Source organism: Elioraea sp. (assembly GCF_022842375.1).
Taxonomy (GTDB): Bacteria; Pseudomonadota; Alphaproteobacteria; order Acetobacterales; family Acetobacteraceae; genus Elioraea_A.
In genome coordinates this window covers 57,672-113,588 of sequence record NZ_JALHPR010000008.1, presented here as the reverse complement: position 1 = coordinate 113,588, position 55,917 = coordinate 57,672, and the positions used below count along the sequence as shown (strand labels likewise).

Sequence of the window (55,917 nt, the reverse complement as noted above, 5' to 3'; positions counted from 1 at the left end):
TCCCCATCCGCATGCCGCGGACGTGTTCGGACATCATCTCGTCGGCGGTGCGCCGCTGCTCCTCCGACAACGCCGCGTAGAGGGGGGTCGCTGCGGCTGCGACCGCGCGCATCGACTCGAGATGGGCGGAGAGGAGGGCGATGCGACGTTCCATCTGCTGCGGTGCCGATCCGGGCTCAGTGGCCCCGGTCATCGCCTGCTGCGTGGCCTGGCGGAGCCGTTCGGCATGCGTGCGGACGGCATCGGCGAAGGCGTTCCACGGCTGCGCCTGGGCGTCGGTGATCCGCAGTTCGGCACGGAAATAGGCCAGCCGCCCCTCGATCCGGCGAAAGGGCTGCATCGCTGACGCGGCCATGCGGTCCTGCATCATCTGCTGCATCATGGGCTGCATCATCCGGCCCATGTCGCCGCCCATCATTCCACCACCCGCCCCCCCCATGCCAGGCATCGGCGTGCCTTGCTGCGCGGCCGGCGGCGCTGGCGGCGGCGACCCGGCCGGCCTGCCGGGATGGTGGGGGTCGGGCGTCGCGCCTGGCGCTGGCGCCTGCGCAATCGCGGTTCCGGCAAGGCCCAACGCAAGGATGGCGGTGGCCGTCAGCGTGCTGAGCGTCCTCATCGGTCTTTTCCTTTCGTTGTCAGGCAGGCTCGCTCCCGTTAAACCGCATGAAGGGCGCATGGGTTCCGTCGGCGCGCCAGCCGATCACGTCGTACGTCTCAGGCGGCTGCCCGGGCACCTCCATCCCTGGCGAGCCGATGGGCATGGCAGGGACGGCAAGGCCCACGATGCCGATGGGGCGTTCCCCCAGGAGGCGACGGATCGCGAGCGCGGGCACGTGACCCTCGAGCGCGAAGCCGCCGACCCGCGCGGCATGGCAGGAAAGCAGATCGGCAGGTGTGCCCAGCAGCCTGCGGATCGGCGCGACCGAGGCGACGACGCGATCCTCAACGGCGAAGCCGTCCCTGCGGAGATGCGCGACCCAGGCCGAACAGCAGCCGCAGTTCGGGTCGCGCCACACTTCGACGCGCTCGCGGTGCTGCGCCATTGCCGGCACCGCCACCACCAGCAGGGTGCTGGCGAGGAGGCCCCGGCGCATCATTGCGCGGGGATCCGTGCAAGGATCACGCGCATCTGCGCGATCTCGCGCTCCTGGTCGCGGATGATGCTCTCCGCCAAGGCACGCACGTCGGGATCGCGGCCATGCTCCAGTACGATCCGCGCCATGTCGATCGCGCCCTGGTGGTGCGGGATCATGCCGGAGACGAAGTCGCGGTCGGCATTCCCCGAATAGGTGATGGTCATGTCGCGATGCATCTTCTCGTCCGCTGCCATGAAGGCGCGCGTCGCCGGGCTCGCGTTCGCCGGCGCCTGCGCGGCGGCAGGACCGCCTCCCTGCATCATCGGCATGCCATGTCCAGGGCCATGCTGAGGCTGTGCCACCACGACGGCTCCAGCGGCGAACAGGGCAGCGGCAAGGGGTGCAGTCAGGAGCAGCCGGCGCATGGAATGACCTCCGGGTTGACGACCGCCAGACCTTGCACCCCGCGTCGCTGCGGAGCCTCTCCGCCACATGACAAAGTATGTCGGCCCAGTCAGGCGTTCAGCCGGCCTGCCTGGGCAGCAGAATTCGCGCCAGCAGCCCTCCCCCTGGGGCATCCCGCAGTTCAAGCCTGCCGTTGCTGCCCTGCGCAAATCGCTGTGCGATGGCGAGACCCAGGCCAACTCCTGAGCCGCCGCGTGCCGTGTCGAGCTGCACGAAAGGCGCGACAGCCCGGTCCCGATCGGCCTCGGCAATGCCGGCGCCTGAATCCGAGACTTCGACGACGAGCATGTCTCCGTCCTCCTGGATGCGCAGCCGCACCGGAGGCACGCCGTGGCGGAGCGCATTGTCCAACAGATTCGAGACCGCGCGTTTTGCCGCGACGCGCCGGAGCGGCAGGACCGCCCGCCCAGGGCCCACGTAGTCCACATCGTGACCCCGATCGGCGGCATCGGACGCCAGGGTCTGCAGGATCGCCGCGAGGTCGGCCGGCCGCACGGGCTCGGCATCGCGGCCCTCGCGGATATAGTCCAATGTGCGCGTGATCATGGTTTCCATTTCGGCGATGTCGGCCTCGAGCCGCACGCGGTCCTCACCTTCCGGCAGGAAGGCCACGCGCAGTTGAAGGCGGGAGAGCGGGGTGCGCAGGTCGTGACTCATCGCCGCCAGCGTTTCCGTCCGATCCTCCAGTAATCGCCCGATGCGCTGCTGCATGGCATTGAACGCCGCGGCCGCGTGGCGAACCTCCTCCGGTCCGTCCAGCGGCACCGGCCGCGGGCTCGGGTCGCGGCCGATGCGGTCCGCCGCTGCGGCGAGGCGCCGCAACGGTCGGGTGATCCAGCGCACGACCAGGATCGAAACGAGGGCGATGCCGAGCGCCATGGCGACCATGGACGCGATGGCGCCATGGTCGAGAGGCCCGCCGCCCGCGGCGAGCCAGGGTGCCGAGAAGACGATCCATCCGCCATCCTCGGCTGGCAGCGCGCCCAGCACGCGGTGGCCCGGTTCGGCCTTGGGGTCCCAGCCGATCCGCGCGCCGGGGCCAAGCCGTGCGGCAGCCGTCGCGAGGGGCTCGGGCGGTGCCGCCGCCGGCATCGGTGCCATACGATCCCAATGGATCTCGAGGCCGGGGCGCGAGATCGCATGCGCCGCCGCATCGCGCGCCGCCTCGGGCAGGGATGCGACCGCCGCGCGCGCCGCCGCGAGCTGGTCGGCCATGCGTTCCAGCCGCGCACCCTGCTCCGTGTCGCGCAGCGCGCGCTCATGCACCCACATGCTGCCGACGTGCAGCAGCATCAGCCCGCCGAGCAGCAGCAACGTGATGCGACCGGCCAGGCTGGCGGGCCACGGCGCCCTCATGTCCGCGACACGTCCGCCACCAGCACGTACCCGGCCCCGCGCACCGTCTTGATGAGGGAGGGGCTGTCGTCCTCCGGCTCGATCTTCCGGCGCAAGCGGCTGACCTGGACGTCGACCGTCCGGTCGAACGGATCGGTGCCGACACGCCGCTTGCCGACCTCGAGCAGCTGCTCGCGCGACAGGACCCGTTGCGGATGCTCCAGGAAGGCCATCAGCAGGTCATACTCCGCCCCGGAGAGATCGACCGCGACGCCCTCAGGCGAGGTGAGTTCCCGACGCGCGATGTCCAGCACCCAGCCGGCGAAGGCCAGTCGCCGCGACCGCGGATCGGGGTGCGCATCGGCCGGCGAGGCGCGGCGCAGCAACGCGCGGACGCGCGCGATAAGCTCGCGAGGCGCAAAAGGCTTGGCCACGTAGTCGTCGGCGCCAAGTTCGAGGCCGAGCACGCGGTCCATCTCCTCACCCCGCGCCGTGAGCATCAGCACCGGCACACGCGAACGCTCCCGGAGGCGGCGCAGCAGATCGAGGCCCGAGGCGCCCGGCAGCATCACGTCGAGCAGGACAAGATCGGGCTCGCCGGCCGGGCCTTCCAGAATGTCCCACATCTCGCGGCCGTCACGTGCGGCCGACACACGAAACGCGGCGTCGCGCAGCAGCCGTGCGACAAGGTTCCGCATCTCGCCGTCATCCTCGACGATGAGGATGTGCGCCTCGGGGTCGAGCAGACGGCGCTCTGCGGTATCGGTCATCTCGTCGCTTCTATCGGAGCGTAGCGCGCCAGGATGCGGGGCTGTCCTGCCGCGGGAACGAGCTGCACGACGACGCGTAGGCTGGGGTCTGCCCTGAAGTCCCCGGTGGCGACCAGCGCCGTGCCGTCGGGCCGTGGCGCAAATGCCAGCGTCTGTTGGCGGCCGCCCGCAAGCACGATGGCCGTGGCGGTGGCACCAGTCGCGGACAGCGGGCGGTCGTTCGCGTCGAACAGGAAGAACGTCAACCGGCCACCCTCCGCAAGCAGCTCCCCGTGATATGCGCCGATGTCCTGCATCTGGCCCCCATTCGGGCCACGGGACGGGCCGTGCGCAAAGGCCGGGGGCGCCGGCGCCAGCGATGGCAGGCCCAGCATGGCGGCGGCGATCATCAGACTGCGCTTTGTCGGCATCGGTGTCTCCAGGCCTCAGAATGTCTCGGGGGCGAGCGCCCCGCCAATCCGTCGTTCCTCGGCCTCCGCGCGCAGGCGGTCCAGCGCCGGGCGGCCGAAGCGGTGGAACAGGATCGGCGTCACCAGCGTATCGAGCAACGTGGCGCTGACCAGGCCACCCAGGATGGTGATGGCGACGGGATGCAGGATCTCCTTGCCCGGTGCGTCGGCACCGATTGCAAGCGGAATGAGCGCGAGGCCAGCGGAGAGCGCCGTCATCAGCACCGGCGTCAGCCGCTCTGCCGAGCCGCGCAGGACGAGCGCCAGGCCCCACCGCTCGCCCTCGTGCAGCGCCAGGTTCAGGTAGTGGCTGACCTTCAGGATGCCGTTGCGTGTCGTGATGCCGGTGAGCGTGACGAAGCCCACCAGCGTCGCGACCGACAGTGGCTGCCCGGCGATCCAGATCGCCGCGACCGCGCCGATCAGCGCCAGCGGCACGTTGCCCATGACGATCACTGCCAGCATGGCCGAGCGGTAGCGCGAATAGAGCACCACGAAGATCAGGCCGAGCGAGATCAGGGCGAGGACGGCGATGGTGCGCATCGCCTCTTCCTGTGCCTGGAAGGTCCCTTCCAGTGCGGTGGTGTAGCCGGTGGGCATGGGCGCGCGCGCGAGTTCGGCGCGGATGCCGGCGATCACCTCTGCCATGTCGGCATCGGGCGTCGTATTCGCGAGCACCACGATACGGCGGCGCGCGCCCTCGCGCAGGATCTGATTCGGGCCATCGCCCTCCTCCACGCGCGCGAGCAGGCCGAGCGGCACGCGGCCATGTGGCGTCGGCACCAGCGCCTCGGCCAGGCGGGTCGTGGTGCGATCCTCGTCGGCCAGGCGCAGCACCACGTCGAAGCGGCGCGCGCCGTCCAGGATCTGGCTGACCACCGTGCCGCCGGTGAGGGATTCTAGCGTTTCAGTCAGCGCCGCCGCCGAGACGCCGTAGAGACCTGCACGCTCATGGTCCACGGCGATGCGCAGTTGCGGGATGCGCACCTGCCGCTCGAGCTGCAGGTCGGTCAGCCCCGGCACGTTCTCCGCCAGCCGGCCGCGCAGCGTCTCGGCGAGCGTGCGCAGCGTGTCCAGGTCGTCGCCGAAGATCTTCAGCGCGATCTGTGCCCGCACGCCGGAGAGCATGTGGTCCAGCCGGTGGCTGATCGGCTGGCCGATGTTCACCGCCGCCGGCAGCGCCGCCAGCCGCGCTCGGATATCGGCCAGCACCTCGGCGCGAGAGCGGCCACCGTCGCTGAGATCGAGGTCGAGCTCGGAGGAATGCACGCCCTCCGCATGCTCGTCGAGCTCCGCCCGGCCGGTGCGGCGACCCACACCCTTCACCTCGGGCACCTGCATCAGCAGGCGCTCCGCGACGCGTCCGAGCGCGTCCGATTCCGCGAGCGAGATGCCCGGCTGGTATGTGACGTTGATGACGAGCGTGCCCTCGTTGAACGGCGGCAGGAAGGCGCGCGGCAGAAGTGGAACGCTGGAGGCGGCGACCAGGACGCTACCGAACGCAAGGCCGAGCACCATCGAGCGGTGCGCGAAGGCCCAGCGCAGCAGGCGTTCCTGCCCTGCCTTCAGCCCCCGCACCAGCGCACCGTCGCCCGCATGCATGCGCCGCATCCGTGGCAGCAGCCAATAAGACAGCACCGGTGTGACGGTGATCGCCACCAGAAGCGAACACAGGATCGAAACGATGTAGGCGATGCCGAGCGGCGCGAACAGCCGACCCTCGATCCCGGTCAGCGCGAAGAGCGGCAGGAAGACCAGCACGATGATCAGCGTGGCGTAGACGATGCCGGAGCGCACCTCCGCGCTGGCCGAAACGACGACCTGCATCACCGGTTCGGGCACGGCCCGCGCGACGTTCTCCTTCAGGCGTCGCAGGATGTTCTCGACGTCCACCACCGCGTCGTCCACCAGTTCGCCCACGGCGATGGCGAGACCGCCCAGTGTCATGGTGTTGATCGAGAGGCCGAAGGCCGCGAACACGATCGCCGTCAGCAGGATCGAGAGCGGGATCGCCGTCAGCGAGATGATGGTCGTGCGCGTGTTCAGCAGGAAGGCGAACAGCACGATCGCCACGACGACGAAGGCCTCGGCCAGCACCTGCTGCAGGTTGGCGATCGACTGCGCGATGAAGTCGGCCTGGCGGAACTTGACGCGGTCAGCCACCACGCCGCGCGGCATGCCGGCCTGCAAATCCGCGAGCGCCGCTTCCACCGCGCGCGTCAGGCGGATCGTGTCGGCGCCCGGCTGCTTGGCGATGGCAAGGATCACCGCGGGCTGGCCGTCCACCCCCGCCTCGCCGCGCTTGAAGCGCGGGCCGAACTCGACACGCGCCACTTGGCGCAGCGCGATGGGCTGCCCTTCCCGGAACCCGACCGTCGCGTTGCGCAGGTCCTCGAGCGAGGTGGTGCGGCCGATGTTGCGGATCAGGAACTCGCGGCCCGCCTGGTCCACGTAACCGCCGCCGGCATTGCCACCGAACTGGCGCAGCGCGGCGATGAGCTGGTCGTTCGTCAGGTCCAGCGCGTGCAGCCGGTCGAGGTCCGGCATGACGCGGAACTGCCGCACCGCACCGCCGATCGGAATGACCTGCGAGATGCCGGGGATGGTCAGCAGTCGCGGGCGCATCACCCAGTCTGCGAGGTCGCGCAGCTCCATTGGCCCAACCGAGCCGTCCGCGGGCGCGGTCATCGCCACCAGCATGATCTCCCCCATGATGGAGGAGACCGGCGACATGGTGGGCAGCACGCGCGGGGGAAGCTGCGCCTGGATCTGGCCGAGCCGCTCGCTCACCTGCTGGCGCGCGCGCCAGATGTCCGCACCCCAGTCGAACTCGACGAAGACGATCGAGAGCCCGACCGAGGAAACGGACCGCACCCGCGTCACGCCAGGCAGCCCGTTCACCGCGGTCTCGATCGGGAACGAGACAAGCTGCTCGACCTCCTCCGGGGCGAAGCCCTCGGCCTCGGTCATCAGCGTGACGGTCGGCTTGTTGAGATCGGGGAAGACATCGACCGGCATGCGCGACAACGTGAACATGCCGTAGACGCTGACCAGCAGCGCGGCAACGAGCACGAAAAGCCGGTTGCGCAGCGAGAACCCGACGATGGCGTTGAACAGCATGGCTCAGCGCACCCCGATCAGCGGACCTGGGCGATCAGCGCAGCACCCTGCACCACCACGCGCTGCCCGGCCTCGAGCCCGGCCGTCACCACGACGCGCGTGCCGTCAAGCGGCTGCACCCGCACCTGGCGGGGGATGAAGCGTTCCGCGGTCGCGTGCTCGAACACGACGGGCGGGCCTTCCGCGCTGCGGACCACCGCGTCGGCGGGCAGCACGACCCCCTGCACGGCGCGGGCCGTGCGCAGCGTCACGAGCACCGAGATGCCGATCGGCGCATCGGCCGGCGGATCATCCACGCGGAAGTTCACGGGGACCGCCTGCTGCCGCACCGTCAGCCCCCTTCCCACGAAGGCGAGGTCCAGCACGCGGCCGTCCGGCAGCGTCGCGTTCGCGCCCGTGATGCGCTCCAGCGCAGCACGATCGAAGGCGAGCGCCTCCACCCAGAGCCGGCTCGGGTCGACGATCTCGACGATGGTGGTCGCGCTGTCGACGATCTGCCCCACGGCGCCGCGGACGGTCGAGACGATGCCGGAGACGGGTGCGACCAGCGCTTCCCGCCCCGACAGCGCCGGCTGGATCGCGGTGCGCCGCTGCCGCGCACCGGCAAGCTCGGCCTGGGCGTCCTGGATCTCGCGCTCCGCCACCATCCCGCGCAGCGAGGTGAGGCGACGGACGCGGGCTTCGAGGATGGTGATCTGCGCATCCAGTTCGGCGGCGTTCTGGATGAGGCCACCGCGTTCTGCGGCGCTGTAGGTCGGCGTGACGTAGGCGAGGACCTGACCGCGCTCGACCCGCTGGCCGAGCGTGGGGAAGCCCGCGTCGCCAGGCTCGAGCCGTCCGTTCTGGCTGGCCTGTACCCGGCCAGAGGCGTTCGGGTCCGGCACCAGCGTGCCGATCATTCGCAGCGCGGCCGATGCCTCGCCATTCTCCGTCAGCAGTGTCCGCACGCCGAGCAGGCGCTGCGACGGCTTCGGGACAAAGATGGCGCCGTCCTGCAGGCGGCGCGGTGCCTCCCCGGTCACCAGCGCCTGCTGGGCGACGGCCGGTGCGGCGGCAGTGAGTGCTGCCAGCAGCAATGCGGCGGCGCGCCGCGCCCCGGACGGCAAGGCCTCGACCTGACGGTTGGGGCGTGCCTCTTCGACCATCGGCGGCAGGAGGCGTCGGACGGAGGCACGCCCGAGAAGCAGCCCCAGCACGAGCAGCCCGACCCCGATGCCGATCTGCACCGTGCTGTCCCGCAACAGCGCGAGCGCTGTGATGGCGTTACCGGATGCCGCAGGCAGCGCGGGAACATCGAGCGTCGCGGTCAGCAGGTCCATCTCATCCCCTGCCGTCACCGTGAAGACGATGTCGCGCCGACCAGTTCGTTCCAGCAGCGGATGCCGCACCACGAAAAGGCCGATTCCCTGGCGCTCTGCCGGTATGTCCTGGCCATCGAGCGAGAGCGTGATGGAGCCGTCCAGCGGTGCGTTATCGGCGTAGCGGTCGAGCGTGACCGTCAGCGCGCCGCCCAGCTGAAGGACCGCGACGACTTCGAACAGATCGCTGTGCGCCTCCGCGCGCGGCAGGGCCGTGGCGACCGGCTCCGGCGCGGCGCCGTGATCATGCCCCTCATGCGCGGCGGCGGGCCAGGCAAGCAGAAGCAGGCCCAGCAGACTTATGGCAGCGAGGCCGAAAGCGGCCGGCAGATGGCTTGAGGCAATACGACAGCGCATGGGGAGCTCCCTGGGGCACGCTCTCTTGCCCCGGGCAATGCGACGACACCGCGCCGGATCGTGACAAAGTGTGTCAGGGAGGATCGCAGTTGCTCCCTCGGGGCGACGAAGCCCGCTGACCGGAATGGATGGAACCGGGCCGCCTCACCCCGCGCGGCGGCGCTGCACGGCGTGGCGTTCTCATACCTGCAGAACTTCGGCTACACGCCAGCCATGGCGAGACGGGCGCCTGGGGCTCTGATCGCGTGCGTGGAACAGCAATGCCAGCCAGCATGCGCACGCTGAGCCGAACCGCCACGGCACTCGGTTCTCATGCTCGGGGGCGAACCTGGTCGGAACGAATCGCTCACCGGCATTCAATCTCCAGATAGCTTCCCTGATCACGGTCGTGGCAACGTGTCAGATCAGACACCCCCTCCCCCCCCCCCGCGTCCCTTGGACACCATGACCACGAGCACACCAGATCGCCTGCTGATCCGCGATGCCCATGTGTTTGCCGCCGATGACGCAGGCACGCAGTGGCCGTGCGCCGACATCCTGATCGAGGCCGGGAGGATCGCCGCGATCGGGCCGGGGCTTGCCGTCGAGGGGCCCATCGGGCGCGTGATCGAGGCGAAGGGCATGCTCGCCATACCCGGCCTGATAAACGCCCACTTCCACTCGCCGGGCAACCTGATGCGCGGCATGCTTGACGGGCTTCCGCTCGAGATCTTCATGCTCTACGAGGTGCCGCCGCTCGCCGCCGGCGTTCCGGTCGGGCACCTCAACTACGTGCGCACCCTTCTCGGTGCGGCCGAGATGCTGAGGCTCGGCATCACGTCCGTGATGGATGATGCGTTCCATGTTCCGGTTGCCTCCGCCGAGGGGATCGACGGCATCGCGCGCGCCTATCGCGACATCGGCATGCGTGCCCGCCTCGCGATCGACCAGCCCAATGTCGTCGAGTACGAGAAGTATCCCTTCCTGCACGACCTGCTCACGCCCGCGATGCGCGCGGCAATGGAATCAGCGCCGCGGCAGACGGACGAGGAGCTGCTCGCCCTCTACGCGCACCTCGTCTCGACGTGGGACGGCGCGGGAGACGGGCGCATCGGCGCCGCTCTCTCCTGCTCGGCGCCGCAGCGCGTGACGCTGCCCTACTTCGTCGGTCTTTCGGAGCTCTCGGAGCGGCATGATCTTCCGTTCAACTGCCACATCCTCGAATCGAAGCTTCAGCGCGTGCTCGGCGAGGAGAAGTACGGAAGGAGCCTGGTGCGCTACGTGCACGACCTCGGCCATCTCGATGCGCGCATGGTCGTGATCCATGCCATCTGGATCGACGAGGACGACATGGCACTGCTCGCCCGCTCGGGCGCGACCGTGGCGCACAACCCGCTCTGCAACCTCCGCCTCGGGAGCGGGGTGATGCCGTTCCGCGCGCTCGCCGATGCCGGCGTGCCGATCGCCCTCGGCACCGACGAGGCGACGGTGGACGATACGGTCAATCTCTGGGGCGTCATCAAGCAGGCGGGCCTGGTCCACACCCTTTCCGACGACGAGTATGAGCGCTGGCCTGCGGCGCCGGAGATCCTCTCCTGCCTCTGGCGCGGCGGGGCGCGGGCGCTGCGCTGGCCGGACATCGGCCATCTCACCGTCGGAGCGAAGGCCGACATCGCGCTGCTCGATCTCGACACCTACGCCTTCACGCCGCTGAACGACCTCCGCCGCCAGCTCGTCTATTGCGAGAGCGGATCATCCGTGCGGATGACGATCGCAGCGGGTCGCGTGGTGTTCGAGGATGGGCGCGTGACGACCATCGACGAAGCCGCGCTCAGGGCGGAGGCGCGGGCCCTGATGGCGGGCTACCGCCAGTCGCTCGGTCCTGCCCTCGAGGAAGCGAGGCGGCTTGAGCCCGCCTATCGCGCGATGGTCGCGCGCGCCCATGCCCGCGATGTCGGGCTGCGGCGCAGGCTCACCGGCTGAGCGAGGAGATCGCGGCGAGAAGCCCCGCCGGGCCAATGCCGCCGACAGCGGCGGCACCTGTCGCCATCGCGCGCCGCGCCGCCTCCGCGTGCGGAAGGCCAGCGGCGAGATGGGCGGCGAAGGCGCCGACGGTCGCGTCGCCGGCGCCGGTCGGATCGACGGCATCCACCGGCTCAACCGCGATCCGGCGATGCCCAGCCCTGTCGACGAGCAGAACGCCGTCGGCACCACGTTTCTGCAGCACCACCGTGCCGAGCGCGGCAAGTACATCGGCCGCATCGTCATCCCCACGCCCGGGAAGCAGGAGCCGCGTTTCGGCGACGCTCGGGCAGAACGCCGCGAGCCCTGGCACGGCGGCGAGGAGCGCCTCGCGCGCGCGCGCGGCAAAGGCCTCGCTCGTGTCGGCGATGACGGGAATGCCGGCCGGGGCGGCCGCTTCGATGGCTGTGGCCAGCGTCTCGGGCAGAACCGGCATCACCACCCAGGCTGCCCAGCGAGACGACGCATCGGGCAGCGGCGGACGAAGCGCGCGCGTGCGCTCCCACCACACCTCATCGTCGTGATGGGCCGACCGCCGATTGCCCGCCCGGTCGTGACGCTGCACCGATCGTCGCGTCAGGCCCGGTCCCGCAACCAGGCCTGTCGTGTCGATCCCCGAGGCCGCCAGCGCGGCGGTCGCGGCGGCGGGCCAGTCCGCGCCGGTGCGGGCGAACAGCGTGACCGCCGCCCCCGCATGCCGCGCGCCGAGCGCGGCGTAGAGCGCCGCTCCACCCGGGACGTCGCCTGCCTCCGCCGCGGGTGTCCGGATCGCATCGAGCGAGACATGGCCGATGATGGCGAGCGGCCGTGTCACAGCCCCGTGCCGAGCAGCGAGCGGCGCGTCATCGCACGGCTTGCGGCGAAGCGGGCGCCATCGTCCTTGAGGTGCCGGCGCGTATCGGGATCGAAGCCCGTTGCGCGGGCGATATGGTGCGCGAGGCGTTGCAGCACAACCGCTGACGCGATCGGCGCGACATCGGCGTCGATCGGGCCGAGACCGACCCGCGCGGAAGCTGCCGGCACCGGCGCCTCCGCCGTCTCGACCGAGACGACGCGCAGCCCCATGGCGCCGAGCGCGCGCGCGTTCGCGTTGGCATAGGCAGCGATCGCGCGAGATGGCGCGAGCATGATGATGAGCTCGCCCCGTTCAACCGCCCAGAACTGGCTGTGCGCGAACTCCTCGATGTCGCCCGCCCAGGCCGGCGTCCGGGTCAGCTCGACAAGCTTCGCCGCGCCGTATTGTGCCGTTCCCGTATCGGCGCCCGCGGTCAGGATGCGTACGCCGCGCGGAGCGGGCCCGGCGATCGCGGCGATGTCGGGCACCAGGGATGCCGCGACGGCGTCGATCGCCGCGGCAAGCCCCGCATGCGGAACCTGGGCACCGGCCGCACCAGCGGCGATCAACGCAAGCGCAAGCAGCGTCGCCGTGTAGCTGGTGGTGCCGCAGAGGAACGGGGCGAGGTCGGCGATATCGAGCGAGACCCTGGCCGCGGCGATCTGCCCGAGCCGCCCGCCTGCCCCGTTGCACAGCACGGCCACGCGCGCGCCGGATGCCGCTGCCGCCGTCGCCGCCTCCACCGTCCGGTCGACGTTGCCCGACATCGAGATGGCAAGGACGCGATCCTGGGCACCGAGCCTTCCGGCGGCGCCGAGCGCCACCGTCATCGCTCCCTCGGCACACCACGCGAGGCCAAGCCGGTCGCGTGCGAAGCCGGCCATCGCGGCTGCGGCGAACAGCCCGTCGCCACAGCCCGTCACCACGACGCGGCCCCCTGGCGCGGGTGCGAGGGAGGCCGCCCCGAATGCGGCGAATTCGTCGGCGCGCGCGAGCAGGGTACGGAGCACCGCGGGCTGTCGCGCGATGTCGGCGGCCATGGGGCCATCGGGAAACGGCATCGGGTCCATCGCGTTCAACCGTGCACGGCGCGCCAGTGGCGCGCGATTTCGTCGCGCCGGGCAATCCAGGCGCCGCCCTTCGCGCGCACGTGGCGGAGGAACCTGTCGAGCCCGGCGATGCGGCCCGGCCGACCGATGACGCGCGTGTGCAGCCCGACGGTCATCATCCGCGGCCGCCGCGCGCCCTCCTCCCACAGCCAGTCGAACGCGTCGCAGCAGTACCGCTCGAAGTGCTCGGCGAGCGCGAAGCCGCGGTTGCCGAAGAAGCGCATGTCGTTGGTGTCGAAGTTGTAGGGCAGCACCACGTGGCGATGGCCGCCGACCTCAACGAAGTAGGGCAGCTCGTCATTGTAGGCGTTGCTGTCGTACGCGAAGCCCCCCTCCTCGACGAGCAGCCGCCGCGTGTTCTCCGACGTCAGCGAGCGGACATGCCAGCCCACCGGCCTCACCCCGCAGGTCTCGCGCAGCGAGGCGACGCAGCGTGCGATCACATCGCGCTCCTCCGCCTCGGCCATGTGGACGTGGTTCTCCCACCGCCAGCCGTGGCAGGAGACCTCGTGGCCGCGCGCGACCGCGTCGCGCCCGAGCCAGGGCGTGCGCTCCATCGCACGGGCGCAGGCGTTGAGGGTGGAAACGGCGCCGTATCGTTCCATCACCTCCATCAGCCGCCAGTAGCCGACACGGCTGCCGAACTCGAAATGGCTCTCGAGGGCGAGGTGGCGCGCGCCGGCCACCTCCTCCTGGATCTCGTACATCGACTCGTTATGCGGGTCGCCGTCTGCCAGCGCGTATTCCGCCCCCTCCTCGATGTTCAGCACGAGCGAGACCGCCACGCGCGCCCCGCCCGGCCATTGCGGATCGGGGGGATTGCGGCCATAGCCGACGAAGTCACGATCGGTTGTCATCATCGACCTGCATGCTGCTCTGCTGGCTGGGGCGGGGGAAAGGGAGGAAAGGTTGCGGACGGAGCCCCTGCGGATGGCGTTCTGGCCCGTGCGGGCCGACATCGTCACCGACAATCTTGCGACGTTCTCGGCCCGCACGGGCATCGCCGTCACGCCCGTGCCGATCGAGGGCGACTATGCCGCCGCCATCGAGGCTGCGTTCGCCTCCGGCGAGGGACCCGACGTGTTCTACGCCCAGCGCGGCGAAGCCTCGCGCTGGCTCACCGACGGGCTGATCCGCCCGCTCGACGGGCTCGATGGGGCCGACGCCATCCTGGCCGAGCACCGCCCGCTGATCGCCGCGAGCGCGCGTGCGGACGATCGTCGCATCATCGGCCTCACCTACTACAACGCCGGACCCTTCGCCCTGTTCCGCAACGAGGCGCTGCTCGCCGCGGCGGGTTTTGGCACCGCCAGCGACGAGGCCACCCACCCGCGCCGGTGGGAGGAGGTTGAGGCGATGGCGCGCAGCATCCGCGCGCGCGGCCTCTCCGACCACCCGATCCTGATGCGCTGGTATCGTGCGCCGACCGGCCTGCCCTGGGCCTTCCTCGCCGATTGCGCCGCGGAGGGCGAGCGCCTGGTGGACGCGGCGTGGGAGCCCCTGTTGGGCCCGGACACGCCAGCAGCGATGGTGCTCGCGCGCTGGCGCCGCCTCGTCCGCGAGGGCCTTGCCCCGCTCGCTGCCCTCGACCACGACGACGTCTCCATCGACGACGCCTGGTGCGCGGGCGGCCACGCCTTCTATCCAACGATGGACTATCTCACCGCGGCCTACAGCGCCCGCGCGCCTGGCCGGTTCTCGATCAACGCGACCTATCCCGGCGCCACGGGCGACACGCTCCTGCTCGGCCACGCCATTCTCTGCCTGTCGGCCACGCCGATGCCGGCCGCGCGGCTCTCCGATGCCTGGCGGCTCCTGCGTTTCCTGGGTCATCGCGACGATGACGGAACGCTTTTCGTGCACCGGCGCTGGGCGTGCGAGATGAACCTCTGGACGCCGTACGAGGAGATCGATCGTGACGAGGCCGTGCGCGCGGCGCGGCGCTCCTTCCTGCCGCCTGGCCTCGCCGCCAGCGCGCTTGCCTGGCAGGACGCGCAGCGCACCCGTGCCGCCGCCCCGCCGCTCGTCCGCGCGCCCGGCTACATGGCGTGGTCGGCGGCACTTGCGCGGCGCATCGAGCACGAGGTGCTGAAGGGTGACGCGCCGGTCGCGCAGGTCGTCGCGTGCCTGCGCGAGGACTGGCTCCGCCTCGCCGGCTCTAGTCGCTGACATGACGCAGCCCGATCGTCGCGGCGACGATCGCGACGAGAAGGGTCGAGAGCAGGATCTGGACGCCCGAGATGGCGGCGACCAGCGGCGTCGTCTCCGTCTGCACGATGCCGAGCAACTCCACCGGCAGCGGCGGATTGCGCATCCCATGGGTAAAGATCGCGATCGAGATGTTGTCGAACCCCTCGATGAAGGTGAAGGCAGCGCCAGCAAGGATGGCCGGGAGCAGGAGCGGCAGGGTGATGTCGCGAAAGGCGCGCGCACGCCCGGCGCCGAGGTTCGCCGCCGCCTCCTCAAGGGCCGGGTCGAGCCGCTCGAGCCGCGCGAGCACGGTGCGCACCAGCACCGCAAGGATGAAGGCCGTCACCGCGAAGGACTGCAGCGCCAGCGAGGGCCTGAGCCCGACGGCGGAACCGGCGAACAGCACCGCCACGCCAAGCACGACCCCCGGCACCGCGTGCGGCAGGAGGACGATCACCGGCACGGCGCCGCGCCAGCGGAACCGCCCGCGGCCGCTCGCCAGCGCCGCCGGAACGCCCAGCAGGATGCAGAGCACCATCACCACGAGCCCCGACCAGAGGCTGTTGACGATCGCGCGGACAAGCTGCGCGTTGTCGGCGAGTGCTGCGTACCAGCGGAGCGTGAAGCCCTGCGGCGGGAACGAGACGAAGGCGCGCGTGTCGAACGACACCGCAAGCACGATCAGCGAGGGGACGACCAGCACCGCGAGGCCGAGCACGCCCAGCGCGAGCACGAGCCCCACGCCGATCCTGTCGCCGATCGAGGTCCGCGCCCCCCGCTTCATCGCGCCCGTCTCATCGCGCCCGTCTCATCGCGCCCGTCTCATCGCGCCCGTCTCATCGCAGCAGCCTCACGCCCGGGCCTGGTCTGACCAGCGCATCGCCCGCCGTGTCGCCATGGTGATGGCAAAGACGGTCGCGAGGCATGTGGCGAGCATGATGGCGGCGGTCACGGCCCCCTTCGACCAGTCGAGCGCGAAGATCATCTGTTCGTAGATCATCGTCGCGGCGTTGAGATAGTTGCCGCCGCCGAGCAGCTGCGGCACCACGAACGTCGTGTAGGAGAGCGCGAACACGAGACTCGCGCCGGCGCCGATGCCCGGCACCGCGAGCGGCAGCGTCACGTCGCGGAGCGTGCGCAGCCGGCTCGCGCCGAGATTGAGGGCAGCGTCCTCGAGCCGCGGGTCCTGGCGCGACATCACAGCGATCAGCGGCAGCACCATGATGGGCAGGTGGATCTGCGTCATCCCGATCAGCACGGCCCAGTGGGTGTTGATCAGCCGCAGCGGCTCGTCGATCAGGCCGAGGCCGAGCAGCGCCTGGTTCAGGAGGCCGCGCTGGCGGCCGAGGATCACGATCCACGCGTATGTGCGGACGATCGCGCTTGTCAGCAGCGGCGCGATGGTCGCCACAAGGATCACGGTGCGGAGCCAGCCCGGGCTGCGCAGGTGCAGATAGGCGATCGGGAAGCCGAACAGCAGGCAGAGCACCGTGACGGAAGCCGCGAGCGTGAACGAGCGCGCGAAGGCAGCGTGGTAGAGCGGGTCGCCGACGGCAGCGATGAAATGCTCCGTCGTCAGCGACCACGATACGATCGCGCCGCGCGACATCCCCACATCCGACACCGCGAAGGACAGCAGGAGCGCGAGCGGCAACCCCGCGACGACGAGCACGAAGGCGAGTGACGGCAGCGCGAGCAACGCGCCGCCCGAAGCCCAGCCCCCGGCACGCTGCGTGCTCATGCGGCGGCCTGGTCGAGCCGGGGGAACACGAAGCAGGCCGAGAGGTCGCGCACGCGCAGGGCCACCGCCTCGCCTGGCGCGGGAACCGCACCGGCACGCGGAACGGTGACGCGGAAGGGCAAGGGCGCGCCTTCCACCAGCACCTCTATCTCGAGGAACGGCCCCGAGGGGCGGACGAAGGCGACGCGGCCGCGCCAGGCAGCGCCCTCCGCGCCGACGGGGCAGGGCTCGAGGTTGTGCGGGCGCACCATCACTGACACACGGCCGATCACGCGGGAGGGAACGCTGAGCCCTGCGGGCAGCGTCACGCGGCCGCCGCGCGCCTCATCCGGCCAGTGGTTCGCCGCGCCGACGAAATCGGCGACGAAGGCGGAAGCCGGGCGGTCATACACCTCAGCCGGCGGGCCTGCCTGTTCGATCCGGCCGCCGCGCATGACCGCGATCGCGTCGGAGATGCCCATCGCCTCATCCTGGTCGTGCGTCACGAACACCGCCGTGATGCCGACCGACTTGATGAGCCGCCGCACCTCAGACTGCATCGCCGCCCGCAGCTTCGCATCGAGCGCGCTGAACGGCTCGTCGAGCAGCAGGAGTTGCGGCGCGAGCACGAGGGCGCGGGCGAGCGCCACCCGCTGCTGCTGCCCGCCGGAGAGCTGCGCGGGGTAGCGGTCTGCGAACGCCGTGAGCGAGACGAGCTCGAGCGCCTCCGCGAGGCGCCGGCGCTGCTCCTCCCGCGGCACCCCCCGCACGCGCAGGCCGTAGCCCACATTGCGCGCGACCGTCATGTGCGGAAACAGCGCATAGGATTGGAACACGACACCGATGGGCCGCCGGTTCACCGGCATCGCGAGCGCATCCTGGCCACCGAGCCGCACGGTGCCGGAATCGGGTGCGACGAAGCCGGCGATGATGCGCAGCAACGTCGTCTTGCCGCAGCCCGATGCGCCGAGGAGGGTGACGATCTCCCCCTGCCGCACTGCGAGCGTGCAGTCATCGAGCGCTGCGTGCGCGCCGAACGCCTTCGAGACCCCGGCGACGTCCAGGAACGCCGCCACCCCCTGCCCGCTCATCGCATCAGAGCGAGTACATCCGATCGAACGCCTCGACGAGACGCCCACGGACCGGAACGATCTTCGTCCAGTCGATCTCCTTGATCTGCGAGACCTCCTGCGGGTTCGCCGGCAGGAACGCGGCGCTGTCGGGCGGCGGCGCCACGCCGGTGACGGTGATGCCGAAGAAGTAGGGGGACCCCGCGGCGAAGCGCTGCTGCTCGGGCGCGATCAGCTCGTTGATGTACTCGTAGGCGAGCTCCTTGTTCGCGCTCGTGCGGAACACGACCGCCGAGGAGGCGAGCACCATCATGCCCAGCGGCGCGGGCTTCACGAAGCCGATCGGCAGGCCCTTGCTGGCCGCGATCGCGGTGTTGCTGTGCCAGAGGATGCAGAGCGCGATCTCGCCGCGCTCGAGCATCTGCGTCAGGATCGCTGGGCTGCGCGCGATGACCGGCTGGAGCTCGCGCCACTTGGCCATCCCCGGGCCGAGGTCGGCATCCGTGCCGCCGGCCACAGACGTCGCGACGGCGAGCGAGGCGAGGCCAAGGTTGGACGAGGGGCGCGCGAGGCCGATCTTGCCGCGGAACGCCGGGTTCCAGAGATCCGCCCAGGAGGTGGGCGGGTTCGGCACCATGGACTTGTTATAGGCGATGCCGATGCCGGTGTAGAACGTGGGCACGCCCCAACCATGGGCTTCGGGCAGGTATTTCGGATCGAGCCGCGCCGCGTTGGGGATCCTGGACAGGTCGATGCGCTCGAACACATCCTCCTGGACACCGAGCAGCAGGGCTGGCGCCTCCATGGTGGTCATGTCGAACGGGCTGTCGCCGCGCGCCGCCTTCACCCGCGCGATCACCTCCGCCGAGAGGCTCGGCACCAGGCGGATGGAGACGCCGCGGTTGCGCCGTTCCACCGCATCGGCGGCGCGACGATAGGGCGCGTCGAGCGTGCCGCCGAGGCTTCCCATCACGAGCTCGCGCGATTGCGCCCAGGCAACGTGCGGCGCGGCAAGCGTCGTGGAGGCGGCGAGCGCGCCGAGGCCGAGGCGACGGCGGGTGATCTGTGTCATTGGTTCCTCGTCCGTGTGGGTCTGGTGGGGCGGCGATGGTCACGCACGCGCGGGTCGCCCATAGGCGGGATCGGCCTCGGTCATCAGCGCGGGTTCGAGGACGCGCTCGACGTTCTCGCGCACGCCGACGCTGTGCAGCATCCGGATGCGCATGTACTCGCCCGCCGTCATCGGCGGATGGCGGGGCGGGTTCGCCGGTCCGGTGCAGGTGGGAAGGGCCTCGACCACGGTTGCGAAGGCGGGCTTCTGGAAGAAGCCGAAGGACATGCGCCCGCCCGCCGCCCCACGCGGGCTGACGACGCGGTGGAGCGACGAGGTCCAGCGGTCATTGGTCCAGCGCCGCAGCAGATCGCCCACGTTGACCATGATCGTGCCCGGCTCGTAGGCAGCGGGGATCCAGGCCCCGGCCTCGTCCATGATCTCGAGACCGCCGCGCGCGAGGCCGGGCCCGGACGCCTCGACGAGCAGGGTCAGCGAGCCGATGTCGCGGTGCGCGCTCGCCCCCATCTGGCCCGCCGGCAGCGCGGCCGTGACGGGGGGATACCAGAGGCAGCTCGCGGTGCTCTCCTGCAGCGCCAGGGCCGGTGCGAACCAGCCTTCGCCAAGCCCGAGCGCCGCGGCGGCGACCTCCATGATGCTGTCACCGACGCGCTGCATCTCGACGTAGAAGGCCTCGGCGGCAAGCTGGAACGACGGCAGCGCAGCGGGCCAGACGTTCGGCTGGTACGCCCAGCCCACCTCGGGGCGGGCGGGGTCGTGGGCGTCGTTGTCGACCGGGCGACTGATCTTGAATTTCTCCTTGAGGTCGAACGCGCCGGCGGAGCCGAAGAGCGCGCCGCTGAGTTCGCTTTCCACGCCCCAGTAGCCGTTGAAGCGCTCCTCGCTTCCAATGGCGCAGGCGCGCTTCTCGGCCACCGGCAGGGAGAAGAAGGCGCGCGCCGCGGCGGTGAGATCATCGACCACCGCGGTTGGGAAGCTGGGGTCGACCACGCGCAGGAAGCCCAGATGGCGTCCTGCTGCGTCCATCTCGGCGGCGATGGCCGCGCGCTCGGCAATGCCGCCGCCGCGGAACCGGCCGAGGTCGATCGTCGGAATGGTCACTCCAAGCCCTCTCACGTGCAGACGGACCCCATCGAGCGCTACCGTGGCAGGCAAGCGCCGTGCCATGGCAGGATCTCGCGTGCGCCGGCGTGGTGAACTGCGGGCCGGCCGCCGCGCGTCTGGGCAGCTGCGCAATTTGTCAGCACCGAGTGCCTGCACCCTGCCCGCCAACAACGCCCGCTCGGAGGTCCCCTTCGGCTTCGACCGCGAGAAGGGCGGCTGCCACCTCGGCAGGCCTGGGGCCACCCTCAAGCCTGATACGATACTCTCGACAAGCCTGTGGAAAGCGCGGCGGTCCGGTCGTCATTCCTCGAGCCGGTCAATCGTGGCATTCGCGGCCCGGACCTGAACCCCGAGTTGCCGCGCCACGGTCGTCATCAGGTGCCATGCCACCTGCGGTGCCTCGCTGCGCAGCCGGTCGACGGCGACAGCATCCAGGCGCAGACACCGCACAGCGGACCGGGCGGTGGCGTCGGCGCTGCGCCGCATCTGCCCGAGGAGAGCGGACTCGCCGAACAGCACGCCAGGCACCAGCACCGCGAGACGCGTTGCCGGCCGTGCCCCGATCGACGGCAGACTGATCAGCACCTCCCCGGAAAGCAGCAGATAGGCAGCATCCGCCAGTTCGTCACGGCGAAGGATCGGCGCACCCGCGGCGAAATGCTGTTCGGTGCAGAGTGCAAGCAGCGGCCCCACCTCAGAGGAGGGCACGCCGAGGGCCTCTAGCGCCGCGCGCGGTGTTGCAGGCCAGGCCCGTTCGTCGGGCTCGATCGCTGACAGGACGATGGCTTCCGCGGCCTCAACCGCGGCAGGCAGGTCGGCGAAGACGGCAGCTGGAGGCAGCCTCGCGAGCAGGCCGAGCGCCTCCAGTTCCATGGCCACGCGGCTGCATGGATGCAGCGGCGCCAGCAGAACCCGGCCCGGCATGACGCGGCAGATCTCGATCAGCCGCCGCCCACCGGAGAGATCCAGGCGTGTGACGCGCGTGAGGTCGAGGATCAGCAGAGCTGCGCCCGCCGAACGCTCAGCCTCCGCCCGCTGCAGCGCGTGCTCGGCGCTACCGAAGAAGATCGCACCCTCCAACGCGATCAACGCGATTGCCTCGCCGGCATCGCGGAGCGCACGCTCCTGTCCGGCTGGGCGCCGGATGCGTGATCGCCCGACAGGGTTGCGCGAGACGCGGCGTACAGGCGAGGCCGCCATGGAGGCAGTGAAGATTACCATGGCGAGCAGCATCCCGGCCCCCACTGCTGCGACGAGGCCAAAGGCAAGCGCCGTTGCCATCACCGACAGCACGACGAGCGCATCGCCTGCGCGCCGCGCGCGCCCCGGGGCGCGCGACAGCGGCGAAGGCGGGACCTTGATGAGCCGCAGCACCGCACCGCAGAGAACGCCGGACAGCGCAGCAAAAGGCAGCATCGCTACCAGCGCGCCTCCCGCCAGAAGCACGGCAAGTGGGACCGGCAGTCGCCAGAGCTGCGCTGCGCGGCCGCGGCCACCGGCACGCCAACAGGCCATGCTCGGGACCATCAATCCGACGGTTGGCATGCCGCCGGCCACCGCACTACTGAGCATGCCGAGCGCTGCGCCACGCAGGTCGCTGTGATGGTCGCCGCGCCTGCCGGACGCCTCGCGCAGGGCGGCGGCAGCGGCCATCGTCTCGATGGTCGCCAGCAGCGCAAGCGACAGCGCGGCTGGCAGCACCCGCGCGATGTGAAGCGCGTGCGGCCGTCCGGCAGTGGCAGCAGCGATCCCGGCAACGAAGGTGTGCACCGTCGGCGCGATGCCGACGACCGGCCCCGTTGCGATCCCGGCATCGGAAAGCACATGATGCAGCCCACTCGCCACCGCCAGGGCAACGAGCGGTGCCGGCAGGCCAGGCAGCGGGCGCAGCATCAGCAGCAGGGCGAGGGCGGCCACTGCCATGGCGCCAGGCACCGGCGCAGCCCAGGGCGCAGCCTCACCCGGCGCGGCGCCCAGCAGGATCGGCGCCTGGGCGATCATGACCAGGAGCGCGATCGCATTGCCGAGCCCCTGCGCGACAGGTGTCGGCACCAGCGCGGCGACGCCGGCGAGGCGGTTCGCGGCCAGCATCAGCAGCCCGGCAGCACCAGCAAGGAGCATGGCCATCGCGATGGCATGGCCGAAACTGGACGGCTCCAGGGCGGCGAGCAGCCCTCCGGCGATCAGCGCCGTGGCCGCCGAGGTATTCCCCATCAACGGGCGGCTTGAGCCGAGAAGCGCAATGGAGAGGCCCGCCAGCGCCGAGGCTGCAAGCGCCGCCGCCATGCCGAAGGCGACGCCGGCCGTGCCAAGGGCGGCGAAGGCGATCATGCCATGCGTCAGAGACTGCGTCGCGGCGAGGATGCCGGCATGGAGCCCGGCACCTGCCTCAGTCGCGCGCGTCATCGAAGATCGATCAGCCGGCCCGCGGCACCGGCCGCGAGCCGCTGTGCATGAAAAGCGGCAAGCGGGTCGCCCGCCGCTGCAAGCCGCGCCATCGCTACCCCCACGCCAGCATCGGCGCCGTCGAGCCGGGCGAAGATCTCCTGGTAGGCACAGATCGCGGCGGTGCGCACACGGTCATGCGTCAGCGGCTCGAAGGCAGTGAGCGGCTGGCCGACCCCGCGCAGCAGCAGATCGCCAACCGGGCGCCCCTGGAAGCCGCCGATCCGCTGCACTGTCGACGCCGAGACGAGCAGCCTTGTGCCAAGTGCCTTGTTCACGGTTTCGAGCCGCGAGGCGAGGTTGATCGTCTCTCCATACGCCGTGTAATCGAAATGCCTGCCGCCACCGAAATCCCCGACCAGGGCCGGGCCGCTGTGGACGCCGATGCGCGTGGCGCCGAGCGCGAGCCCCTTTGCGGAGTGGCCGCCGCGGAATGATTCGGCAAAGACATCAAGCGCAAGTGCGCAGGCCACGGCGCGCGCTGCGTGGTCGGGCTGGTCATCCGGCGCGCCGAACAGCAGCAGCATGCCGTCGCCCATGACCTTCGCCACGGTTCCGCCATGGGCGAAGGCGATGTCGGTCATGCCTGTGAGATAGGCGTTCAGCATCGCCGCAAGTGCGGCTGCATCAAGGCTCTCGACCAAAGCCGTAAAGCCGGTGATATCGGTGAACAGCGCGCTGACGTCCCGCCGCTGGCCGCCGAGATCCAGCGCGCGCGCCGCATCGGCCAGTTGCCGGGCGAGGTTGGGCGAAAAGTAGCGCGCAAGCGCTGCATGCGCGCGTTCCGCCGCCAGCCGCCGCGCCTCCGCCGCGCGCCGCTCGCCGACATGGCGCAGCGTCTTGGCCATGGTCGCATCGAGATCGGCGAAGTCGATCGGCTTGGTGAGGAAGTCGAAGGCCCCTCGGTTCATCGCGGTGCGGATGTTCGCCATGTCGCCGTAGGCCGAGACGATGACGGTGGCCGGCGGGTCCGGCCTTTCCTGCAGACGCGCAAGCAGCGTGAGGCCATCCATCCGCGGCATGTTGATGTCGGCAAGCAGAAGCGCTGTCTCGGGCGCTGCGGCCAACCGCTCCAGCGCCTCGACGCCATCACGCGCAAAGTGGAAGGCGAATCGTCCCTCACGGGCCTCGCGGCGGAACTTCTGCAGGATCAGGACCTCGAGATCCGGCTCGTCATCGACCACTAGAATGAGACTCATCGCCGGGCTTCCCGTACTGCGAGGCGGCGCTCGATTTCAATGCGCAGCAGCGTGAAATCGATCGGCTTGGCGACGAGCCCCTCGGCCCCTTCGGCAACGGCGCGTGAACGTGTTGCGGCATCATCATAGGCGGTGATCATGATGATAGGCAGGTCAGGACGCAGCGCGCGGGCGCGGGCAAGCAGGTCGAACCCGCTCATTCCAGGCATGTTGATGTCGGAGAGCAGGAGGATGATGTCGCGCCCCTGGGCCGCTGCAATGAGCCCGAGTGCCTGCGGTCCTGACGTGGCGAAGCCCAGCGCGAAGCGGGCCTGCCGCAGATCGTGGCGGAACTGCTGCCGGAACAGATCGGCGATGTCCGGTTCGTCGTCCACGACGAGTACCAGGACGCTCATGCCGCTCTCCCCTCAAGCACCGGGCCGCGGGGCAGCGTGATGGTGAACTCGGTCCAGGCGCCGGGTTCGGTCGCCACAGCGAGCTCGCCACCATGTTGGCGCACCACGATATCGTGCGAAAGCGAGAGTCCGAGCCCAGTCCCCTGGCCGGGCGGCTTGGTCGTGAAGAACGGCTCGAAGATGCGGGTGCGCACCGGCTCCGGAATGCCGGTGCCATTGTCTCGGACCCGCACCACCACGCTACCGGACCGTTGCTCTGTCGTGACGAGCAGGTGTGGCTGAAAACCCACCCCTTCCTTGTTCTGAACGGCGTAGAAGGCGTTGCCGAACAGGTTGAGCAGGACGCGGGTGAGTTCCTGCGGAAAGATCTGCACCTGCCCAAGGCCCGCGTCGAGACGCTTCTCGAGTGTGATGTTGAAGCCTGGCCGCTCGGCCCGGGTTCCATGCCAGGCCAGATTCAACGCCTCTTCGACCAGCGCGTTGAGCTCGACGCTGCGGCGCTCGCTCTTTCCCTCCCGGGAGTGGGCGAGCATGTTGCGCACGATGCTGTCGGCACGCTTGCCATGCGTGGTGATCTTGTCGAGGTTGTTGCGCAGCGTACCGCACACCTCCTCCACGTCTGCCCGCAGCGCAGGGTCGAGCGCCGGTCCAGCTTTTTCCATCGTCGAGCTTAGTTCCTCGATCAGCTCGCGCGACAGGTCGGCGAAGTTGTTGACGAAGTTCAGCGGGTTCTTGATCTCGTGCGCGATGCCCGCGGTCAGCTGCCCCAGAGAGGCAAGCTTCTCGGTCTGCACCAGCCGATCCTGTGCCGCACGAAGCTCGTCGAGCGATTGCGCGAGCTCACGCGTGCGGTCCTCGACCTTGGCCTCGAGCGTCTCCTGCGCCTCCTGGATGCGAGCCGCCATCTCGTTGAACCGCAGCGCGAGCGTGCCGATCTCATCGGCTGCACCGACATCGATGCGCTGCGTGAGGTCGCCCTGGCCGACCCGCTCGGCCCCCGCCTGCAACGCCCGGATCGGGCCGGTGAGGCGGCGTGCGAGGAACACGCCCGCGCCGAGTGCGAGCACGACGCCGAGGGAGAGCAACGCCAATGTCTGGTAGGCCGCCGCATAGACGGGCGCCAGCGCCTCCACCGTCGGCTGTTCGACGAACACGAGCCACCCAAGGCGCGGGATCGTGGCATGCGCCGAAAGCACCGAGCGCCCGTTAAGGCCCCGTGCCGTGCGCACGCGCTCGCCCGCGCCTGTGATGGCACTCGCCACCTGCGGCAGGCGCGAGAGGTCCGTCTCGCGCAGCACGAGGCTCATGTCGGGGTGGGCGACGAGGCGGCCTGCGGCATCGGTGACGAAGGCATAGCCCGTGCCGCCAACGCGGATCGCGGTGATCACCTCCCAGATCAGCTTGAGGTTCACATCGGCGATCGTGACACCCGGGTTGCGCCCGGCATGTGCCATCGCGACGGGCATGTAGGGTTCGGAGCCGCGCCGGAACGTCACCGGCCCGTACCAGACGCGGTTCTCGCGGGCACCCCGAAACCGTGGATCGGCTGAGAGGTCGGTGCCGCTGTCGAGCACATCGGGTTCGAGGCGGGAGAGGCGCAGCCGCTCATGCCCGCCGCCGTCGACGAAGAGCAGTTCTGTGATCGCCGGTGCCTGGCGCAGCAGGCGGATGAAGTCGTAGCGCCGCTGTTCCATCGGCACGCGCGCCCAGTCGGCCCGCGTGGTCCAGCCGATCTGCTGTTCGAGCTCGGCGATGAACTGCGCGACGCGTTCGGCCGCCGCATCGGCCTTCTCCTGCTCGACGCGCACCGCAGCCTCGGTGGCCTCGCGGTAGGCAAACCACATCGAGATGCTGCCGTTGACGAGCAGCACGGCAGCCACAAGGCCGAGGAAGGCCAGCGTCAGCCGTTGCGCGAGCGAAAGCGTCGGGCCGCTCACTCCAGCACCTCGTCGGCCTGCGCGAGAAGCGTGTTGGGGACGACGAGGCCGAGCGCATCGGTGATGCGGACGTCGATGGCGAAGCGGAAGCGCGTCGGCCGCTCGATCGGAATGGCGCCCGGGTCATCGCCATCGAGGATGCGGTCGACGATCGCCGCGGCGCGGGCATAGTAGTGCGCCTGGTCGATGCCGTAGCCCATCGCGAAGCCATGGCCCACGAAATTGGGAAGGAAGGTCACGCCCGGAACCCGCGCGGCGCGGAGGGATACGCCGATGCGCGGCAGGTGCTCGGTGATGCCGGGCGCCGTCAGCATCACAACACCCGTGGTGCCCGGCGTGCGGGTCGCAAGTGCCGACGGCAGGGCATCTGGGTCGAAAGGGTTCACGACGTCGCTCGTCAGACGCCGCCGCATGGCCTGCGCGGTCGCGGCGTGCAGCTGGTGCGGCCCCGTCATCGCGTCCCAGATGAACACCACGTGCCGTACGGTGGGCGCGAGTTCGAGCAGCAGGTCGAGCCACTTCGCTGCCATCGAGGGCTGATCGAGAAACAGCCCCGTGACGTGCCCGCCTGGCCTCGCAACGGAGGTGGCCAGCCCGGCCGCGACAGGATCCGTCTCGAGGTCGACGCCGACCACAGGCAGGCGACGCACGTGCTGTGCCGCGGCAAGCACGGCTGGCGCGCCGACGGCGACGAGCACATCGGGATCGATCGCCACGAGTTCATCGAGCACGCGCGCGAGGATTGCGGGTTCGCCTCGTCCGGCGCGCAGGAAGATCGTCTGTCCCTCGACGAGGCCGCGCGCCTTGAGCGCGCCGACGATCAGCCGCGTCGCATTGTTGGCAGGACCGATGCTGACGGAGTGGAGGTACCCCACCCGCGGCGGCCGCCGCAACTGTGCGCGGGCCGGTCGCGCAAGCCACGCCAGCGGCAGCGCGAGGGCGGTGCGCCGCGGTGTCATTCCAGCACCAGGTCTGCGCGGGCGAGCAGGGCTGTCGAAATTTCGATCCCGATGACCTCGGCGCTCCGCTGGTTCACCACGAGCTCGAACACGCGCGGCTGCTCGATCGGCATATCCTCCGGCCGCGCACCGCGCAGGATGCGGGCGACGAAATGGGCAAGGCGCCGGTAGGCGTCCTCGAGCCGTGGGCCATAGCTGACGAGCGCGCCCGCCTCGGCGAAGGCACGCCAGCCGGAGATCAGCGGGATGCGCCGCGCCGTCGCGAAGGCAGCGATTGCCGTGCGGTTCTGCAGCGCGAACCCATCAGCGAACACCACCATCCCCTCGGCATCGTCGGCGGCCATGACCGCGAAGGCAGCATCGAGCTCTGCCTCATTCTGTACGTGATGGAAACGTGCCGCCATGCCATGCCGGCGCGCCGCCGCCTCCGCCTCGGCACGCTCCAGCGCTTCGCCGGGATGGCCAGGGTTGCTGAGCACGGCGAGACGCTGGAGGCCAGGACGCAGCTCGTGCAGCAGCTCGACACGCTTGCCGTTCAGCGCAGCGGACAGGAAAGTGATGCCGGTGACGCCAGCCGGCGGACGGGAGAGACTGTCCGCCAGACCGGCCGCGACCGGATCGCTGCTCATCACGAACACCACCGGTACGGGCGGCCGCGCGCGGATCACAGGTGCCGCCGCAGCACCCTGCACGAGCAGGAGCCGCACCGGAACGCGCATCAGCTCATCAAGCAATGCCGGCACGCGCGCCCGATCATCGTTGCCGAAGCGAAAATCAAGGATGAGGTCGCGCCCCTCGACCAGGTTCCGCTCGGCAAGCCCCGCGCGCAGCGCCGGGATGAAGGGTGCGAGCGACGCGGGCCGCTGCATCGTCAGCCACCCGATTCGCAAGGGAACGGGCCGGGCGTGGGCAGGTCGCGTGAGTGCGGTGGCGGTGAGGCTGCCGCCGAGCATCGTGCGGCGCGGGATCATTCGATCACCTCGTCGGCACGGTCGAGAACGGACCGATCGATCTCGACGCCGAGCGCCCTGGCCGCACGGAGGTCGATCACGAGCTCGAAATGCGTCGGGTTCTCGACGGGGATGTGGCTGATCGGCGTTCCCGTCGCTGCCCGCACCACCTGCCGTGCCGCGCGGCGGAACCCGTCGCTGATGTCGGGCCCGTAGCTCATGAGCCCGCCACCGGTAAGGTAGCGGCGGTTCGACAGCATCAGCGGCATGCGGTGCCGGATCGCGACCTCGCCGAGCGTGAGGCGGTTCGAGATGGTCGAGACATCGGACACGACGAACAGCGCGGCAACGCCCTCGCGCCTGAGCGCGCCGAACGCCTCGTCCAGCCCCTCGGGAACGGCGATGCCCCGGAAGACGAGATCGATGCCGAGCTGCGCCTGGGCGCGCGACGCCTCGTCGATCTGGATCTGCGATGGGTAGTAGATGTTGAAGATGGCACCGAATTTCTGCTCGTGCGGGAACGCGTCGCGCATGAGCTGCACGCGCTTGGCTGAAAGCTCGCCCGCGTGGAAGGACTGCCCGGTGACGTTCGCCTCAGGCCGCGCCAGGCTCTGCACCAGCCCGTCCTGGATGGCATCGCGCGTCGCACCGAATACGATCGGGATAGTCGTCGTCGCCGCCTTCGCGGCGAGAACGCCGCCGCGCGTGGAGGCGACGATCGCGTCCACCCGCGCGGCAACGAGGCCGCGCATCACGTCGGACAGGTCATGGTCGGGGCGGAGCTGGTGGCGATAGTCGATCATGAGGTTGCGGCCGACCACGTAGCCGTTTTCCTTCATGCCGAGCTCGAACTTCTCCTCGAAGATCGTCCGTTCCGGTCCGTTGACGATATACCCGATCCTCAGCGGCCGTCCTGGCTGTGCCAGCGCGACGCGGCACACCAGCGGCGAGGCGAGCGTGGCCGCGACGACGGCGCGCCGTCCCAAGCTGCGCTGCGTCCCGGGCGCTTCCGCGGCATCATCGGCCACGATGCCCCCCTCGATGGGCCGGTCGGACATTGGTACGCTCCTGCCATGGCCGCGCGGTGGGGGGATGGGCCTCATTCGATCACCTCGTCGGCGCGGGCGAGGAGGGCAACGGGAACGGCGAGGCCGAGGGCGGCGGCGGCGCGGAGATCGATCACCGTCTCGACCCGCATCGGTGCCTCGATAGGCAGTTCGCCCGGCTGCGTGCCACGGAGGATCAGTGCCACGAAATGCGCCACGCGGGCATAGAGCGCGTGGAAGTCCGGGCCATGGCTCGCGGTGCAGCCTTCGTCGACCATGCTTCGCCATTGGCCGATCGTGGCGAGCCGCATCGCCCGTGCAGCGGCAGCGATCCGGCGCGCATCGCGGAGCGATTCCGGTGTGCCGCCGAGGGCCACGCCGCGGACACCCTGCGCGGCAAGCGAGGCGAGGGCAGGTGCAGCGCCCTCCGTCCCTTCCCACTGCTGCGCGACGAAAGCACGGCCCGCCTGCCGAGCGGCGGCCTCCATCGCGGCAAGGCGTGGCGACAGCTGGTCGGTGCCGCTGTGGAACAGCGCCGCGACGGGGGTGCCGGGCGGGGTGAGCTCGGCCACCATCTCGAGCCGCTTGCCTTCCGCCTCCGGCGTGTTGGCCACGACGCCCGTGGCGTTGCCGCCTGGCCGCGCCATGGAGGTGCCGGCGAGCAGGCGGGCATCGGCGCCGTGCATCACGATCGGAATCGCGTCGGTCGCCGCCCGTGCCGCGCGAACGGCGGGCGCGCCTACGGCGACGATGATGTCGGGTGCGGTCGCCACCAGAGCCGCCGCGGCGCGAGGCTGGTCGGGCGCAGCGGCGACGTGGGCATCGAGCGTCAGGTTTGCCCCCTCCCGCCAGCCCCGCCGCGCGAGCTCCGGCAGCAGGTGGGTGCGCAGCAGCACGTCCGCCCGGCCAGTCAACAGCAGCGCACCGAGGCGGCGCGGTGCCGCTGCGGCGGCGGGCGCGTATGCCAGCGCCGGAAGGGCCAGGACGGAGCGGCGCGCGATCACGGGGCTGGCCTCATTCGATCACCTCGTCGGCGCGCGCGAGGATGGCACGGGGAACGGCGATGCCAAGCGCGCTTGCCGAGCGGAGGTTCACGACGAACTCGACCTTGGTCGGCAGCTGCACTGGCAGGTTCCCCGGCTTTTCGCCATGCAGGATGCGCGTGACGTAGAGGGCAGCACGGCGGAACAGGTCGGGCAGGCTGGCGCCGAAGCTGAGCAGGGCACCGGCCTCGGCAAAGCGGGCCTGGTCGCCGATCACCGCGATGCCCTCCGCTTCCGCCGCGGCGACGATCTCGGCAATCAGCGAGCTCGTCAGGAAGTCGCGCACGACCACGAGCGCGGTGCCACCGGCCGCACGGAGGCCGCGCATCCGCTCTGCAAGTAAAACCGGGTCGCGCGCGGCGATCGGCACGCGGAGCGCGCGCAGCCCCTGCGCGGTCGCCGACGCCTCGGTGAGCCTTCCCCAGGCGTCGAATGTCGGGTCGCTTGCGTTGTGCATCACGCCGATCACGGCGAGGCCCGGGATCGCCTCGCGCAGCAATTCGATACGCTTGGCCGACATCTCCTCGCCGAAACTCGCAAACCCCGTCACGGAGCCGCCGGGGTGGGAGAGGGACGCGAACAACTCCGGGTCGCTTACGACGGGCGGCAGGCCAACAGCGACAAGCGGAATCGTCGTCGCGCGCCGCACCGCGCGGGCGGCAGCGGGGCCAGGTACGACGAACACGTCCACCGGCAGGGCCGCGAGGTCGCGGATGATGGCGGCCCCGCGCGCCGCATCACCGCCGGCATGGCGATGCACGAAACGCCACGTCTGTCCCTCGATCTCGCCCTGCGCACGCATGCCGTCGCGAAAGGATTCGACGGTCAGCCTGTCGCCCTCAGCGGAGGCGAAGCCGACGAAAGCAACCACCGGCAGCCGTCGCGGCTGGGAACGGGCGACGGTGGGGGCAAGGGCGAACAGCAGCAGGGCACGGCGAGTGATCATTCGAGCACCTCGTCCGCCCGGGCGAGCAGCGCCAACGGCAGGTCCAGCCGGATAGCCTCGGCCGTCCGGCGGTTCAGCACGAGTTCGAAACGCGTCGGCCGCTCCACCGGGAGCTCGGCTGGGCGAGCGCCCGCCAGCAGGCGTACCGCATAGTGAGCAAGGCGCTGAAAACTCGTCTCGAGATGCGGCCCATAGCTCACCAGCCCGCCACTCTCGGCGAAGATCCGCCAGCCTGACATGGTGGGCGTGCGACGTGCGACCCCGAACGCGGCCACATCGCTGCGGCTTTGCAGCATCACGCTGTCCGGCAGCACTACGAGCGCGTCGGGCGGGTTGATCTCCAGTTCGGCGAGCAGCTCGCGCACCATTGCGCGGCTCGCCGTTGGCACCCACCGCGCGGCTATCCCAAGCCGCTCCGCCATGGCGCGGGACGCTGCGACCTCAAGCTCCGCGCCGGGATGCACAGGGTCGCCGGTCAACACGACCCGGCGCGAGGCGGGCAGCAGCTCGCGCAACAGGTCGAGCCGCTTCTCGTTCAGGTCCACCGCCATGAAAGTCATGCCCGTGAGGTTGCGGCTCGGCCGCGCAAGACTGTCGGTGAGCCCGGCGAGCACCGGATCGCCGCTGAACCCGAACACCACCGGCACGGTCCGGACGCGTTCGGCGGCGAAGATTGCCGCTCCTTGGGCGACGATCACCGCCGGCCGCCGACGCAGCAGGCTGTCCAGCACCTCGGGCAGGCGGGAGGCGTCGCCCTCGGCCGAGACCGCATCGAGAACGAGATTTCGCCCTTCGACATAGCCGAGCGCAGCCAGGCCCTCGCGGAATGCATCGAGATAGGCCGAGACCTGGCGCAGGGGAAAGACCGAGACCCAGCCGATCCGCACCTGACCCTGCGCCAGCGCCGGAGCCGCGAGCAACGGCAGGGCGAGAACGCCGCGGCGGCCGATCATGTCATCACCATCATTCGAGCACCTCGTCGGCCCGGGCGAGCAGCATCGGCGGGAACTCCCGCCCGAGCGCACGGGCGGAGGGGCGGTTGATGAAGAACTCGAACCGCGTCGGCAGTTGTACCGGCAGTTCGCCCGGGCTCTCGCCACGCAGGCCCCTCGCGCAGCGCGGCGGCACGGCGCAGCGCGTCCGGGTCACCCTCGGCGCTCCAGACGATCACCCCGATGCGGCGCTTCCGCCCGGACGGCGCCTGCGCACGCACCCTGCCCGCGATCGGCAGCGCCGCGAGCGGCCGCAGCGACCGGCGTGCGATCATGCGATCACCGTCATTCGATCACCTCATCGGCCCTGGCCAGGATGGCATTTGGCACCGCGAGGCCGAGGGCACGCGCCGCACGCAGGTTGAGGATGAACTCGAAACGCTCCGGCCGCTCCATCGGGATGGTGCCGGGAGGCTCGCCGCGGAGGACGCGCGCCACCTGCACAGCGTTGCGCCGGCGGAGTTCGGCGTTGCTCGCGCCATAGCTGACTACGCAGCCCGCTTCCGCCATGTGCCGCCAATCGCAGAGCAGCGGCAGGCCGTGCTCCGCCGCCTGGGCTGCAAGTAGGCCGGCATTGCCGGCAAAGCCGGGGAAGGAGCCGACGACGATGACGCGCACGCCTGCCGCCCGCAAGGCGCCAAGGGCAGCGGGATAGCTCGCGGGCTCGCCGGCGCGGACCAGCACGAGGCCAATGCCGTTTGCGGCAGCCTCCGCGTGGATCCGGGCCACCCGATCGGGCGTCAGCGTCGCGCCAGCAAGAAAGCCGATCGGCCCGCCGGCAGGGTCGAGGTCGCGGGCGAACTCCAGGCGTTTCGCATCAAGCTCCTCGCCCAGCATGACGATGCCCGTGACCATGCCGCCGGGCCGCGCGAGGCTCTCGGCCAACCCATCGGCGACCGGGTCGTTGCCGGCAAACCCCATCACCACACGCAGCCGCGGGTCGGCCGCGCGCAGCAGGTGCGCGACCGGGTTGGCCACCGCGATCGCCGCATCGCAGCGCGCGGCGGCAAGCTCCGCGGCAAGCTTGCTCAGCGGCGCTGCATCGCCATCCGTGCTGCGGAGAAGGACCTCGAGGTTCCGCCCCTCGATGAAGCCGAGCCGGGCAAGCTCGGGCAGCGTCCAGCGCCGCACGCCATCGATCGAGAAGCGCCCCGGTGCCAGCACGCAAAGGCGATGGACACGACCCTGTGCACGCACGCGATCCGCGGCCGCTAATGAGAAAGCGCCCGACAGTACCACCCGGCGGCGCACCAGACCGCCCTGCTGCCTGTCCCTCGCGCGCACATCCCGGCCGTGCCGGGCATCCGGGGCTGAGATGCAAGCGCGACCCGGGAAGCAAGCCTGCATGGAGGTTGGCCCTATCGGCGGGAGGACGGATGCCAGACCCACAGCCTGCCGTCGCGACGGCGGCCGTGATGTGCGAAATAGCACATTGACAGGCGGTCACGCCCGCATGGCGACGTGTTGCAGGAGACGCTGATGCCGCAGATCGCGCCGGGGTGCATGGAAGAGGCCGCGCGCGGCGCGACCCCCCGTTGACGTGGCAGCAGCCGATCAGGACGGCCCCTGAGCGGCCCGCGTCAGCGAAGGCCTGGCGTGACCTCCTGTCCAAGGTGCCGTGCTGCGGAGAGAACGCATGAGTGGCAAGCTTTCCACCATCCCCTTATTCCACAACCTGCCTTCCGAGCTCCTGCGAGGGTACGAAGCTCGCGCGCTCTGGCTGTGGGCTGAGGCAGGACGCCTGATCCTCGATTTCGACGACATGTCGGACGACGTGTTTTTCGTCCTCTCGGGAAGCGTGCGGATCGCCGTGCGGACGCCGGGCGGACGGGAGCTGATCCTTGACGACGTGACCGCGGGCGGCTTCTTCGGCGATATGGCCGCCATCGATGGCGCGCCGCGTTCAGCGAGCGTGACAGCGCTGCATCGCAGCCAGATCTGCCGCCTTCCAGGGCCGAGCTTCATGGACATCATCTCGGGAACGCCCGCCTTGTCGCGGCGGATGATGCAGGTGCTGACCGCGCGGATCCGAGAAGCCAACACCAGGATGCTCGAGCTGACGAGCCTGGACATCCGCCACCGCCTCTATGCGGAGCTGCTTCGCGCCGCAGGGCCGCCGGCCTCGGATGGCAGCCGCAGCATCTCGCCACCCCCGGTTCAGCACGTCCTGGCGTCGCGCATCGGCGCGCGACGCGAAGCCGTCTCGCGCGAGATCGGGCGCCTGCTCCGCCGCGGCGTGGTGACGCGCACCCGCAGCGCGATGATGATCCGAACGCCGGCAGCGCTCGAGAATGCGATCAAGACGGAGCTGGCTGACTGACGTGCCCCGGTTCCAGTCAGGTACCGGGGCGCATCCCGCGCAAAGCCTCGCGGCTCGTGAAGCGTTCAAAACAATCATCGCGTGCGGTCGAGAGCGTGTGCTTCATGATCCTCTGGCTCGGCGTGCGCTCGAACTCAGCGACAGTGGCGAGATAGCGCGGGTTCTGGTACGGCGCGAGGCGCGTGGTGAGCCAGGCCGAGAGCACGGCAAGGTCGACCGTCATGCCGTCGCGCGGCTGCACGAACAGCTTGATGTCCTGCTCACCGACCTCCGCCCTGACGCCGATCATCGCGCAATCCTGCACCGCCGGGTGTTGGGCCGCCACATGCTCGACCTCCCAGGCAGAGACGTTCTCGCCGTTGACGCGAACGCTGTCGGAGATGCGGCCATGGAAGATGAGGTTGCCCTCCGCGTCGAAGGAGCCGCTATCGCCGGTATGCAGCGCCCCGTCGCGCAGCGCCTTCAGCGTTGCCTCCGGGTTGCGGAAATAGCCGGGGGTCAGAGCCGTCGCGTCGGTCGCACGCACAACGATCTCGCCGCGCGTGCCCTGCGGCACCGCGAGGCCTCGCTCATCGAGGAGCGCGACCGTCAGCCACGGCACGGGCCGGCCGACCGACCCGACCACCCTGGCATCGTTGAACGTCGTGAACGAGGAGGCCTCCGTCATCCCGTAGCACTCGCGAAGCTGCATGCCGAACCGCTCCTCGAACGGCCGCCAGACGTCGATGGGGCAGCCGCCGCCCCAGGCGATGCGCACGCCATGCGTGCGGTCAAGCGGCGTCTCCGGCTGCTTCAGCAGGATCTGGAGGATGCCACCGAGGAAGTGGATATGCGTCGCCTCCTCCGCCTTCGCCTCCGCCCAGAAGCGCGAGGCGGAGAACCGTCCGATCATCGCAAGCACCACGCGCCGGCGCAGCGGCAGCACGATCAGCTGCGCCCCGCCGATGTGATAGAGCGGTTCCCAGACGAAGAGCACATCGCCGTCGCGCGCCGCAGCGACAAGCAGCGCGCCTTCGCCGGCAAGGCGCAGCATGCGATGCGTCACCATCACGCCCTTGGCCGGGCCTGTCGTTCCGGATGTGTACATGATGGCGAAGAGATCGCTGGGCGACGGTGGCGCGCCCGCGTGGCGCCCGCCGGAGGCGAGCATGGGCTCGAGCGGCAGGGCCGAGGAGGCATCTCCGGCAACGACGATCGGAATCCCCTCCAGTGCACAACCGCACTCTGTGATGCGCGGCAGGGCATCGCTGTCAGCGATCACGACGCGCGGGTCGCAATGGCTCAGCACGTGGCGCAGGCCTTCGCCGCGCAGCTGGGCGTTGACCGGCACCCAGACGAAGCCGGCACGGGCGATCGCGAAGATCAGTGCGAGCGACGCGGGACTGTTGCGCATCATCACCGCGACCCGGTCGCCTGGCGCGACACCGAGCGCGGCAAGCGACGCGGCGGCGGATGAGGACATCTGGTCGAGCATCGCGAAGGTGATCGCGCTTCCATCGAAACGGGCGTAGACGCGCTCGCCCTCCGTCGCCGCAATCGCTGCGAAAAGCGGCCAGAAGCCCTGTTCGGCCATGGTGGTCTGCTCAGGCATGATGATCAGCCCGCGGCCTTGCGGGCCGCGCGGGTGGCAAGGAACAACTCCATCATCCGTGCCGGCTCTCCGGTGGCGTAGCTGATGCGCTGGTTGCGCACACCGGCGGCGAGGCAATCGCGGAAGCCCGGCTCCGTGACCTCGCGGAACCGCGCCTTGTTCAGCCGCATCGCGATCGGCGGCTTCCCTGCCAGCTCCGCTGCAAGGGAAAGGGCCTCGTCCATCACCGTCTCCTGCGGAACGATGCGGTTGATGAGGCCAAGCGCGTGCGCTTCCGAGGCGTCCATCATCCTGCCGGTGAGGGTGAGGTCGATGGTGCGCGCGAGCCCGATCATTTCCATCATGATCCACGGCCCCGTCGTGCTTGCGATGCCGGAATTGATCTCGGGCTGACCCATCGTGACGCCGGCATGGGCGATGCGGAAATCGCCCAGCAGTGCCACCTGGAAGGCCGAGCCGGCCGCAACCCCGTTCAACGCCATGATCAGGGGCTTCGAGAGCGACCGGATGCGGTCATAGAGCCGTTCCCACTCGCCGATCCAGAGCTCCGCCCTGTCGGGATCGAACGTCTTGGTCTCGTTCAGGTCCTGGCCCGCACCGAAGGCGCGGTCGCCGGCGCCGGTCAAGATGATGACACGCACCGCCTCGTTGCCCTCCGCCGCGTCGAGCGCCGCGACAAGCATGTCGCGCATCGCGCTGTGCCAGGCGTTGAGCACCTCGGGGCGGTTCAGCGTGATGATCGCAACCGCCCCCCGCGTCTCGGTCAGGATGAAGGTGGCCATCGCGCGCTCCTTTGCGGTCGTCAAGCTGCGTAATCGCCTTGCGATTACGCTTATCAAAAACTATCGTCCCCGGGTTGGCGCCCTGTCAACGTCGCCAAGGAAACACGCCGTGGCCGCTGCCAGCCTCCCGCGCCGGAAACCACCGCCCGCCCCGGCCGAGACGATCGAGGACGGGCTGTTCGTCAACTCGGTCGAGAAGGCGTTCCGCGTGCTCGACGTATTCGGCAATGGGCAGCGCAGCCTGGGATTGTCCGAGATCGCCGCGGCGTCGGGGCTCGACCGCAGCGCCGCGCAGCGTTTCACGCACACGCTCGAACGCCTCGGCTACCTGCGGAAGGACCCGCGAACGCGCCACTACGAACTGACCGTGCGGACGCTCGATCTGGGCCATCGCTACATCCGCTCCAGCGCGATCGTCGAACGTGCGGCCCCATACCTGCTCGACCTGAGCCGGGCGACGGAGGAAGCAGTCAGCCTGACGATGCTCGACGAGACCGAGGTCGTGTATCTCTCGCGGCTGCTCAGCCGTTACATGCTCAACACGAACGTGCAGGTCGGCAGCCGCCTGCCGGCCTATTGCACGGCACCGGGCCTTGCGATGCTGTCGCGGCTGCCGCGCGCCGAGGCGAAGCGGATCCTCGACCGGTCCGACCGCCGCGCCTACACGCCGCACACGACGACCGCGATGCCTGCGCTGGTCGCGAAGCTCGATGTGGCGGCACGGCAGGGATTCGTGCTGACCGTGCAGGAGATCTATCCGGGCGATGTCTCCATCGCCGCCGCCGTGCTCGGCGCGGAAGGCGAGCCCTGTGCGGCGGTGAACGTGGCTGTCTCGCTGTCCCGCTGCCAACCCGAGGCGGCGGTGGAGCGGTATTCCGCCCTTGTCGTCACCGCGGCAGCGGCCATGTCGCAATCCCTCCCGCGCGAGCAGCGGCGATGACCGCGCGCGGCACCATCCTCATCGTCGGCACCGGCGCCTTCGCCGCCCGCATCGCATGCGACATCGCCGCCGGCGCGCAGCATCCGGTGCGGCTCGTCATCGCCGGCCGCAACGGCGATCGGCTCGCGTGGCTCACCACGGCCTGCAACGCGCGCGCAGCCACCTTCGGCACAGGCGTCGAGACCAGCGCCGCCATGGTCGATCTCTCCTCGGTCGGGTCCATCGCGCCCATGCTCGCATCCATCCGGCCCGATGTGGTGGTGCAGGCGGCCTCGGTGCAGACCGCCTCCGTCATCGCCCGCAGCGACGATGCCTGGAGCAGGCTCGTCGCGGAGGGCGGGCTCAGCGCGACGGCTGTGTTCCAGGCGTTGCTCTCTGCCCGCGTCGGCGGGGCGATGCGTCAGGCCACACCAGGTGCGGTGCTGGTGAATTGCTGTTTCCCCGATGTGGTCAACACGATGCTCGCCTGCCTCGGCCTGCCCGTGGCCTGTGGCGTCGGCAATGTCGGCATCCTGTCGTCGTGCTTCGCCGGCGCCCTCGGGCCCGGCGGCATCCGGCGGGTAAAGGTTCTGGCGCACTACCAGACGATCGGTGCGTGGCGGCGGAACATGGGCGAGCGCGCTGGCATGCCCACGCCGCGCGTCTGGATCGACGACGCCGAGATCGACGATGTCCACATCCGCTTCGCCGCCCTGCGGCTGACGCCGGAGCCGGCCCTCGAGGTGTCCGGCTCAGCCTCCGTACCGCTGCTCGTGGCAATGGCGACACCGGGCACGACGCTCGCCGCCCACGCGCCGGGTGCGCTCGGGCTTCCGGGCGGCTATCCCGTCCGCTGGGCCGAAGGTGCGCTCTCGCTCGATCTCCCGCCCGGCCTTTCGCAGGACGAAGCCGTTGCGTGGAACCAGTCCTTCGAGCAGCGCAACGGCCTCCTCGTGTCGGCCGATGGCAAGGCCACCTATACCGGCGTGCTGCATGACCGCTTGCTGGCGTTGAGCCCGACGCTCGCGGCCGGCTTCGCGCTCGGGGACCTCGAAGCCGTCCATGTCGAGATGGCCGCACTCCGCGCCAGGCTGCAGGCGCGATGATGCCGGCGAAGCCACGGCTGGTCAGGGTGCTTGATCGCACCGCAGCCAGCGCCACCATCACGATTGACGGCGACGTCGTGCAGGCCTTCGCGGGAGAGAGCGTACTCGTCGCCGTGCTGGCACACACGACGCGGCTCCGCACGCACGAAGTCGATGGTGCGCCCCGCGCCGGGTTCTGCCTGATGGGTGCCTGCCAGGATTGCTGGGTGTGGCTGGCGGACGGACATCGCATCCGCGCCTGCACGACCCGCGTCGTGGATGGCATGGCCGTGTTGACGGGCCCGCCAGCAGGCCCCGCGGATGCATAGCACCGTCATCGTCGGTGCCGGGCCGGCGGGGATGGCCGCGGCGGTGGTGCTCGCCAGGGCCGGGGAACACCCGATCATCGTTGACGAGGCGGAACAGCCTGGAGGGCAGGTCTGGCGCAAGCCGGCTGCGCCTCTCCAGCCAGCGCTCGCGCGTATCCTCGGTCGCGCGGCCGCGGCTGAGCACGAGCAGGCGCATGCCGAGTTCGCGTCCATCGCCGCATCGGTCGACCACCGGCCACGACACCTCGCCTGGAACCTCCAGGGCGGCGAGCTCTTCGTGATCGAGCATCGGCGCATCCGGCCCCTGCGCTATGGTGCACTGCTGCTCGCGACGGGCGCGACCGACAGGCTCCTGCCCGTTCCGGGGTGGACGCTGCCTGGCGTCTTCTCGCTCGGCGGGGCGCAGACCCTGCTGAAGGACCAGGGCGCGCTGATCGGAAGGCGCGTGGTGTTTGCCGGTGCCTCGCCGCTGCTCTATCTCGCCGCGCTCCAGTACAAGGCGATGGGCGCCACGGTCGTGGCCGTGCTCGACACCACCGCCCTGCCGGAGAAGCTGCGTGCAACGCCGGCGCTCGCGGCGGCCGCACCGCGCGTTCTCGCACGCGGCCTCTCCTACATGGCGCGGCTGCGCGCCGGCGGCGTGGCCATCTTCCATGGCGTGACCGCGCTCGGCATCGAGGGCCAGGACTACGCCGAGCGCGTACGGTTTCGCTGTTCCCGCGGCGCCGAGCACGACCTCGCCGTCGATGCGGTCGCACTCGGCTTCGGGCTCCGCGCAGAGACGCAGCTGCTTGACCTCGCCGGCGTGCCGCTGGCGTTCGACGTGGATTTCCGCCAGTGGCTGCCGATCGTCGATGGCGATGGCCGTGCGGCACCAGGGCTCTATGCGGCGGGTGATGGCTGCACGATCGGCGGGGCCGCGGCTGCTGCGATCAGCGGCAGGCTTGCTGCCTACGCCATCCTGGCTGACCGCGGCGTGGCCGTTCCCGCTACCGAGGTCGCGATGCTTCGCGCACGCCTCGCACGGCTGCGCGCATTCCAGCGTGCGCTGTCGCGCGCGTTCGCATGGCCGGCGCACTGGCTCGCGGATGCCCGCGACGACACCGTGCTCTGCCGGTGCGAGAACGTGACGGTCGGTGTGGTGCGGGCGGCCGTTGCTGCGCCACTCGGCCCGCGCGAGGTCAACCGCGCCAAGGCGCTGACCCGCTGCGGCATGGGGCGGTGCCAGGCACGCTTCTGCGGCCTCGCGACTGCCGAGCTCATGGCCCATGCGCTCGCCGCGCCGGTGGCGACCATGGGTCGCCACCGCAGCCAGGCGCCGGTCAAGCCAATCCCGCTCGATGCCACGCTCGTCGATGAGGACACGCCATGACGGTGCTGCGCGTCAACACCGCGATCGTCGGCGGCGGGCTCATGGGCTGCTGGACGGCGCTGATGCTCCGGCGCCGCGACCCGGGTCATTGCGTCTGCGTGATCGAGAAGGGCAAGGTCGGCGCCCAGGCAAGCGGGGTGAACTACGGCAATCTGCGCATCCAGGGGCGCCACCCCGGGCAGCTACCACTCTCGCTCCGTGCAGCCTCCCTGTGGGAACGGCTCCCCGATCTCATCGGCGAGGGCTGCGAGTTCGATGCCACCGGCCATCTCTACGCAGCGCGCGATGATGCGAGGGAGATCGCGAAGGTCGAGACCGCGGCGCGGCAGGCAAGCGAAGCAGGGCTTGCGACGGAGCTGCTCGACGCCCGCGCGCTTGCGCAACGCTGGCCCTGGCTCAACGGTTTCTCCATGGCTTCGTGGTCGCCGCGCGATGCGATCGCGAATCCTCGCCTCGTGACACCCGCCGTCGCGCGGGCCGCGCGCGCGCACGGCGCGCTGATCCACGAGGACACTGCCGTGCACGGCGCGGCGCGGACAGGTGCGGTGTTCCGCATCGACGCCGCCGGCGGGCTGACGATCGAGGCCGACACGCTCATCAACGCCGCCGGCGCCTGGGCACCTGAGGTGGCGGGCTGGTTCGGTGAGGGTGCCCCGATCGTGCCCGCCGGGCCACCGCAATTCGTCACCGATGCGGTGCCGTACTTCATCCGTCCCTCCGTCCAGGCGGTCGACGGCACGGTGATCTTCCGCCAGGTGCGGCAGGGCCATGTCGTCGTCGCCGGCTATCCGCGCAGCCCCTCCGATCCCGTCGCCAACCGCGCACCCGTGGACGCGCGCAAGATCGTCAACGCGATGGGCCACCTGCTGCGCGCGGTGCCGGCGCTGGAGGGTGCGACACTGCTGCGCGTATGGTCGGGCATCGAGGGATACCTGCCCGACATGCTGCCCGTGATCGGGCCAAGCGGGACGACACCGCGCCTTGTGCACGCCTTCGGCTTCTGTGGCCACGGCTTCCAGCTCGCCCCAGGCGTTGGCGACGTGCTGGCCGATCTCGTCCTTGAGGGGAGCAGCCGCACGCCGCTCGACAGGTTCTCGATCGGCCGCTTCGCCGACGGGAGCGCGGAGGTTGCGGAGCACTTCACACGCGAGTTCGACAGGAGCCTGCAGGTGCAGGCCGTCGCCCACCCGGGGGCGCAACGCACGCGTTGACTCGCTACGGCTGCGAACAAATACTGGCCTGAATACTATCGGGTTGACGTGATCGCATAGCGATTACGTTCACCGCGAAACGGGGCGCCACATCAGCGGGTGGGGCGGGTTCACGAACAGGGAGAGGAGAACTGACATGACCCAATCCGACAGGAAGGGCCTGGGCCGCCGCGGGGTGCTCGCGCTTGGCGCGCTGGCGACGCCCGCCCTGGTGTCGTGGGACGCCATCGGCCAGACGAGGCAGATCACGGTGGCCGACCCGGGTGGTCCGTTCGGCGAGGCGTTCGGGCCTGCATTCTACCGCCCCTTCGAACAGGCGACCGGCATCCGCGTGGTCAACGTCGCGCGTGCCGCGGAGCCGACCGCGCAGTTCCGTGCGATGGTCGAGACCCGCGCCTATACCTGGGATTGCTGCATCCTCACGCTGTCCGCGCGCGACATCCTGCTGCAGCAGAACCTGCTCGATCCGATCGGGTTCACGCACGCCGACGTGCCCGACCTGATGCCGGAGGCGATGCACTCGCACTGGATGGGGACGGATGTCTACGCCACCATCCTGGCGGTCAGGACCGACAGGCTGCAGGGTGCCGAACCCAAGTCCTGGACCGACTTCTGGGATGCGCAGCGTTTCCCCGGCCGCCGCGCGCTGCGGCGCAACCCCATCGATACGCTCGAGCAGGCGCTCATGGCAGACGGCGTGTCGCAGGCCGATCTCTACCCGCTCGACGTCGACCGCGCCTTCCGCGCGCTCGATCGAATCAAGCCGCAGATCACGGCCTGGTGGACGGGCGGGGCACAGACGACGCAGATGCTGCAGGCAGGCGAGGTCGCAATGATCCCGACGTGGAACGGGCGCGCGCAGCCCGTGCTCGATGCGAAGCTGCCGGCGAAGATCATCTGGAACCAGGGGCTCTACTCGATCGAGGGCTGGGGCCTGCCGCGCGGCGGCCCGCGCGCGGACGCGGCACGGCAGTTCGTGCGCTTCTGCGCCGATGCCGAGCGCCAGGCTGCATACACGCCCGCCCTCGCCTACGGCCCGACGAACCTCAAGGCGTACAACCACATCCCGGCCGAGCGCGCGGCGGTGCTGCCAACCGCGCCGCAGAACCTCGCAGTGATGAAGCTCGCCGACGAGGATTGGTGGAGTTCCAACCGTGCCGCGGTGACCGAGCGGTTCAATGCCTGGGTGCTGCGCTGAGGTGAGGGCAGAGGGCGTAAAGCTGCTGGCGGACGGGGTCAGCAAACGATACGGCCCCGTCGTCGCGCTCGAGCCCGTCCGCCTCGAAGTCAGGGCGGGCGAGCTGCTGACGCTTCTGGGTCCGTCAGGCTCCGGCAAGACGACGCTTCTGCAGATCATCTGCGGGCTCGTGGAGCCGGACCAGGGCCGCATCTTCGTCGATGGCCGTGACCAGACCGACACGCCCGTGCACCAGCGCGACGTCGGCCTCGTCTTCCAGAACTATGCGCTGTTCCCGCATCTGACGGTTGGCGAAAACGTGGGGTTTCCGTTGCGTATGCGGAGTGTTTCGGCGTCAGAGACGAAGCGACGCGTACAGGACGCGCTCGACATGGTGCAGCTCGGGCACCTCGCGAGACGCTTTCCGCGCGAACTGTCGGGTGGCCAGCAGCAGCGCGTCGCACTCGCGCGATGCTTCGTGTACCAGCCCTCCGTGATCCTGATGGACGAGCCGCTCGGCGCACTGGACAAGAAGCTGCGCGAGCACATGCAGATCGAGATCAAGCGCCTGCATCGCGCGACGGGCGCGACCATCATGTACGTGACCCACGACCAGGAGGAGGCACTCGCCCTCTCCGACCGCATCTGCCTGATGAACCACGCCAGGATCGAACAGATCGGAACCCCGGGTGAGATCTACGAGCGGCCGCTGACGGCCTTCGCCGCTGACTTCATCGGCATCTCGACTGCCCTGCGCGGGCGCATCCTTGGCGGCATGATCGAGACGCCGGAGGGCCGTTTCCATCTGCCGCCGGAGGCCGTGGGCGTGGAGGGATCGGACGCGCTTCTCGTGATCCGCCCGGAACGGCTCGCGCTGGGCCAGGGTACGAACGTGATTGCGGGAACCGTGACGGAGTCCGTCTACGCTGGGGCGGAGACGCGGCTGCTGTTCCGCCTCGCCACCGGCACGGATGCGGTGCTGCGGCTGCCGATCGGCATGCCGCCACCACCGATCGGTGCCGCAGTCACCGCGACGTGGGAGCCTGGTGCTGCGGTGATGGTTCCGTTGTGAGTGCGCGGCGTCACCGCTTCGGCGCGGCCTGGTACGCGGCACCGGCTGTCGTTTTCCTGGCCGTCTTCTTCCTCTATCCGGTGCTGCGGCTGCTGCTGCTCAGCGTCCAGATCGAAGCGACCGGCGAACTGACCACGGAGCATTTCCACCGCGCGCTGACGGCGGAGGTCTACGTCCGCGTGCTGGGCATCACCTTCGGTGTCGCGGGCGAGACGACGCTGGGTGCGGTCGTGCTTGGCTATCCGCTGGCCTATTGGCTTGCGCGGCAGCCGCTGTCACGACGCGGCTGGCTGCTGATGCTAGTCTTGATCCCGTTCTGGACGAGTTATCTCGTCAAGACCTTCGCGTGGATGATCACGCTTGATCAGTCCGGCATCATGAACCGTGCGCTCGTTGGCGCCGGAATCGTGCCTTCGCCGATCGATGTGCTGCACGGGCGCATGGGTGTGAGGATCGGCATGATCCATGCGATGCTGCCGCTCGCGGTGCTGACGATGCTGCCGGTGATGCTCAGCGTCGAGCGCCAGTTGCCGCGCGCGGCGGCGACGCTGGGCGCCCCGCCTGGACAGATCTTCTGGCGCGTCTTCTTCCATCTCTCGCTGCCGGGCGTGGCGGCTGCGGGGCTGCTCGTGTTCATCACCTCGCTTGGCTTCTTCATCACGCCAGCTCTGCTCGGCGGTCCGCGCGAGACCATGCTGGCCCAGCTGATCATCGCCCAGGTGCAGGAGATGATGAACTGGAGCTTCGCCGGCGCGCTCGCGGTGATGATGCTGCTCGCGGCACTGGTCACATGCTGGGTGTATGACCGTCTCTTCGGGCTTTCCACCGTCGCTGGCGAGGCCACGGCGTCCGACCGGCGTGGGACGCTGTTGCTGCGCGGCGTCGGCATCGGCCTCCTCTCGGCGGTCGCCGCGGTGCATGCCGCGATCGGCGGAGCGATGGCGCGCGTTCTCGGCAGGCGCGTGCTCTGCACCTTCCTTCCGGCCTATGTCGTGCTGGTGCTGCTGTTCCTGTGCGCGCCCACGCTCATCGTGGTGCCGATGGGCTTTACTGATTCGAGCTTCCTGTCCTTCCCGCCGCCAGGCTTCAGCCTGCGGTGGTTCGAGACCTATTTCGGCTCGCCGCTCTGGCTTGGCGCGACGCTGCGCTCGTTTGTCGTCGGATTCGGCACGGCCTGCCTCGCCACGCTGCTTGGCGGTTTCGCTGCCCTCGCGCTCGCGCGCAGCTCGGGGCGGTGGCAGGCAGCCCTGTTCGGACTGCTGATCGCGCCGATGATCGTGCCGCGCATCGTGATCGCACTCGGCCTTTTCTACCTGTTCGCGCAGCTGGGCCTTGTCGCGACGGAACTGGGCATGATCCTCGGCCATGCCGTGCTGGCCATGCCGTTCGTGTTCATCACGGTCGCTGCGGTGCTGAAGGGGTATGACTGGCGGCTCGACCAGGCGGCAGCGACCCTCGGCGCCTCGCGTCTCCGCGTGCTGGTCGAGATCACCGTGCCCCTGCTCAAGGGGGGACTCATCGCTGCGTTCCTGTTTGCCTTCATCACGTCGTTCGACGATCTCACTGTGGCGCTGTTCGTCAGCGGCGGCGTGACCGTGACGCTGCCGAAGCAGATGTGGGACGACATGATCCTGCAGCTGAACCCGACGCTTGCCGCCGTGTCGACTGTCGTGTTCGTGCTCGTGACCACGCTGCTCGTCCTCGCGGAGTGGATGCGCCGCCGTGGCGAGGTGCGATAGCCCCAGGCCCCGATCAGCAGCAGGCGATCAGCGCGGCAGGATCATGCCGACGCCGCGTTCCCTCGCACGATCGACCACGTATTTCGCTACCGCAACATCACCGAGGCCGATGCCCGCGTGCACGAACATCGTACGGGCCTGGGGATCGGGCAGCCACGCACAGGTGCCGGTGATCAGCTCGGCAAGCCCGGCGTCGAACCGCTCCCGCCACGGGATCATGCCCTTGTTGCCGAGTGTGCGACTCTGCGCGACGTCGTCGGTCAGGATCCGGTCGAACGCCAGCGCGTCCGCACCGATCCAGGTGCGCGCAAGGTCGGGTGCGCCGACAAAGGTGCCGGCTGCGAGATCCGCCGGCGACAGCTCCTGCCGCAGGCCTTCCCCGCGCGGCACGCTGGTGATCACGATGTCACGCTCGGCCACGGCATCCTTGGCCGTTTCGACCACGGTGACGGTGATGCCATGGCCCCGCACCATCGTGGCAAAACGCTCGGCCGTAGCACGGCTGCGGCTGAAGCAGCGGACATCCGCCAACGGAAAGACAGCGCGCAGCGCGTCGAAATGCGCCCAGGCCTGCACGCCGCAGGCCACAAACCCGGCCCGCTCACTGTCGCGCCGCGCGAGGCGGCGGGCGCCGGCGAGGGTGACGGCAGCCGTGCGCACGGCGGTGATGAGATCGCCATCGAGAACCGCCGTGATGGCAGCGGTCTCGACATCGGAGAGCACGATGATCCCCGCAATGCCGGGCAGGTCACGCGCCGTGTTGTCGGCCCCGCTCACCCACTTCACGCCGGCGACGCCCTCGGCCCGAAGCAGCGCCGGCATCGCATACGAGAAGCTCGTCCCGCTCGCGAAAAGCCCCGTCTTGCTGCCATTCACGGCGTCACCCGACGCAAGCGCGGCGAAGGCCGCCTCGATGACCGGCAGGCAGGATAACGGCGTCAGCGCAAGGCGTTCAATGTCGGCGCGGCTCAGGTAGAGGATTTCGCTGGCCTGGGGCATGGCTCAGTCGAACCGAAGGCCGAGCTTGGCGATCACCTCGGCCCACTGCGCACGTTCGCGCACCACGCGCGCAGCGAGCTCCGCCGGCGTGCCGCCCAGCGGCTCGACGCCCATCTGCGACAGCCGCGTCCTGATCTCGTCAGAGGCCAGCAAGCGATTGGTCGCTGCGTTCAGCACGGCGATGACAGGCTCCGGCGTCCCGGCCGGCGCGAACAGGCCCCACCAGGCCGCCGCCTCGAAATCGGGTATGGTTTCCGAGATCGCGGGCAGGTCAGGAAGGAGCGTTGAGCGGGCGCGCGAGCTGACGCCGAGCCCCCGCAGCGTGCCCGCGCGCAGATGCGGCAGTGCCGTGGAGATGCCATCGGCACCGATCGTGACATGGCCGCCGAGAAGGTCGGTGAGCATGGGCCCGCTGCCGCGGTAGGGCACGTGGGTCAGCGTCAGATCGGTGCGCGCGCGCAGGAGTTCCATCGTCATGTGCGGCGTTGTCCCCGCGCCCCCGGAGGCGAAGCTCCATGGCTGCGCGGCGGCCTTCGCGCCGGCGATGAATTCGGCCAACGTGCGCGCGGGGTGCGAGGGATGCACGAGCACGATGTTCGCCGACACGAACGTCGCGGCGATGGGGGCGAAGTCACGTACAGGGTCGTAGCTGAGTTGCGGGTTCGCCGCTGGGTTGATCGCGTGCGTCCCGGCCGTCGCGAACAGCAGCGTCAGCCCGTCCGGCCTGCTGCGTGCGACCGCCTCGCTGCCGATCGCACCACCCGCACCGCCGCGATTGTCGACGACGACGGGCTGGCCGAGCAGCTTCGAGAGTTCCTCCGCCAGCAGCCGCCCAAGCACGCCGGTTGGTCCCCCCGGGGGGAACGGCACGACCAGGCGCAGGGGCTTGTCGGGGAACCCAGCCTGCGCGAACGCTGCGGGCGCGCGCATCAGCAGTGGTGCCCCCAGCAGGCCGAGCATGATGCGTCGTGTGGTCATTGCTGCCTCCTTCAATCTCTTGTGACGCCGCGGCGACCGCGCGCGGGTGACGGCCGGTGTGTTGACGCGGAGCACCCGCCTTGCGAGCCTGCATCCGCACGCAGCATGGGGTCGATCATGTCCAGCAACAATCCCGAATGGCAACAAGCGCGACTTGATCTTGCAGCGTCCCTGCGCTGGGCCTCCCGGCTCGGCCTGCACGAGGGTGTCTGCAATCACTTCTCGGTCATGCTCGCGCCGGACCGTTTCCTCATCAACGCCCATCGGATGCACTGGTCGAAAGCGAGGGCGAGCGAACTGCTCGTTATCGATGACCGGAATACCGTGGTCGAGGGTGAGGGCAGGCCGGCGATGACCGGATTCAACATCCACGTGCCCATGCACCGGCAGACGGGGCACCGCGTCATCCTGCATACCCACATGCCCTATGCCACCGCGTTGACCTGCCTGCGCGACGGGACGCTAGAAATGGTTCACCAGAATGCCGGGCGCTTCTACGGCCTCTGCGCCTATGACCGTGACTTCAACGGCTTCGCGCTCGGCACCGACGAGGGCTCGCGCATGGCCGGCATGATGCAGGGCAACCGCGTGCTGTTCCTCGGCAACCACGGCGTGGTGGTGGCTGGCGAGACCGTCGCCGATGCGTTCGACGATCTCTATTACCTCGAGCGCGCCTGCGAGGTGCAGGTGCTGGCGATGTCGACAGGCCGCCCGCTCATGATCATTCCGGATGAGAAGGCGCTGGCGCTGCGCGACTTCCCGACGCGGCGCGAGAACGCCCGCATGTTCCTCGCCGCCATCCGCGGCATCCTCGATGAGGAAGAGCCGTCCTACGCCAGCTGACCGGCACGGCCAGGCCGCCGCGCATCACGCAACGTGGAGCCGCGCGCGCGCGGCTGCGCCGGGCTTCTGGCGCCGCTGGTCCCGTACCGGCATGGGCCTGCCGAACAGCAGGCGATACCAGCCCTCCGACAGGAGGTCGGCGACAGCGTCATCCGACATCGAGGCGAGCGGCTCCAGCGGGCTCCGCACATGCCGATCACGCAGCACGCCCTCGACCATCGCGATGCAGGCGAGCGCCCGTGCCATCCGAAGCGGCATCGGCAGGGCAGAGGTCGCCGGCTCCTCCCGCTCCCACGCGCGGACGACCCGTTTCGCCAGCGCCACGTTGGCGGCCTGGCCGATGCGCGCGAACTCGGGGCGCATGTTGCCGAGCTGCATCAGGCACCGCATCAACCCGTCATTCAGCCGATACACCCGCACATAGTAGCGGTTGGCCGCGATGATCCGGGCGGGCAGCCCCGTCCCACGGGGCAGTGCCGGCCGGCGTGCCGTGATGGTCGCCATGAAGTCGGACAGCACCTCCTGCGCGGCAGTGCCGGCATCATCCCAGTAGCGGTAGAAGGTGCCATGCGCGAGGCCGGCGCGCGCCACGCAGTCAGCCACGCGTAGGGTGTGGATGTCGCCCTCCTCCAGCACGGCGGTGAGCGCGAGCATCAGGCGAAGTCGCGTCTGCGCCGTCTTGGCCGACGAGCGTGCCGCCTCCACGCGGGCAGCGAGTTCGGCACGATAGCAGAACGGCCCGCGCGCATCGTCATCGGCGCGAGGGGCCGGCGTGCGTGACGTGGCCCGACGATCTGACATTGACATCAGTGTCATTTATTGTGACCGTTCCGTCAACGCCACCATTCCAGGGCGGGGGCAGCATGGACGCATCAGACCGGCTGGTGGCAGCGGAGGCGCCTGCGGCGCGGGCGAATGATCCGCTCCTGCTGGCGCATGCCATGTTCCGGCATCGGATCGAAGCCGCACCCTTTGCCACCTCGCTTGGCACCTTCGTCGACGATGCTGCCGCCCGGATGGGCGGAACGCTGCTCTGGCGCTTCATCGATGCGCCTGGCGATACGCTGCTGCGCGAGATCACCTATGCCGGGCTTGCCGACGCGACGCGCCGCGTTGCGGCCGGGCTTGCGGCAGCAGGCGTCCGCCGGGGAGAGCGTGTTGGCGTGATGCTGCCGAACGTGCCGGCCTTCCCCGTCACATGGCTTGCGCTCGCGCGGCTTGGCGCGGTGATGATCCCGGTCAACACCGGCTACACGGCGACCGAACTCGCCTACGTGCTCGGCGATGGCGGGGCCGCCCACCTGGTGGTCGACGAAGCCTGTCTGCCGGTGGTGCTCGATCTCCTCGCGGAACGGCCCATCGTTGCGCGGGAGTCGGTCCATGTGCTCGGCCGGCCGCCCGAGGGCATGCGCACCTGGGAGAGCCTGCTGGGCGCGGACGGAGACGTGCCGGGGCCGGCACCGGCGCTCGACGACCTGATCAATCTTCAATACACCTCCGGAACTACTGGCTTCCCGAAGGGCTGCATGCTCAGCCACCGCTACTGGCTGACGCTCGCGCGCGTCGCTGCCGGGCGGGCGGGCGATGTGCGCGTGATGCTCGCTGCCCAGCCCTTCTATTACATGGACCCGCAGTGGCACCTGCTGATGGCGATGACCCTCGGTGGACGGCTGGTGGTGGCGCCGAAACCATCCGCCACGCGCTTCCTCGACTGGATCAGGCGCGAGGGTGTCGAGTACTGCATCTTTCCCCAGATCGTGCTGAAGCAACCCGCAAGGCCAGACGATGCCGAGACGCCGCTCAAGCGCGTTTCCATCTTCGGGCTGAGGTCCGACATGCACGTCGCACTTGAGCGTCGATTCGGGTGCATCGCGCGCGAAAGCTTCGGCATGACCGAAATCGGCTCCGGCCTGATGACACCGCCAGAGGCGGTCGACATGGTGGGCAGCGGCACGTGCGGCCTTCCCTCGCCGTTCCGCGAGGCGTCGATCCGCGATGGGGAGGGCCGTGAACTCGGCGCGGGTGAGGTGGGCGAGCTCTGGATCCGCGGTCCTGGAATTCTCCAGGGCTACTGGAACAAGCCGGAGGCGAACGCCTCCTCATTCCCGGGCGATGGCTGGTTCAGGACCGGCGATCTGTTCCGGCGGGATGAGCGCGGCTTCCACTTCATCGTTGGCCGCGTGAAGGACATGATCCGCCGCTCCGGCGAGAACATCGCCGCGCGCGAGGTCGAGGCAGCGCTGCTTGCGCTCGAAGCCGTCGAGGAGGCAGCGGTGATCGGCGTGCCCGACGCTGATCGCGGCCAGGAGGTGAAGGCCTGCCTGGTGCTGAAGCCCGGCCTCACACCGGCCGACCTGCCGCCCGAGGCGGTGTTCGCGCACTGCGGCCTGCGGCTCGCCCGCTTCAAGGTGCCGCGCTTCCTCGAGTACCGCGCAAGCCTGCCGAAGACGCCGTCCCAGAAGGTCGCCAAGCATCTCCTGGTGGCCGAGCGGGCCGACCTTCGCGAGGGCGCGACCGACCGGCTGGCCATGGCGGAGGGCTGAGGCGATGCCGATCCATTACCGAACCGAAGGCGCTGTCGGCATCTTCACCATCGAGAACGGCGCGGTGAACCCCACCACGCCCTCGATGCACAAGGAACTGCACGCAGCACTCACCGCCTTCCTGCGTGACCCTGCCATCCGCTGCGGCATCCTCACCGGCGCGGGCGAGCGTGCCTTCTCCGCCGGCGACGACATCAAGACGCCGCGGCGTGACGCGACGCCGCGCGAGCAGCTTCGCGACCATCTCTGGCCGCACGCGACGGAACGCGATGCGCCGCATGATTTCTCGTGGTCGCGTGACGTCCTGGCCATGGAGAGGTTCAAGCCGATCATTGGCGCTGTGCATGGCTGGTGTGTCGGCATGGGGCTGATCTATCTGCTGGCGCTCACCGACATCCGCATCGCCGCCACCACGGCGCGCTTCGGCTTTCCCGAGATCGCCTATGGCATGGGGGGGGCCGGCGGCTCGACGCGGCTGCTGCGGCACATCCCGCCGACCGTGGCGATGTGGATGCTGCTGACCGGGGAGCCTCTGACCGCGGAGGAAGCCGAGCGTGCCTTCCTCGTCAATCGCGTGGTCCCGCCCGGGCTGCTCATGGACGAGGCGCTGGGCATCGCCGAGCGCATCTGCCGTCACCCGCCCGAGGCGGTGCGCGTGGAGATGGAGGTGTCATACCGCGCGCAGGACCTCTCGCGCGCTGATGCCATCGCGATGACGAAACATCTCTACCGCCTCCAGCGCATGGGCCTAGCCGAAGGGGGCGATGCGCTCGAGGGTGGGTTCATGTACCGTCGCGGCGAGGGTGCGTGATGCCGCGCGCCCGCCAAGAACAACGACCAGCAGAGGGAGAGCATCGATGACATTCCGCATAACACGACGGGCTGCACTCGGCGCAGGCCTCGCGGCAGCGCTTCCGCTTCCCGCGATCGCCCAAGGTGCGGTGGCGAAGCCCGACAGGATCGTCGTCAACGCCTCGGGCGGGGCCATGGCGAACTTGTTCCGCCGGACCTACAACGCCGAGTTCGAGAAGCGCCACGGCATCCGCGTGGTCGATACGTCGCCGGTCGATTTCGGCAAGCTCCGCGCGATGGTCGAGAGCGGCAACGTCGAATGGACGGTGACGGAGCTCGGCGGGCAGGATTTCGTGCGTGCCAAGCAGATGAACCTGCTCGAGCCGCTCGATCTCTCCATCATCGACCTGTCCCGCTATCCGGCGGCGGTGCGGGACAGCCACATCTTCCCATCTTCGGTCTACTCGACCGTGATGGCCTTCCGCACCGATGTGTTCCCGAACGGCACCCACCCGAAGGGCTGGGCCGAGTTCTGGGATGTGCGGCGTTTCCCCGGCCCCCGGTCGCTGCGCAACCACCCCGTCGACAACCTCGAATTCGCCCTGCTCGCCGACGGCGTTGCGATGGACAAGATCTACCCCATCGACATGGACCGCGCCTTCGCCAAGCTCGACCAGCTCCGCCAGCACGTGACGGTGTGGTGGACGACGGGCGCACAGCCCGCGCAGCTGCTCGTTGACCGCGAGGTGGTGCTCGCCTCGGGTTGGAATGGCCGCTTCTACGACATCGCCCGCCGAGGTGCCCCCGTCGCCGTCGAGTGGCAGGGCGGCTGTGCCAAGCAGAACGCATTCGGCATTCCCCGTGGCGCCCGACATACGCATTGGGCCAACCAGTTCCTGCAGGTGATGACGACGCCGCAGCTCCAGGCCGTGTACGCAACCGAGCTTGCCTATCCCGGCCTGCACCCCGACACGCTGAATTTCGTCGAGGAGTCGGTGAAGCCGCACCTGCCGACCACGCCTGCAAACCTCGAGAAGCAGTTCTGGCTCGGTGTCGACTGGTGGACGGACAACGGCCAGCGCGCCCAGGAGGCGTGGAACCGCTGGATGCTGCGTCGCGGATGATGCGATCGATCGAGAAGCTGGAGGGTCGGGCGTGGACCTGACTCTCAGGGGCGTGGTGCGACGTTTTGGTACCGTCACGGCGCTCGCCGGCATCGATCTCGACGTGGCCGAGGGTGAGCTTCTCACCATCCTCGGCCCGTCGGGGTCGGGCAAGACGACGCTGCTCAAGATCGTCGCGGGCTTCGAGTTCCCCGATGAGGGAACGGTGCATCTCGGCAACAGCGATGTCACCGTGGCACCGCCGCGGTCGCGCGATGTCGGGATGGTGTTTCAGAACTATGCGCTGTTTCCTCACATGACGGTGGCGCAGAACGTGGCGTTCCCGCTCGAGATGCGGCGGCTGGCGAAGCCGGAGCGCGAGCGGCGGGTGGCCGAGGCGCTCGCGCTGGTCGAACTCGCAGAGTATGGCCACAGGCTGCCGCGGCAGCTCTCGGGCGGGCAGCAACAGCGCGTCGCGCTTGCCAGGGCCATCGTATTCAAACCGCGCCTGCTGTTGCTCGATGAGCCGTTCGGCGCGCTTGACCGCAAGCTGCGGGAGGCGATGCAGCTCGAGGTTCGCCGGCTGCAGCGACGGCTCAAGCTCACCACGCTTTTCATCACGCATGACCAGGAGGAGGCGCTGATCCTGTCGGACAGGATCGCGGTGATGAGTGCCGGTCGGATCGAGCAGATTGGATTGCCCGACGACGTGTATGCGAGGCCCGGAACGCGCTTCGTCGCGGATTTCGTGGGCGAATCGAACCTGCTCGACGGCGTCGCGCGAAGCGGCGCCGAGGCTGAGGCGGCCGGGTTCGGCACCGTCACGCTCATTGCCCCGGCCGGCGCGCCCGGGGCGAGGGCGACGCTGCTCGTGCGCCCCGAGGCGCTGCGCATCGGCGCGCCGGCAGCCGGACTTGCCAACCGCACGACGGGAACCATCATCGAAACCGTATTCCTCGGGCTCTCGGTGAAGCTGCGGCTGCGCCTCGGCACGGGGCTGGAGCTCCTTGCGCGGTTGCCGCTCCGCCCGTCTGAGCCATTCCCGCTGGCGGAAGGCGATGATGTGCCGATCGGCTTCGCGCCGGAGGATGTCCATGTGATCGCCGATGCCGGCCGCTAGGGTCGCCACATCGGTCCGCCCGGACCCCGTGCGGGCGCGCGAGCGCACGCTGCTTCTGCTCGCCACGCCGGCGCTGCTGGTGATCGGCGTCCTCTTCGTGTGGCCGCTGCTGCGGCTGCTGTCGATGTCGGTCGCCGATGGCACGCTGGTGCAGTTCGAGAAGGCGGCGCTCGACGTGCTCTATGTCACGGTGCTGTGGGAGAGCATCGAGATCGGGCTGATCGTCACCGTGATCTGCCTCCTGCTCGCCTACCCTGTGGCGATGTGGCTCGTGCAGACGAGCAGGTTCGGCTTCATCCTCGGGATGTTCTTCCTGCTGCTGCCGTTCTGGACTTCCGTCCTCGTGCGCACCTATGCGTGGATGGTGCTGCTCGGCCGGAGCGGCGTGATCAACCGTGCGCTGCGTGACCTCGGCTGGATCGACGCGCCGCTCCCATTGCTGCACAACCGCCTCGGCGTGCTCATCGGCATCGTACACGTGATGCTGCCCTACATGGTCATCCCGATCTACGCGGCACTCCTGCGCATCGACCCCGACCTCCGTCGCGCCGCGGAAGGGCTCGGCGCGCCGGCCTGGCGTGCCTTCGCGCGCATCACGCTGCCGCTTTCGCTGCCTGGCGTGTTCGCAGGCTGCGCCCTCGTCTTCGTCATCACGCTCGGCTTCTTCATCACGCCGGCGCTGCTCGGCGGCGGGCGGGTAATGATGATCTCCATGCTCATCGAACAGCAGGTCCGCGAGTTCCTCGACTGGAACTTCGCCGCAGCACTCGCCACAGTGCTGCTCGTGGTCACGCTTGCGGTCTATGCGATGCTGGGTCGGCTGACGGGGGGGGCGGGCCATGCCGGCCGCTAGGCGCCGACAGCCGGGGAAATTCGCGCTCGGTGTCGTCGCCGGGCTTGTCTTCGCGTTCCTGATGTTGCCGCTGCTGGTGGTGTTCCCGATCTCGGTCTCCTCTGCCTCATACCTCCAGTTCCCGCCTCCTGGCTTCTCGTGGCAGTGGTATGTGCGTTTCCTCGAGGATGTGACGTGGGTGGAATCGGCCATCCGCAGCTTCAAGGTGGCGCTGCTCTGCACGGCGCTGTCGATGGCGCTCGGCGTTCCGTTGTCGTTCGCCCTCGTACGCTCCCGGCTGCGCGGCATGCGGCTGGCGGATCGTCTCGTTGCCGCACCAATCATCGTGCCGAACATCATCATCTCGATCGCGATCTACAGCCTGTTCTCGAAGCTTCAGCTGATCGGCGTGTGGTACGGCATCGCCATCGCGCACACGATCCTGGCCCTTCCCTTCGTCGTCATCCTCGTCTCGGCGGGCCTGCGCACCTTCGACGAGGCGCAGGAGCAGGCGGCGATGGGGTTGGGTGCCACCTGGGGGGTGGCGGTGTGGCGCATCACCCTGCCGCAGCTGCGACCGAGCCTGATCGCGGCCGCGTTCCTGGCCTTCGTCACCTCGTTCGACGAGCTCGTGATCGCGATGTTCCTCTCGGGCGCATCGATGACGCTGCCCAAGAAGATGTTCGACAACATCATGCTTGAGATCGACCCCACGATCGCCGCCGTCTCGGTGATGCAGATCGTGCTCGCCTGCATCTGCCTCGGTGCCGCCGCCCTGTTCGGGCGCGGCGTCGTGCCCGGAACACCACGCTGAGGGAACAGCCATGGACAGCACGATCTTCCATCCGGCGTTCAAGCCGCGGCCCTACTGGTGGGAAGCGATCCCGATCGGCGAGAACCCGGAGGTGGAGCTGCCGGCGAAGTCCGATGTCGTCATCGTCGGCGGCGGGCACACGGCGCTGAACTGCGCGATCGAACTCGCGCGCGCCGGCGTTGCGGTCGTCGTCCTCGAGGCGGAGGATTTCGGCTTCGGCGCCTCCACGCGCAACGGTGGCGCCGTCTCGGGTGGCGTCAATCTCGGCAAGGGCATGTCGGGGGCCAAGAGTGGCGGCTCCGACCCGGCAATCCGCGCGATGATCGGCGATGCGGCCGAGAGCTTCACCCATC

Annotated in this window: 52 protein-coding genes (2 of these 52 running past the window's edge); 19 read left to right on the top strand and 33 right to left on the bottom strand. The window is 69.8% G+C overall.

The window, feature by feature from the left end; translation table 11 throughout:
• The 8 genes from Q0C38_RS09575 to Q0C38_RS09540 form a co-directional block, all read right to left on the bottom strand.
• On the bottom strand, positions 1-616 hold the 5' portion of the coding sequence (locus Q0C38_RS09575; RefSeq protein WP_291296859.1) for a Spy/CpxP family protein refolding chaperone. It extends 14 nt beyond the left edge of the window; only the first 616 of its 630 coding nucleotides appear in the window; the start codon lies at positions 614-616; the stop codon falls past the left edge of the window.
• A 19-nt stretch (positions 617-635) separates the two neighbouring features.
• Positions 636-1,094, bottom strand: coding sequence for a DUF411 domain-containing protein (locus Q0C38_RS09570; RefSeq protein ID WP_291296858.1), 459 nt, complete (start codon positions 1,092-1,094; stop codon positions 636-638).
• Positions 1,094-1,501 carry a DUF305 domain-containing protein gene (locus Q0C38_RS09565; protein ID WP_291296857.1) on the bottom strand — a complete coding sequence of 136 codons (408 nt, stop codon included), beginning with the start codon at positions 1,499-1,501 and terminating at the stop codon, positions 1,094-1,096. The genes Q0C38_RS09570 and Q0C38_RS09565 overlap by 1 nt, the downstream gene beginning before the upstream one ends.
• A 97-nt stretch (positions 1,502-1,598) precedes the next feature.
• Entirely contained in the window at positions 1,599-2,855 is a 1,257-nt protein-coding gene (locus Q0C38_RS09560) for an ATP-binding protein (RefSeq protein ID WP_291296856.1), read from the bottom strand.
• Positions 2,856-2,893: 38 nt separating this feature from the next.
• Positions 2,894-3,646 (bottom strand): response regulator transcription factor, encoded by a 753-nt coding sequence (locus Q0C38_RS09555; protein ID WP_291296855.1) that lies wholly within the window; start codon positions 3,644-3,646, stop codon positions 2,894-2,896.
• Positions 3,643-4,056, bottom strand: a complete 414-nt coding sequence (locus Q0C38_RS09550) for a hypothetical protein (RefSeq protein WP_291296854.1) — start codon at positions 4,054-4,056, stop codon at positions 3,643-3,645. Before Q0C38_RS09550 ends, Q0C38_RS09555 begins: the two co-directional genes overlap by 4 nt.
• A 15-nt stretch (positions 4,057-4,071) precedes the next feature.
• The gene (locus tag Q0C38_RS09545) at positions 4,072-7,215 is read right to left on the bottom strand and encodes an efflux RND transporter permease subunit (protein WP_366937257.1); all 3,144 of its coding nucleotides are present in this window, start codon (positions 7,213-7,215) and stop codon (positions 4,072-4,074) included.
• Positions 7,216-7,232: 17 nt separating this feature from the next.
• Positions 7,233-8,930, bottom strand: a complete 1,698-nt coding sequence (locus Q0C38_RS09540; protein ID WP_291296853.1) for an efflux RND transporter periplasmic adaptor subunit — start codon at positions 8,928-8,930, stop codon at positions 7,233-7,235.
• Between the two features lie 444 nt (positions 8,931-9,374).
• On the opposite strand from Q0C38_RS09540, the gene Q0C38_RS09535 reads away from it, so the two are divergent.
• Positions 9,375-10,892: an amidohydrolase family protein gene (locus Q0C38_RS09535; protein WP_291296852.1), complete on the top strand. Its 1,518-nt coding sequence runs from the start codon at positions 9,375-9,377 to the stop codon at positions 10,890-10,892.
• On the opposite strand, the gene Q0C38_RS09530 is transcribed toward Q0C38_RS09535, so the two are convergent.
• Genes Q0C38_RS09530 through Q0C38_RS09520 form a run of 3 tightly spaced genes read right to left on the bottom strand, consistent with a single transcriptional unit; the run spans position 10,882 to position 13,732 of the window.
• The gene (locus Q0C38_RS09530) at positions 10,882-11,745 is read right to left on the bottom strand and encodes a carbohydrate kinase family protein (protein WP_291296851.1); all 864 of its coding nucleotides are present in this window, start codon (positions 11,743-11,745) and stop codon (positions 10,882-10,884) included. The two genes, Q0C38_RS09535 and Q0C38_RS09530, sit on opposite strands and share 11 nt — an antisense overlap.
• On the bottom strand, positions 11,742-12,806 hold the full coding sequence (locus Q0C38_RS09525) for an SIS domain-containing protein (protein ID WP_291296850.1): 1,065 nt from the start codon (positions 12,804-12,806) through the stop codon (positions 11,742-11,744). Before Q0C38_RS09525 ends, Q0C38_RS09530 begins: the two co-directional genes overlap by 4 nt.
• Before the next feature lie 35 nt (positions 12,807-12,841).
• The gene (locus Q0C38_RS09520; protein WP_291296849.1) at positions 12,842-13,732 is read right to left on the bottom strand and encodes a polysaccharide deacetylase family protein; all 891 of its coding nucleotides are present in this window, start codon (positions 13,730-13,732) and stop codon (positions 12,842-12,844) included.
• Positions 13,733-13,805: 73 nt separating this feature from the next.
• On the opposite strand from Q0C38_RS09520, the gene Q0C38_RS09515 reads away from it, so the two are divergent.
• Entirely contained in the window at positions 13,806-15,044 is a 1,239-nt protein-coding gene (locus tag Q0C38_RS09515) for an ABC transporter substrate-binding protein (RefSeq protein WP_291296848.1), read from the top strand.
• Here Q0C38_RS09515 and Q0C38_RS09510 read toward each other — a convergent pair.
• From Q0C38_RS09510 to Q0C38_RS09430, 17 genes are all read right to left on the bottom strand, one after another.
• A complete protein-coding gene (locus Q0C38_RS09510) occupies positions 15,034-15,849 on the bottom strand; it encodes an ABC transporter permease (protein WP_291296847.1) in 816 nt (271 codons plus the stop codon). The genes Q0C38_RS09515 and Q0C38_RS09510 overlap by 11 nt on opposite strands.
• Before the next feature lie 66 nt (positions 15,850-15,915).
• Complete coding sequence (locus Q0C38_RS09505) at positions 15,916-16,806, bottom strand: ABC transporter permease (protein ID WP_291296846.1); 891 nt, start codon at positions 16,804-16,806, stop codon at positions 15,916-15,918.
• Entirely contained in the window at positions 16,803-17,876 is a 1,074-nt protein-coding gene (locus Q0C38_RS09500) for an ABC transporter ATP-binding protein (RefSeq protein WP_291296845.1), read from the bottom strand. The genes Q0C38_RS09505 and Q0C38_RS09500 overlap by 4 nt, the downstream gene beginning before the upstream one ends.
• 4 nt (positions 17,877-17,880) lie before the next feature.
• A complete protein-coding gene (locus Q0C38_RS09495; protein ID WP_291296844.1) occupies positions 17,881-18,927 on the bottom strand; it encodes an extracellular solute-binding protein in 1,047 nt (348 codons plus the stop codon).
• Between the two features lie 39 nt (positions 18,928-18,966).
• Entirely contained in the window at positions 18,967-20,043 is a 1,077-nt protein-coding gene (locus tag Q0C38_RS09490; RefSeq protein WP_291296843.1) for an isopenicillin N synthase family oxygenase, read from the bottom strand.
• A 288-nt stretch (positions 20,044-20,331) separates the two neighbouring features.
• Positions 20,332-22,437: a SulP family inorganic anion transporter gene (locus Q0C38_RS09485; RefSeq protein WP_291296842.1), complete on the bottom strand. Its 2,106-nt coding sequence runs from the start codon at positions 22,435-22,437 to the stop codon at positions 20,332-20,334.
• Entirely contained in the window at positions 22,434-23,675 is a 1,242-nt protein-coding gene (locus tag Q0C38_RS09480; RefSeq protein ID WP_291296841.1) for an adenylate/guanylate cyclase domain-containing protein, read from the bottom strand. Before Q0C38_RS09480 ends, Q0C38_RS09485 begins: the two co-directional genes overlap by 4 nt.
• Positions 23,672-24,070, bottom strand: coding sequence for a response regulator (locus Q0C38_RS09475; RefSeq protein ID WP_291296840.1), 399 nt, complete (start codon positions 24,068-24,070; stop codon positions 23,672-23,674). Before Q0C38_RS09475 ends, Q0C38_RS09480 begins: the two co-directional genes overlap by 4 nt.
• Positions 24,067-26,007 (bottom strand): ATP-binding protein, encoded by a 1,941-nt coding sequence (locus Q0C38_RS09470; RefSeq protein WP_291296839.1) that lies wholly within the window; start codon positions 26,005-26,007, stop codon positions 24,067-24,069. Before Q0C38_RS09470 ends, Q0C38_RS09475 begins: the two co-directional genes overlap by 4 nt.
• Positions 26,004-26,966, bottom strand: coding sequence for an ABC transporter substrate-binding protein (locus Q0C38_RS09465; RefSeq protein ID WP_291296838.1), 963 nt, complete (start codon positions 26,964-26,966; stop codon positions 26,004-26,006). The genes Q0C38_RS09470 and Q0C38_RS09465 overlap by 4 nt, the downstream gene beginning before the upstream one ends.
• The gene (locus Q0C38_RS09460; RefSeq protein ID WP_291296837.1) at positions 26,963-27,937 is read right to left on the bottom strand and encodes an ABC transporter substrate-binding protein; all 975 of its coding nucleotides are present in this window, start codon (positions 27,935-27,937) and stop codon (positions 26,963-26,965) included. Before Q0C38_RS09460 ends, Q0C38_RS09465 begins: the two co-directional genes overlap by 4 nt.
• A complete protein-coding gene (locus Q0C38_RS09455) occupies positions 27,934-28,974 on the bottom strand; it encodes an ABC transporter substrate-binding protein (RefSeq protein WP_291296836.1) in 1,041 nt (346 codons plus the stop codon). The genes Q0C38_RS09460 and Q0C38_RS09455 overlap by 4 nt, the downstream gene beginning before the upstream one ends.
• Before the next feature lie 41 nt (positions 28,975-29,015).
• The gene (locus Q0C38_RS09450; protein WP_291296835.1) at positions 29,016-29,966 is read right to left on the bottom strand and encodes an ABC transporter substrate binding protein; all 951 of its coding nucleotides are present in this window, start codon (positions 29,964-29,966) and stop codon (positions 29,016-29,018) included.
• A 10-nt stretch (positions 29,967-29,976) separates the two neighbouring features.
• Complete coding sequence (locus tag Q0C38_RS09445; RefSeq protein ID WP_291296834.1) at positions 29,977-30,951, bottom strand: ABC transporter substrate-binding protein; 975 nt, start codon at positions 30,949-30,951, stop codon at positions 29,977-29,979.
• Positions 30,948-31,904: an ABC transporter substrate-binding protein gene (locus tag Q0C38_RS09440; protein ID WP_291296833.1), complete on the bottom strand. Its 957-nt coding sequence runs from the start codon at positions 31,902-31,904 to the stop codon at positions 30,948-30,950. The genes Q0C38_RS09445 and Q0C38_RS09440 overlap by 4 nt, the downstream gene beginning before the upstream one ends.
• Positions 31,905-31,914: 10 nt before the next feature.
• On the bottom strand, positions 31,915-32,100 hold the full coding sequence (locus Q0C38_RS09435; RefSeq protein WP_291296832.1) for a hypothetical protein: 186 nt from the start codon (positions 32,098-32,100) through the stop codon (positions 31,915-31,917).
• 128 nt (positions 32,101-32,228) lie between these two features.
• The gene (locus Q0C38_RS09430) at positions 32,229-33,107 is read right to left on the bottom strand and encodes an ABC transporter substrate-binding protein (protein ID WP_291296831.1); all 879 of its coding nucleotides are present in this window, start codon (positions 33,105-33,107) and stop codon (positions 32,229-32,231) included.
• Positions 33,108-33,579: 472 nt separating this feature from the next.
• Here Q0C38_RS09430 and Q0C38_RS09425 point away from each other — a divergent pair, with 472 nt between their 5' ends.
• Entirely contained in the window at positions 33,580-34,263 is a 684-nt protein-coding gene (locus Q0C38_RS09425; protein WP_291296830.1) for a Crp/Fnr family transcriptional regulator, read from the top strand.
• A gap of 16 nt (positions 34,264-34,279) precedes the next feature.
• Here Q0C38_RS09425 and Q0C38_RS09420 read toward each other — a convergent pair whose 3' ends face one another.
• Both Q0C38_RS09420 and Q0C38_RS09415 read right to left on the bottom strand, forming a co-directional pair.
• Entirely contained in the window at positions 34,280-35,854 is a 1,575-nt protein-coding gene (locus tag Q0C38_RS09420) for an AMP-binding protein (protein WP_291296829.1), read from the bottom strand.
• Between the two features lie 5 nt (positions 35,855-35,859).
• The gene (locus tag Q0C38_RS09415; RefSeq protein ID WP_291296828.1) at positions 35,860-36,636 is read right to left on the bottom strand and encodes an enoyl-CoA hydratase/isomerase family protein; all 777 of its coding nucleotides are present in this window, start codon (positions 36,634-36,636) and stop codon (positions 35,860-35,862) included.
• On the opposite strand from Q0C38_RS09415, the gene Q0C38_RS09410 reads away from it, so the two are divergent.
• The 8 genes from Q0C38_RS09410 (at position 36,623) to Q0C38_RS09375 (ending at position 45,540) form a co-directional block, all read left to right on the top strand.
• The gene (locus Q0C38_RS09410) at positions 36,623-37,576 is read left to right on the top strand and encodes an IclR family transcriptional regulator (RefSeq protein WP_291296827.1); all 954 of its coding nucleotides are present in this window, start codon (positions 36,623-36,625) and stop codon (positions 37,574-37,576) included. The genes Q0C38_RS09415 and Q0C38_RS09410 overlap by 14 nt on opposite strands.
• Positions 37,573-38,661, top strand: coding sequence for a hypothetical protein (locus Q0C38_RS09405; RefSeq protein WP_291296826.1), 1,089 nt, complete (start codon positions 37,573-37,575; stop codon positions 38,659-38,661). The genes Q0C38_RS09410 and Q0C38_RS09405 overlap by 4 nt, the downstream gene beginning before the upstream one ends.
• Before the next feature lie 26 nt (positions 38,662-38,687).
• Positions 38,688-38,969 (top strand): (2Fe-2S)-binding protein, encoded by a 282-nt coding sequence (locus Q0C38_RS09400; RefSeq protein WP_291296825.1) that lies wholly within the window; start codon positions 38,688-38,690, stop codon positions 38,967-38,969.
• On the top strand, positions 38,962-40,341 hold the full coding sequence (locus tag Q0C38_RS09395) for an FAD/NAD(P)-binding oxidoreductase (protein WP_291296824.1): 1,380 nt from the start codon (positions 38,962-38,964) through the stop codon (positions 40,339-40,341). Before Q0C38_RS09400 ends, Q0C38_RS09395 begins: the two co-directional genes overlap by 8 nt.
• On the top strand, positions 40,338-41,552 hold the full coding sequence (locus tag Q0C38_RS09390) for an FAD-binding oxidoreductase (protein ID WP_291296823.1): 1,215 nt from the start codon (positions 40,338-40,340) through the stop codon (positions 41,550-41,552). The genes Q0C38_RS09395 and Q0C38_RS09390 overlap by 4 nt, the downstream gene beginning before the upstream one ends.
• Positions 41,553-41,688: 136 nt before the next feature.
• The gene (locus tag Q0C38_RS09385; RefSeq protein WP_291296822.1) at positions 41,689-42,750 is read left to right on the top strand and encodes an ABC transporter substrate-binding protein; all 1,062 of its coding nucleotides are present in this window, start codon (positions 41,689-41,691) and stop codon (positions 42,748-42,750) included.
• 1 nt (position 42,751) lies between these two features.
• Entirely contained in the window at positions 42,752-43,801 is a 1,050-nt protein-coding gene (locus tag Q0C38_RS09380; protein WP_291296821.1) for an ABC transporter ATP-binding protein, read from the top strand.
• Positions 43,798-45,540 (top strand): ABC transporter permease subunit, encoded by a 1,743-nt coding sequence (locus Q0C38_RS09375; protein WP_291296820.1) that lies wholly within the window; start codon positions 43,798-43,800, stop codon positions 45,538-45,540. Before Q0C38_RS09380 ends, Q0C38_RS09375 begins: the two co-directional genes overlap by 4 nt.
• Positions 45,541-45,567: 27 nt before the next feature.
• On the opposite strand, the gene Q0C38_RS09370 is transcribed toward Q0C38_RS09375, so the two are convergent.
• The gene (locus Q0C38_RS09370; protein ID WP_291296819.1) at positions 45,568-46,539 is read right to left on the bottom strand and encodes an ornithine cyclodeaminase family protein; all 972 of its coding nucleotides are present in this window, start codon (positions 46,537-46,539) and stop codon (positions 45,568-45,570) included.
• A gap of 3 nt (positions 46,540-46,542) precedes the next feature.
• Positions 46,543-47,517, bottom strand: a complete 975-nt coding sequence (locus Q0C38_RS09365) for a tripartite tricarboxylate transporter substrate binding protein (RefSeq protein WP_291296818.1) — start codon at positions 47,515-47,517, stop codon at positions 46,543-46,545.
• A 105-nt stretch (positions 47,518-47,622) separates the two neighbouring features.
• On the opposite strand from Q0C38_RS09365, the gene Q0C38_RS09360 reads away from it, so the two are divergent.
• Positions 47,623-48,360, top strand: coding sequence for an aldolase (locus Q0C38_RS09360; RefSeq protein ID WP_366937256.1), 738 nt, complete (start codon positions 47,623-47,625; stop codon positions 48,358-48,360).
• 24 nt (positions 48,361-48,384) lie between these two features.
• Here the strand turns inward: Q0C38_RS09360 and Q0C38_RS09355 are convergent, their stop codons facing one another.
• Positions 48,385-49,161, bottom strand: a complete 777-nt coding sequence (locus Q0C38_RS09355; RefSeq protein WP_291296816.1) for a TetR/AcrR family transcriptional regulator — start codon at positions 49,159-49,161, stop codon at positions 48,385-48,387.
• A 62-nt stretch (positions 49,162-49,223) separates the two neighbouring features.
• On the opposite strand from Q0C38_RS09355, the gene Q0C38_RS09350 reads away from it, so the two are divergent.
• The 7 genes in view from Q0C38_RS09350 to Q0C38_RS09320 are tightly spaced (at most 46 nt apart) and all read left to right on the top strand, a layout consistent with a single transcriptional unit that may run on beyond the window.
• On the top strand, positions 49,224-50,903 hold the full coding sequence (locus Q0C38_RS09350; RefSeq protein ID WP_291296815.1) for a class I adenylate-forming enzyme family protein: 1,680 nt from the start codon (positions 49,224-49,226) through the stop codon (positions 50,901-50,903).
• Positions 50,904-50,907: 4 nt separating this feature from the next.
• The gene (locus tag Q0C38_RS09345) at positions 50,908-51,714 is read left to right on the top strand and encodes an enoyl-CoA hydratase/isomerase family protein (RefSeq protein WP_291296814.1); all 807 of its coding nucleotides are present in this window, start codon (positions 50,908-50,910) and stop codon (positions 51,712-51,714) included.
• A gap of 46 nt (positions 51,715-51,760) precedes the next feature.
• Positions 51,761-52,819 carry an ABC transporter substrate-binding protein gene (locus Q0C38_RS09340; RefSeq protein ID WP_291296813.1) on the top strand — a complete coding sequence of 353 codons (1,059 nt, stop codon included), beginning with the start codon at positions 51,761-51,763 and terminating at the stop codon, positions 52,817-52,819.
• Positions 52,820-52,850: 31 nt separating this feature from the next.
• A complete protein-coding gene (locus tag Q0C38_RS09335) occupies positions 52,851-53,918 on the top strand; it encodes an ABC transporter ATP-binding protein (RefSeq protein WP_291296812.1) in 1,068 nt (355 codons plus the stop codon).
• Positions 53,905-54,771, top strand: coding sequence for an ABC transporter permease (locus Q0C38_RS09330; protein WP_291296811.1), 867 nt, complete (start codon positions 53,905-53,907; stop codon positions 54,769-54,771). The genes Q0C38_RS09335 and Q0C38_RS09330 overlap by 14 nt, the downstream gene beginning before the upstream one ends.
• A complete protein-coding gene (locus Q0C38_RS09325; protein WP_291296810.1) occupies positions 54,758-55,564 on the top strand; it encodes an ABC transporter permease in 807 nt (268 codons plus the stop codon). Before Q0C38_RS09330 ends, Q0C38_RS09325 begins: the two co-directional genes overlap by 14 nt.
• A gap of 10 nt (positions 55,565-55,574) precedes the next feature.
• On the top strand, positions 55,575-55,917 hold the start of the coding sequence (locus tag Q0C38_RS09320; protein WP_291296809.1) for an FAD-binding oxidoreductase. The gene runs 974 nt beyond the window's last position; only the first 343 of its 1,317 coding nucleotides appear in the window; the start codon lies at positions 55,575-55,577; its stop codon lies off the right edge, out of view.

Excerpts from the sequence above, each read along its gene's own strand:
- Q0C38_RS09570 (WP_291296858.1), bottom strand. The coding sequence starts at position 1,094 with ATGCGCCGGGGCCTCCTCGCCAGCACCCTGCTGGTGGTGGCGGTGCCG.
- Q0C38_RS09565 (WP_291296857.1), bottom strand. The coding sequence starts at position 1,501 with ATGCGCCGGCTGCTCCTGACTGCACCCCTTGCCGCTGCCCTGTTCGCC.
- Q0C38_RS09555 (WP_291296855.1), bottom strand. The coding sequence starts at position 3,646 with ATGACCGATACCGCAGAGCGCCGTCTGCTCGACCCCGAGGCGCACATC.
- Q0C38_RS09550 (WP_291296854.1), bottom strand. The coding sequence starts at position 4,056 with ATGCCGACAAAGCGCAGTCTGATGATCGCCGCCGCCATGCTGGGCCTG.
- Q0C38_RS09545 (WP_366937257.1), bottom strand. The coding sequence starts at position 7,215 with ATGCTGTTCAACGCCATCGTCGGGTTCTCGCTGCGCAACCGGCTTTTC.
- Q0C38_RS09540 (WP_291296853.1), bottom strand. The coding sequence starts at position 8,930 with ATGCGCTGTCGTATTGCCTCAAGCCATCTGCCGGCCGCTTTCGGCCTC.
- Q0C38_RS09535 (WP_291296852.1), top strand. The coding sequence starts at position 9,375 with ATGACCACGAGCACACCAGATCGCCTGCTGATCCGCGATGCCCATGTG.
- Q0C38_RS09525 (WP_291296850.1), bottom strand. The coding sequence starts at position 12,806 with ATGGCCGCCGACATCGCGCGACAGCCCGCGGTGCTCCGTACCCTGCTC.
- Q0C38_RS09520 (WP_291296849.1), bottom strand. The coding sequence starts at position 13,732 with ATGACAACCGATCGTGACTTCGTCGGCTATGGCCGCAATCCCCCCGAT.
- Q0C38_RS09515 (WP_291296848.1), top strand. The coding sequence starts at position 13,806 with ATGGCGTTCTGGCCCGTGCGGGCCGACATCGTCACCGACAATCTTGCG.
- Q0C38_RS09510 (WP_291296847.1), bottom strand. The coding sequence starts at position 15,849 with ATGAAGCGGGGGGCGCGGACCTCGATCGGCGACAGGATCGGCGTGGGG.
- Q0C38_RS09505 (WP_291296846.1), bottom strand. The coding sequence starts at position 16,806 with ATGAGCACGCAGCGTGCCGGGGGCTGGGCTTCGGGCGGCGCGTTGCTC.
- Q0C38_RS09500 (WP_291296845.1), bottom strand. The coding sequence starts at position 17,876 with ATGAGCGGGCAGGGGGTGGCGGCGTTCCTGGACGTCGCCGGGGTCTCG.
- Q0C38_RS09495 (WP_291296844.1), bottom strand. The coding sequence starts at position 18,927 with ATGACACAGATCACCCGCCGTCGCCTCGGCCTCGGCGCGCTCGCCGCC.
- Q0C38_RS09485 (WP_291296842.1), bottom strand. The coding sequence starts at position 22,437 with ATGACGCGCGCGACTGAGGCAGGTGCCGGGCTCCATGCCGGCATCCTC.
- Q0C38_RS09480 (WP_291296841.1), bottom strand. The coding sequence starts at position 23,675 with ATGAGTCTCATTCTAGTGGTCGATGACGAGCCGGATCTCGAGGTCCTG.
- Q0C38_RS09475 (WP_291296840.1), bottom strand. The coding sequence starts at position 24,070 with ATGAGCGTCCTGGTACTCGTCGTGGACGACGAACCGGACATCGCCGAT.
- Q0C38_RS09465 (WP_291296838.1), bottom strand. The coding sequence starts at position 26,966 with ATGACACCGCGGCGCACCGCCCTCGCGCTGCCGCTGGCGTGGCTTGCG.
- Q0C38_RS09460 (WP_291296837.1), bottom strand. The coding sequence starts at position 27,937 with ATGATCCCGCGCCGCACGATGCTCGGCGGCAGCCTCACCGCCACCGCA.
- Q0C38_RS09455 (WP_291296836.1), bottom strand. The coding sequence starts at position 28,974 with ATGTCCGACCGGCCCATCGAGGGGGGCATCGTGGCCGATGATGCCGCG.
- Q0C38_RS09445 (WP_291296834.1), bottom strand. The coding sequence starts at position 30,951 with ATGATCACTCGCCGTGCCCTGCTGCTGTTCGCCCTTGCCCCCACCGTC.
- Q0C38_RS09440 (WP_291296833.1), bottom strand. The coding sequence starts at position 31,904 with ATGATCGGCCGCCGCGGCGTTCTCGCCCTGCCGTTGCTCGCGGCTCCG.
- Q0C38_RS09425 (WP_291296830.1), top strand. The coding sequence starts at position 33,580 with ATGAGTGGCAAGCTTTCCACCATCCCCTTATTCCACAACCTGCCTTCC.
- Q0C38_RS09420 (WP_291296829.1), bottom strand. The coding sequence starts at position 35,854 with ATGCCTGAGCAGACCACCATGGCCGAACAGGGCTTCTGGCCGCTTTTC.
- Q0C38_RS09410 (WP_291296827.1), top strand. The coding sequence starts at position 36,623 with ATGAAGGTGGCCATCGCGCGCTCCTTTGCGGTCGTCAAGCTGCGTAAT.
- Q0C38_RS09415 (WP_291296828.1), bottom strand. The coding sequence starts at position 36,636 with ATGGCCACCTTCATCCTGACCGAGACGCGGGGGGCGGTTGCGATCATC.
- Q0C38_RS09405 (WP_291296826.1), top strand. The coding sequence starts at position 37,573 with ATGACCGCGCGCGGCACCATCCTCATCGTCGGCACCGGCGCCTTCGCC.
- Q0C38_RS09395 (WP_291296824.1), top strand. The coding sequence starts at position 38,962 with ATGCATAGCACCGTCATCGTCGGTGCCGGGCCGGCGGGGATGGCCGCG.
- Q0C38_RS09390 (WP_291296823.1), top strand. The coding sequence starts at position 40,338 with ATGACGGTGCTGCGCGTCAACACCGCGATCGTCGGCGGCGGGCTCATG.
- Q0C38_RS09385 (WP_291296822.1), top strand. The coding sequence starts at position 41,689 with ATGACCCAATCCGACAGGAAGGGCCTGGGCCGCCGCGGGGTGCTCGCG.
- Q0C38_RS09370 (WP_291296819.1), bottom strand. The coding sequence starts at position 46,539 with ATGCCCCAGGCCAGCGAAATCCTCTACCTGAGCCGCGCCGACATTGAA.
- Q0C38_RS09365 (WP_291296818.1), bottom strand. The coding sequence starts at position 47,517 with ATGACCACACGACGCATCATGCTCGGCCTGCTGGGGGCACCACTGCTG.
- Q0C38_RS09360 (WP_366937256.1), top strand. The coding sequence starts at position 47,623 with ATGGGGTCGATCATGTCCAGCAACAATCCCGAATGGCAACAAGCGCGA.
- Q0C38_RS09355 (WP_291296816.1), bottom strand. The coding sequence starts at position 49,161 with ATGTCAGATCGTCGGGCCACGTCACGCACGCCGGCCCCTCGCGCCGAT.
- Q0C38_RS09350 (WP_291296815.1), top strand. The coding sequence starts at position 49,224 with ATGGACGCATCAGACCGGCTGGTGGCAGCGGAGGCGCCTGCGGCGCGG.
- Q0C38_RS09345 (WP_291296814.1), top strand. The coding sequence starts at position 50,908 with ATGCCGATCCATTACCGAACCGAAGGCGCTGTCGGCATCTTCACCATC.
- Q0C38_RS09340 (WP_291296813.1), top strand. The coding sequence starts at position 51,761 with ATGACATTCCGCATAACACGACGGGCTGCACTCGGCGCAGGCCTCGCG.
- Q0C38_RS09330 (WP_291296811.1), top strand. The coding sequence starts at position 53,905 with ATGCCGGCCGCTAGGGTCGCCACATCGGTCCGCCCGGACCCCGTGCGG.
- Q0C38_RS09325 (WP_291296810.1), top strand. The coding sequence starts at position 54,758 with ATGCCGGCCGCTAGGCGCCGACAGCCGGGGAAATTCGCGCTCGGTGTC.